Raw genomic sequence first — 57,671 nt, forward strand, 5'->3', positions numbered from 1 at the left:
TGGCACGGGCAGTATGCTCATTAGATGCCGAATAGATTTAAGCAAGCCCACCATACATCAAAATTTGTGTTGCAAAAACGGGGGTGACCATAGATTTTTATCGGTCTGATTGCTTGGTGGGGATGGCCTATCGGATTAAATAGTGTTTTCGGCCCCTCCGGGTTGGTCGCCCTGCCACTGATGACATCCAACAGCGGCATCTTCACGGGCATGGCAGTATATAGCGCCGGACTCATCGTCTCCTATATCGCTGGCTTCACGCTAACACTCTTCTTCGGGAGTAAGCATATCGATTTAAATTAATCAGCCAAACCAGATTAGCGGCACACAAGCAACAGTCAGAACCCCCATGACGATATTGAAAGTAAACCAGGCACGCCGGCTTCTCAGTAAGCGCCCAATCAATGAACCGAGAATAAGCCAGATTGCACCCGCAAGGGTATTGGCGATTAACATCACGAGACTGATAGCAAAAATGGAATGGTTATATAGCTCTCCGGCCAGACTATAACTACTGACCGCCCCCAATCCCATTAGCCATGTTTTTGGGTTCAAGAACTGCAATAACCAACCTTGATAAATGTTGGCGGGCGTTCCTGCCGATGTTGTGGTGTCCAGCCGCTTATAATGCGAAGTGGCAGTTTTCCAGGCTAACCACAATAAATACAGGCATCCAAGCACTTTCAGCCCCATATGGATGGCAGGATAAATCAGCAGTAACGCGGCAACACCAAACGCAGACAGCAGCAAGATTGTCTGCATTCCCAGAATAATCCCCAGACAAAGCGGGACAGAGCGACGAATGCCAAAATTTGCTCCCGATGATGTCAGCAACACATTGTTTGGGCCTGGCGTCACTGCGGAAATAAACATAAATATACTAAGCGAGAATATAAAACTGAAAGTCACGGGTAGATCCCTCCGACCCAACTCGTTGAGATTTCTTTTCAAGAAAAATAGCAGTATGTTATTTCACATACAAGATAACTAATCATGAAATCAATTCATTATGAGTAAGCATTTTTGTCCTTTAAGGGGAAGAAGCAATCCCCGTCTGTGGCGACGTCATCAACAAAGTGAGGCGCAATCACAATGATTATCCCGTGGCAACAATTGGAAGCCGATACACTCCTTAACTTGATTGAGGGTTTTGTCTTGCGGGAGGGTACGGATTACGGCGAACAGGAAAAAACGCTCGAACAAAAAGTGCAGGATGTCAAACGTCAGCTTGAACGAGGTGAGGTTCTGTTGGTATGGTCTGAACTACATGGAACCGTTAATATCTTGCCTAAAGAGATGTTTCGACCATAAGTTTCAGCTTGCTCTATTCATTCTAACTGACTGATTCGCCAATTCTATTGTTTAAGGAGTCTGTTCATGTCTGCCAAACATCCCGTCATCGCAATCACTGGTTCCAGTGGCGCAGGAACAACCACGACTAGTGTCGCTTTTCGCAAGATTTTCCAACAACTTGGCGTCACCGCCGCACTCATTGAAGGGGATAGTTTCCATCGTTATACTCGTCCTGAAATGGATGCCGAGATACGGAAAGCCAGAGAGCAGGGCAGACATATCAGCTATTTTGGGCCAGAAGCCAATGACTTCGGCATGCTGGAAAAAACCTTCTTTGAGTATGGGGAAGCGGGCAATGGCCGCTGCCGAAAATATCTTCATACCTATGATGAAGCCGTCCCCTATAACCAATTGCCAGGTACTTTCACACCGTGGGAACCCTTGCCATCAAACACGGACGTTCTATTTTATGAAGGGCTGCATGGTGGAATTGTCACGCCGCAACACAATGTTGCCAGCCATGTTGACCTGTTGATTGGCGTTGTGCCTATCGTCAACCTGGAATGGATACAAAAACTGATCCGCGATACCAGCGAGCGTGGGCATTCCAGGGAAGCTGTCATGGATTCTGTGGTTCGTTCAATGGATGACTATATCCGCTACATCACGCCTCAGTTTTCACGCACCCACATCAACTTCCAGCGTGTCCCTACTGTCGATACGTCCAACCCCTTCTCTGCCAAGGCCATTCCCTCGCTGGATGAAAGTTTTATTGTGATCCGCTTCCGTGGCCTCACCCAAATTGATTTTCCTTATTTACTCACCATGCTTCAGGGTTCATTTATTTCCAGCATCGATACTATCGTCGTTCCAGGTGGAAAAATGGGGCTAGCAATGGAGTTAATTATGGCACCACTTGTTAAGCAATTACTGGAAGGCAAAAAAATCTCGTAATTTACGTCGCTATTTTATTTTTAATAAGCAGGTAACAAAAAATAACGTTACCTGTTTTATTTAAATAACTCGGTCATTTTTATGGCATAAATTAAGGGATAAAAATTCGGTTTTCGAAGAGGCAGGTACAGATAAAAAACACCATAACGCATCAACCGCTCAACGGGTATTCCGCATTATTTTTTTCCTTTTATAAATGTAAAATCAATAAAAGTCTCTCTTCTAACCGATTTCTGGTAATCTGGCCGCCCGTTTAATATGCTGAAGCGATACAGGAGAAGACAGAAACGTTTTCCTGTGTTACAAACAAGGTTACAAGCGTGGATCGGCAAGGTATATGGATTAAGATCAATATGCCCACGTTTCGACATTCTTATAATCCATATAAAATTCCCGCTTGTCAGTTTTTCAACAGGTTAATATGTTAAGCTATTGACTTTATAAAGCCAGCCTGAAGAGAAACGACGGTTTCTCACACCATAAAGGCAGAAATAACAACAGAGGATAAAGCGAATGGTTCTCGGCAAGCCACAAACAGACCCTACTCTTGAATGGTTTTTGTCACACTGCCATATTCACAAATATCCATCCAAGAGCACGCTTATTCATCAAGGCGAGAAAGCAGAAACGCTTTACTACATTGTTAAAGGTTCGGTTGCTGTTCTAATAAAAGATGAAGAAGGCAAAGAAATGATTCTCTCTTATTTAAATCAGGGGGATTTCATTGGTGAACTTGGATTGTTTGAAGAGGGGCAAGAGCGTACGGCATGGGTACGAGCAAAAAGTGCCTGTGAAGTGGCTGAAATTTCCTATAAGAAATTTCGCCAGTTAATTCAGGTGAATCCTGATATTCTGATGCGTTTATCTGCCCAGATGGCAAGTCGCCTACAAACCACTTCCGAGAAAGTAGGTAACTTAGCCTTTTTGGACGTTACAGGCCGTATCGCCCAGACGTTGCTCAATTTGGCCAAACAGCCTGATGCAATGACTCACCCTGATGGTATGCAAATCAAAATCACACGTCAGGAAATTGGGCAAATTGTGGGTTGTTCCCGTGAAACGGTTGGCCGTATCCTAAAAATGCTGGAAGATCAAAACCTGATCTCTGCACATGGCAAAACCATCGTCGTTTATGGGACGCGTTAATTCCCTATAAACCTGAAACTCAGCCAGTGCCGCCTGTTACTTCGCACTGGCTTTTTTATTTCTTCACCCAACCGTTAACTATCGTATCTGCTTAGCCATTGGGATATCGCTATTTCCAGCCGCATCATGCCCTCGATGATTTCATCCTCAGGAATGATCAAGGAGGGAGTAAAGCGCAAAATGCTATCGCCCGCACTCAATAACATCACCCCCAATTTCGCCGCCTGCTGCAATATTTCTCTGGCCTTGCCCTGATATTCTGCTTTCAATACGGCGCCAATAAGTAAGCCTTTTCCGCGAAATTCATGGAAGATGCCATATTTTTGGTTTATCTTTTCCAGGGCATGAATAAATATGTCGTACCGTTTTTCCACGCCCATCAATACTGCCGGAGTATTAATAATATCCAGGGCAACACAACCCACAGTACAAGCCAACGGATTTCCTCCATAAGTCGTTCCATGTGCCCCCGTTTCCATTGCCGCCGAGATGGTATCTGTCGTTAACATCGCGCTGATCGGGAAACCGCCCCCCAGCGCTTTTGCTGTCGTCAAAATATCCGGCTGTACACCATAATGCTGGTAAGCATATAACTTGCCCGTGCGCCCCATCCCACTCTGGACTTCATCAAACACCAATAGCGCCTGATGCTTATCGCACAATGCACGCACCCCATGCAGAAACGCCATCGTCGCAGGAGTAATCCCGCCTTCCCCTTGGATCGGCTCCAAAACAACAGCGCAAGTGTGATCATCGATCACCGCCCTGACAGCAGCCAGATCATTAAAAGGCACATGGACAATATCAGCAGGTTTTGGCCCAAATCCTTCGGCGTATTTTGGCTGCCCTCCTACCGCAACAGTGAAAAAGGTGCGTCCATGAAATGCCTGATGAAAAGCAATAATTTTGGTCTTATTGGGATGATGACGGGTAATCGCATAACGACGTGCCAACTTAAATGCCGCTTCATTGGCTTCCGCTCCTGAATTGGCAAAAAAGACCTTCTGTGCAAAGGTCGCATCAATCAATTTTTGCGCTAAGGTTAAAGCGGGTTCATTGGTAAAAACATTGCTGATATGCCACAGCTTTTCACTTTGCTGTTTCAGGGCGTTCACCAAAGCCGGATGACAATGTCCCAGCGCCAGGACCGCGATACCACCGGCAAAATCAATGTATTCTTGACCCTGCTGATCCCATACCCGACTTCCTTGCCCCCTGACAGGAATAAAATCCGCCGGTGCATAAATAGGCAACATCACTTGATCATAGCTATTTCTATTTATTATTTTATTTTCTACCATTTCCCCCACCTTATTTTTTTATTTGCCACTTAGAAGTGAAATAATAATCATGAAATATGAATAAAAAATCACTTAAGAGCAAATAAAAAAACAACTGAATGAGGGAATGTGGAGGTATCTGGCTAATATTTGAGGAAATTATTTAATAACTCATGTCCCTGTTCACTCAGAATGCTTTCTGGATGAAATTGCACGCCTTCCAGTGGCAAAGTACGATGGCGTATTCCCATAATTTCATCGACATCACCATTGCGCTGACTCCATGCCGTGACTTCAAATGAAGCAGGCAGCGTTTCTGCGGCAATGACCAGAGAGTGGTAACGCGTCACCGTTAATGGACGATCCAACCCTTTGAATACCCCTTGCTGACTATGGTGGATCAGGCTGGTTTTTCCATGCATCACTTCACGCGCTTTAACAACACTGGCGCCAAAAGCCTGCCCTATCGCCTGATGTCCCAGACACACACCGAGGATGGGCAATTTTCCTGCAAAATGTGAAATCGCTTCCAGCGAGATCCCAGCTTCATTTGGCGTACAAGGGCCAGGAGAAATGACTAAATGAGTCGGCGCCAAATCTTCAATATCTTCAAGCTGTAGCTCATTATTACGCTTAACTAAAACCTCTGCCCCTAACTCGCAAAAATATTGATATAAATTGAATGTAAAAGAATCGTAGTTATCTATTATTAGTAACATAGGAGTATATCCTACTGATTATTATAGTTTTATAAGTTACCCTACCCCACTGGGGTATTATGCATTCTGTATGACAGAAAAATCAGGTAAAGCGGTATCAACAGCAATAGGGGACTCATCATATCACAGAAGCACGTTTAAAATAGTGATACAGCGACCCATTGCCACTATGCAACCTAATGCAATTTAACGTGACAGCGTAGGAAATGGCGGGGAGGGAGATGATATAAACGGTACTCAAAGGGTTATCTGAATACCGTAATGTCTCATTCGGGCTATTTAGCCTCAACCTTGGCAGACAAGATCACAATAGGCTTTGCCGGTACATTTTGATAAGGACCAACATTTTCTGTTTTGACCTGGGAAATTTTATCAACGACATCCATACCTTTAACGACTTTGCCAAAAACGGCATAGCCGAAGTCACGTTGCCCGTGATCAAGGAAGGCATTATCGGTCACGTTGATAAAAAATTGGCTGGTTGCGCTGTCTTTATCTGCGGTACGTGCCATAGCAATGGTGCCACGAAGATTGCGCAGGCCATTATCTGCTTCATTTTTGATTGGCTCTCTGGTGGTCTTTTGTTTCATCTCTTTGGTAAAGCCACCACCTTGAACCATAAAGCCTGGGATAACACGATGAAAAATGGTGTTGTTATAAAATCCCTCATTGACATACTCAACAAAATTCTTAGTCGTTATTGGTGCCTTATTGCTGTCTAACTCAAGTTCGATTTCTCCGGCTGAGGTTACCAGCTTCACGTGAGTTTCAGCGGCTAATGCTGGAACAGCTATCGCACTGATAGCACATGCCGTCATAAGCGACACAAAAATACGTTTAAACATTCATGATTCCTTTATTTTTGAGGTCAACAATAAAACTCATAACAACAAAACTCATTAAGTGTAATTCCCAATGAAGTTAAGTTCCAAAGATTTACCTACATTTACGCGTATTTTAGGTGGGTAGCGAGAAACTCTAGCCATACACGACTTTTATGTTCGCATAGTTAGACAAAGGTTATTCTGGGAATAACCCGCATATTGGTTCGTTTTTTTGACTAAGGCGTAAAGATTGAAGATGTCGGATATTTTTAATATCTTTGTTCGTGATGAGAATACAAATGGCAATGCCTTACTCTCTATATGGCATGTTTCCATATATACCAATCTAACTTCAAGTTGCCGCTTGCAAACCAACGAGAGTGTTTATATCTCCCCGCTACGCGGGGAGATATAAGACGCATCTTGAAAGACGACTGGTATAAATACAGTTTAAATTCCGAGAAGGCATTGATTTGGCGGATTGTGCACAAAAATAATCTCTCATGGATCCTTCAAAATGGTTTTTTCGCTGGAAATAGTGGTAAAAAGTCAAAGGATTGGGTGGATATTGGTAACCCAGAACTCATATCGAAAAGGGCTAATCACCCTGTTCCAATTGCCCCTGGGGGGACATTAACCGATGATATCCCGTTTTACTTCACACCGTTTTCACCTATGCTAAAGAACATACATAGCGGTTGGGGAGGAATAAAACAACGCTCTAACAACGAAATAATCATCCTTGTTTCTAGTTTACATAAATTGAATGAATTAGATGTTCCTTTTATTTTTACTGATAGCCACGCCTACTACATGTGGTCAAATTTCTATTCTAACATTGCAGATCTAGACAAAATTGACTGGACTATTATTCAATCGAAAGATTTCAAAAGAGATCCTGACGATCCCGCTAAATTTGAACGTTACCAAGCTGAAGCTCTTATACATAACTATTGCCCCGTAGAGGCTCTCATTGGTATCGTATGTTACTCTAAAGAAGATAAGCCACACTTAGACAGGTTAATTAAACAATCTGGTCATAAAGTTCAAGTGATCGCAAGACCAAACTGGTATTTCTCATGATGCATTATACAAAAGGCAATTTACTCGACTCCGATGTGGAAGCATTGGTTAACACAGTCAATACCGTAGGAGTGATGGGAAAAGGAATTGCTTTAATGTTTAAAGAACGCTTTCCTTTGAATATGGCTTTGTATAGAAAGGCTTGCCAATCTGGTGCGGTTAATACTGGAAAAATATTTGTGACTGAAACAGGAGAGCTGGTTGGTCCTCGCTGGATTGTTAACTTTCCAACCAAACAGCACTGGCGTTTCCCCTCTAAAATGGAATGGATTATCGAAGGGTTAAACGACCTCAAAAAATGGATTGTGGAAAATAACGTCAGGTCTATTGCAATTCCTCCCTTAGGAGCAGGTAACGGTGGCCTTAACTGGGATGATGTGAAACAAGAGATCGAAGTCGCATTATCACCTCTAACTGGTGTAAACATCTACATTTACGAGCCTATTGCCAACTACCACAATGTTAGTAAAAAAAGGGAGTTGAGGCATTAACTCCAGCCAGAGCCATGATCACGGAACTTATCCGTCGTTACTGGATACTGGGTATGGAGTGCAGTTTACTCGAAATTCAGAAACTCGCTTGGTTGCTTTCTAGAGAACTTGAAAAACAAGGCTTTCAGGATATTCTCAAACTCAAGTTTGAAGCAAAAAACTATGGACCATATGCCCACAATTTAATGCATTTACTCAATGCATTAGATGGTAGCTATCTCTGTTCTGATAAACGTATTCCTGATAGTGATCCGCTAGATGTCATCCGATTTAATGATGCGAAAAAAGAAAAACTCCAAGCTTACCTGAGAACCGAAGCTAAAGATTACCTATCGGTATTAGAAAAAACAGCAGAGCTAATCGAAGGATTTGAATCTCCCTATGGCATGGAGCTGCTAGCTACAGTTGATTGGCTCCTATATGAAGAGAAATGCGACAGCAATATTGAATCAATTAAAAAAGGACTGAGTCAATGGAAAGCTGGAGCTAAGTGGGCGGCACGAAAGCTATCGCTGTTTGAAGATCGCCATGTCAATATCGCTATAAATAGACTTATTTCAGCTTAAATAAAAATAGAATGCGTTAATCGGTTGAATAGCTACGACGATAGCTATGGGAAAGCAGCGGATCCACCAAGTTACTCCTGTCCACAAGCGATTACCCTCGGTATAATCACCGCGCTGTTTTCGTGTATTCCCCAGGGAGATAACCATTTTGACCATCAAGAACTACAACTATCATATGACCCACTTTGTCACGAGTGCACCTGACATTCGCCACCTGCCTCAAGATGTGGGCATTGAGGTCGCGTTTGCCGGTAGGTCAAACGCGGGTAAATCCAGCGCCCTGAATGCACTGACCTGCCAAAAGGGCCTCGCACGTACCAGTAAAACCCCTGGCCGTACCCAATTAATTAACCTGTTCGAAGTAGAAGAAGGGGTTCGTCTGGTAGACTTGCCGGGCTATGGCTATGCTGAAGTACCGGAAGAGATGAAGCGTAAATGGCAAAATGCCTTGGGAGAGTATCTCCAGAAGCGCGAATGCCTGCTAGGGCTGGTGGTTTTGATGGATATCCGCCACCCACTCAAAGATCTGGATAGGCAAATGATCGAATGGGCTGTCGTGATGCAAGTCCCCATCATGGTATTGCTAACAAAAGCCGATAAACTGGCATCCGGCGCCCGTAAAAGCCAACTGGCGAAAGTGCGTCAAGAACTGGCTTCTTTAGAGGGTGATATTCAGGTCGAATATTTCTCCGTCCTGAAAAAAATCGGTATCGATAAACTAGAGCAAAAACTCAACCTTTGGTTCAACCAACCTGCTATTGCAGCGGAATAATCGCCGCCCTGCTCTATACCCCCAACTTCATAAATCGGACATAAAAAAACGCCCCAGTCAAAAAAAATGACTGGGGCAGCTAATATTCAGCTAAATCCGATTACGTGAAGTAAAAGGTCTGAAAGATAGAACATCTTACCTCTGTACCCTACCCAATAACTTTAACCTATTCTTTTAATCAAAAAAAGACTTTTTTGTAATTTATTTTCACTAATTACCTCGATTAAGCTGTTAACATTTAAGCAAATCAGGTTAATCCGGCGCCTTTTATGTAGTTTAATTACATAATTGTGAGATCTAGATCTAATCTAAAACTTAACTTAAATTCTTGTCACACGCCTCCTTGCGGCGTGATTGGAATAATTTTAGTTCATTAAACCAGCAGTGATCCCATAAAAATCCTTCAATAAAAAAATTCATCGCCACCAAAACACCCGACGATAAAAAAAGAGCCACATTCCTGCGACCCTTTTTCAGCGTTTAAGTAAGACGAAAGGTCTATTAGTGTGCCTGATCCCAATTATCACCCATCCCAATATCCACTCTTAACGGCACATCAAGCTGCATACTTTGTTCCATCAACGCCCTGATTTTCTGCCCCGCCGTTTCCAGCTCTGACTCATGTACTTCAAATACCAGTTCATCATGCACCTGCATGATCATGCGCACATTGGGTTGCTCACTGACAATCCAATTATCCACCGCAATCATCGCCAATTTGATGATATCCGCGGCTGTACCCTGCATCGGGGCATTGATAGCTTCACGCTCTGAAGCCTTGCGGCGCATGGCGTTACGCGATTTGATATCCGGCAGGTACAACCGACGGCCTTCCAGAGTTTCGACAAATCCATGATCAGCCGCCTGCGCCCGTGTGCGTTCCATATAAGCCAGTACCCCTGGATAGCGTTCAAAATAGAGATCCATATAGCGCTGTGCTTCACCACGCGGGATGCCTAACTGGCGGGATAAACCAAACGCACTCATGCCATAAATCAGGCCAAAGTTAATCGCCTTGGCGCTGCGACGCTGCTCGTTGGTCACGTGTTCCAATGACACACCAAACACTTCCGCCGCCGTCGCACGGTGGATGTCTTTGCCTTGGGCAAATGCCTCCAACAAACCTTTGTCCTGTGACAAGTGCGCCATAATGCGCAATTCAATCTGTGAATAGTCCGCCGCCATAATGCGATAACCTTCCGGTGCAATAAATGCCTGACGGATACGGCGCCCCTCACCATTACGAACAGGAATGTTTTGCAAGTTTGGATCACGGGAAGAGAGACGCCCCGTCGCAGTGACTGCCTGATGATAAGAAGTATGAACGCGGTTTGTCAGTGGGTTCACCATCTGCGGTAATTTATCCGTATAGGTGGTTTTCAGTTTTGCCAGCCCACGATGTTCCAAAATCACTCTGGCTAACTCATGATTCTCGGCCAACTCTTCCAATACTTCTTCATTCGTTGATGGTGCGCCATTCGGCGTTTTTTTCAATACAGGCAAGTTCATTTTTTCAAATAAGATGACCTGTAGCTGTTTTGGTGATGCCAGATTGAATTCTTCCCCGGCCAGCTCATAAGCGGATTTTTCCAGCTCATCCAAACGTGCAGTAATTTCCCTGGAATGCCCTGCCAAGGTTTGAGCATTAATCAACACCCCTGTTCTTTCCATGCGCGATAGCACGGGCACCAGCGGCATTTCGATCTTCTGGAAAACTTTTTGCAGCGTTGGGACACTCTCTAACTGGGGATACAGCGCCTGATGTAGCCTAAGAGTCACATCTGCATCTTCCGCCGCATATTTTGAGGCTTCCTCCAATGGGATTTGATTGAAGGTTAGCTGTTTTTTACCCTTACCCGCGATTTCTTCAAATGTGGTGGTCTTATAGCCCAAATAACGATCAGCAAGGCTATCCATGTCATGCCGCCCTCCCACACTGTTCAAAATATACGATTCCAGCATGGTATCGAAAACAATGCCATTCAGGGCAATGTCATAACGTGCCATAACACCACGATCAAATTTCAGGTTTTGGCCAATTTTAGGCAGGTTGGCATCTTCCAGCAGCGGCTTGACTGCGGCGAGAACTTCATGGAGATCCAACTGTTGTGGGGCATCCAGATAATCGTGTCCCAACGGCAGATAAGCCGCTTCAACGTCTGATCCCACCGCAATGGCAAAAGACATCCCCACCAGATGGGTGGTTAAGGTATCGAGGCTGTCAGTTTCAGTATCAAAAGAGAATGCCGGCGCCTGTTTCAGTTTCTCAATCCACTCATCAAGGGATTGGCGATCAAGGATGGTTTGATAATTTTCCGGTGAAATCTTAACCGCGGTTGATTGAACAACGGTTGATGTCGCGACCACAGATCCTTGCTTGGTACTGGCGGCGGCCGATTTCTGCCCTTTTTCTTCCAACCAACTGCCATTTTGTACGTCACTCAACCAACGCTTGAATTCATAATGGCTGAACAGTGCCAGTAACTCATCGGTATCCAGTGGCATAACGGCAAGATCCAAACAACGCTTATCCAGCGCCACGTCGGTTTTGATTGTCGCCAATTGGTAGGAAAGATAGGCCACCTCTTTGTGCTGTTCCATCTTACCGCCCAGTGTTTTGGCTCCACGGAAACTGAGTGTGGCAATTTCATTCAGTCGGGCGTAGATTTCATCCAAACCGCCAATCCCCTGCAATAATCCCAGCGCGGTTTTTTCGCCTACTCCTGGCACCCCTGGAATATTATCGGACGCATCTCCCATCAGGGCGAGAAAATCGATTATCAGTTCAGGGGGAATACCGTACTTTTCCTCAACCTCTTTCGGCCCCAAAATGGTGTTGGTCATCGTGTTAATCAATGTAATATTTGGCGTCACCAATTGCGCCATATCTTTGTCACCCGTGCTGATCAACACGGAATGACCCTCTTTTTCAGCCTGTAAAGCTAATGTCCCGATAACATCGTCAGCCTCAACGCCTGGCACAACCAAAATGGGCAGTCCCATCGCCTTGACCATCTTGTGCAATGGCTCAATCTGCAAGCGCAAATCATCCGGCATTGGCGGCCGATGGGATTTATATTCAGCAAATAGTTCATCACGGAACGTTTTGCCTTTAGCATCAAATACGACCGCCACATGACTGGGTTTATACTGCATAATCAAACTCCGCAGCATGTTCAGCACGCCATACATGGCGCCAGTCGGCTCTCCCGAACTGTTTGTCAGTGGAGGAAACGCATGGTATGCACGATAAAGGTATGAAGAACCATCAACCAAAATCAGGGGATTGTCTGCTATCTGTGCCATAAAATTTTCTTCGTCGTTCTGTGGGATGAATTAAAGAATAGAATGCCATACTGTGTCGTTATAGACGAATTTTGCGGGAATTTTCTCGTACTAACTTACATTTTATGAAAAATATTCTGATGAGTACGCTGTGGATAACTTTGTGCACAAAAAAGTGGCATATAAAACAGATTTATGTTTATAGCCGTAAAGAGTGGATAACAGGAGGTAAAAATCAATGAATTACGCGTAATATTAAACAAATATTACAACCACTTTAAAATCACTGACTTGTGGATATTACCGGAGTTTATGTTATGAAAGATGCTTTTCGGCAAGTATTGTGCCAATGCTCTCATGACCGGCACAATACCTATATTATTTTATATTAATCTTAGTGTTTTTGTTCCACTACGCCACCCTCTTGCGACTTATTTTTTGTTCACCAGATAGTTCACCACCTCAGAGAATTTCTGGGCATAGTTCAGCGCTGAACTGGTGTCAATGCCGCCATTGTTCACCAAATATTTACCATTAACAAAAACCGCCGGAACACCGCGCAAGTTGAAATCCTTGGCTGCCTGACGCTCTTTCGCAGCGACAGATTGCACAATAAAGCTGTTCAGGGCTGCATCATACTCTTCACCGGATACCCCCGCTTTGATGAAGGCATTACGGATATCTTCCTTGCCATGGATAGTCTGGCTTTTCTGAATGCCCTCAAACAAAATAGGGGTAACTTTCTCTTCAACCTTCATGACAATGGCAACCGCCCAGGCATCAGTCAATGCCTTCCCTAAAGGCCCCAGAAAATCCACATGGTAACGCTCATGAGTCACACCCGCTGGCAAGTTTTTCTCAACCGTCGTCGGGACATGATAAATATTTTCAAACTGATAGCAGTGAGGACAATAAAAAGAGAAAAACTCCACTACCTGAGGCTGATTCGCAACCGGATCTCTTAACTCAGTATACTGTTTACCTTCAGAAAAACCGGAAGCGGATGCATTAAATGCCATGAACGCTCCCACCAGTGCTAGCCAAAATTTCTTCATAATGGTCTCCAAAAAAATTAATACATCGGGTTGAGCTGTAAAGGTGGCTCCTGTAACAGCCGGACTTGTTCAGAAAAAATATTCACTTGCCTATGCCAAAAATCACTATCGGCCATCCACGGAAACGCTTTTGGAAAAGCCGGATCTTGCCAGCGGCGGGCAACCCAGGCTAAATAATAGACCATTCTCATCGCTCGCAGCGGCTCTATTAATGCCAATGTCTTGGGATCAAATGTCATAAACTGATCATAGGATTCAAGCAAGATATCCAACTGGATCAACCGTTCTTGTCGTGAACCATTCAGCAACATCCACAAATCCTGAATAGCGGGTCCATTGCGGGCATCATCAAGATCGACAAACCACGCTTCATCACGCCACAAAATATTACCCGCATGGCAATCCCCATGCAGCCGTAATACTTGCCAGTGATCATGCCATTGGCTTGCGACTGCCTGATTCAATTCATTCAATGCAGCCAGAAAAACCGGTTTATGTCGGGCGGGAATAAGTTCACATTCAGCCAGGTATTGATACGGCTGATATAAATATTCATTCAGATTAAGGGTAGGACGGACAGAAAAGGGTTTTTTTGCCCCAATCTGATGCATTCTTCCAAGTAGTCGCCCAACATCTTCCAATTGGTCAACATTGTCTGATTCGTATTGACGCCCTCCTACACTGGGAAAAATGGCAAAAAAGAAACCACTCTCATTCAGCACCGTCTGCCCATCAAACTTCAACGGTGCGGCCACAGGCAAATCGGCTTGCTGCAATTCATGGGCAAGATCATGCTCTTCCTGAATTTGCTGCTTGCTCCAGCGCAGGGGACGATAAAATTTCACCACATAACGTTTGCGGTTTTCATCCATGAACTGATAGACCCGATTCTCATAGCTATTGAGTTCGGTCAAACCAGAATCAGGGTACAGGCCAGAGTGCACCAATGCATCCATAATTAAATCGGGTGTAATATTCTGGAAATTAAACGCCTTCGGTTCCGTCACAACACAGCTCTCTCTTCATCAATCTTTAATAATGCCCCTGGCACGCAACAACGCCGTCTTAAAATCGTCTTCATAATCTTTTTTCAGCCCTGGGATTTCTGCATGACTATCCGTACCACGCATTTTCAGGTGATAAATCAGGATATCATCCGTTAATTGAGACAACGGCCCGGTGAATCCCGCTTCATCAGCCAATTTCTGCAAAAGTGCCACCAGATTCAAATCTGGCTCATTCTTCCATACTGGATGTAAAAGTTCGATAACTTCATTGAGGCGGTGATACTTCATTTTTGGTTCCTTATAAATAACGATACAAATTAGCAGGGTTAATGGCTCTGAGAAAGCATTGGTCTGTCAATCCGCGTAAAGTTATACTTCCGCCTCAAAGCAGCATGATGAGATATTGATTCACAATGGTTATATATACCCTATCGATTTCAAATTACAGCGCAACAGCAAGTTCACAAATTCCTCAAAGCATCGATAACAATAGCATTGGGATAAGTGAATACCGCCAATAACGCTACGAATTGAAAGATAAAGGGTATAACAAACATGAAATATTTCATTGCCCAATATCAGGTGATTTGACATGACGCATCCAAAAATCAGTGGCGCAATTCTGGCAGGGGGATTATCCACCCGTATGGGAGGATACGATAAGGGACTGCTGCCATTTAACAATGCACCACTTTATCAACACATTGCCACAAGATTGCAACCGCAAGTCCATGAGCTGCTGATTAATGCCAATCGTAATCTGGGGATTTATCAGCAAAGTGGCTATCCTATCATACCGGATATGATTGCCGATTTTTCCGGGCCATTAGCCGGTATGTTGGCGGTTTTAAAAAGCGCCATTCATGAATGGGTGGTCTTTGTCCCTTGTGATGTTCCCAGTTTCCCTGGTGATCTTGTCGCTAGATTATGGCACTACAAGCAACATGCCTGGGCTGCCTATGCGCATGACTGCGAGCGCGCACATCCTACCCTGACATTAATGCACCGCAGCCTAATCCCTCGTCTGGAAAGCTATCTCGCTTTGGGGGACAGAAAATTGATGTTCTTTATGCAGATGATTAAGGCGAAGGCAGTTTACTTTCCCAATCCAAATAATTTCAATAACTTAAACACCCATAAGGAATATCATCACTGGGAACGCCTTCAGGAGTCGGCATGAACTGTACTCTGCCCATTTTAGGTATCACCGCTTATAGTGGAACCGGAAAAACGACGTTATTAAAGCAAGTCATTCCCCTATTGCGCCAGCAACATATCCGCGTTGGGCTGATTAAGCATACCCATCACACTATGGATATCGATAAGCCAGGCAAGGACAGCTATGAACTACGCAAAGCAGGGGCAGCACAAACGTTGGTCGCCAGCCAACAACGCTGGGCTTTGATGACGGAAACCCCAGCGTTGCCGGAACTGGATCTTGACTACCTTGCCAGCCGATTTGATGCAAATTCGCTGGATCTGATTTTGGTTGAAGGATTCAAACAAGAACCCATTCCCAAAATCGCGCTTTATCGTAACGGGCTAAACCATACCGTTGATCAACTCCTCGACCCCTATGTCATCGCAATTGCCAGCGATATTGCGCTGGCAACACCACTGCCACAACTTGATATCAACCGGCCAGAGAAAGTGGTAGCATTTATTGCCGAGTGGTTATATCAATAAAAAAATAGTACGGACGGTATTTGTCATGGACGTATGAGGCTGAGATGATTACCTAAAGTAATATAAAATAAAACAACGATAATGATAATGGGGAAGCAGGATCCAATCCGTGATGCCTCGCTGTCTGCGGTTAAAATTGCCAACGAAATCTCATATAGCTATGTCAATGAAGTTCGAAACCAACTGTATGTATTGCCTTATATTCTTAAGCATGAAGCGGAACTATGTGCTTTTCTCCGTCATAAAGACATCCCATCGACCAACAACGAGGCGGAACAGTGCCTGCGTGACAGTGTCATCATGCGGAAAATCTGTTTTAGGACAAATTTCTACTTGGGTGAATAGTACCGTTCCCGACTGCTGCCGGTGGTGGAAGCCTACAAAAAACGGGAATTATCTGCCTTGGATGTGATTAGTGAAATCGTGACAGCGGTGACCCGAAAATAGCCCTACCCGGATGTGTTTAATCTGCTTTCCTGGTAGTCATACATGGCTGGGAAAGGGTTACAATTAAATCCGCTCCGGCTTCTCTTCTAACCGTCATTCCGCAGCTATATCTGTAATGTACTGATTTTTAACTGTTTGTGTTAATTTCGCACAAATGTTAAATATTAATTAAAACAATAAATTACGAATGCGGTGCGGAATGTCGGTTCTAATACGATATTCGAGTACCCTCATTATTAAATGATGCCAGAATCCCCACATTTCCACCAGCCATATTGGTCAGGTTTAGCCTTATCTTTCCAGCCCACCTGATGTTAGCCGCTATCCTATCTTCACTCGTACTTTCTTTGTTAATGCGGCAGAATCTGTATGCTAATAATAAGCAGGATTTAAAAACATCCCCCTGTTATCAATACTAACAATAGGCTAAATATTATATTTATGTAATTCTCACCATTTAACACAATCAATTAGCACTTCAGACAATTGTCTGGTAGAAAAATATCACCCTGATTTATTATTTCAATTAAACTAAAAACTAGTTGAAACTAATATTTCTCTATATAATGAAAATTATAATACATAAATTACAGGAAGATAAATTTACAGATTTATAAAAAAACAATATTTTGGAAAACAATTAAAAATCGAATTAAAAATTAGATCAAAAAGAGATTATAATGAACAAACTTAATTCTATAAAAAATAATATGAAATTATCACACCCAGTTGAAATTCTAGAGGAGTTATTAATATTATTATATTTATATGGTCACACTTCAAATAGAGACCTTTCATTAAATAGTAGATTACCTATCCCTATCATTTCAGCATTCAAAAAAGAATTAATAAAATATAATTATGCTGAGAACAAAGGCATTTTTAAATTAACCCACATAGGCATGAAATATGTACAAGAGGAGCTAGGATATAAATCAGTTGATATAAATAAATATAATCTTCTGTTATCAGAAGAGAAACGAGAAGAGTTTGAGAAAGAACTTACCATTTTATTGGAACCTATATATAATATCAGGCCTCACGTCAATGTTTTGTTAGATCAAGCACATGCAACATTAGAGACATCAGTACAAAGGGTAATGCTATTACTTAATAACCCAAAAATATTTAAGCAAAATATTTTATTTTTGGGTGATGATGATTTGACTTCCTTAGCCCTGATGATGGCATTTAAAAAGCTCGGCCACGATTGTTCAAAAAATATTTTTGTCAAAGATATCGACCAAGACCTACTAACATTTATTCGAGATATCGCAGAGCAAAATAATTTTGTTATTAATACTGAATACTTAGATCTAAAACTCGCTAATGTATACACTAAAAATTTTGACATCGTCTTAACAGATCCACCTTATACATTGAGTGGATTAAAACTATTTTTATCACGTGCTATTAGTTTCACTAAAAATGATAATAGTGAAATTTTACTCTCCTTTGGTCAAAAAAAACCAATGGAGAACCAAGAAGTTCAAAGGTTATTCAATAACCAGAACCTTCTTATCAAGAATATTTATCCGCAATTCAATAAATATCATGGCGGAAGTATTATCAGTAATGTCAGCGATCTCTATGTTCTTTCTGTTACACCTCAAACTTACCCAACGATTTCAGGGGGAAATAATTATTCAGATAAAATCTATACTGGAGAAATTAACCCTCGTATAAAATTTTACCAATGTAAATCATGTAATAAAATTATAACCATTGGACACGGAAAAAACATATTAACGATAGAACAACTCATAGAGGCAACTTGTAATAAGTGCCACGGCACTAAATTCCAATATCGTGGTCAGGAAAAAGTAAGTCTACCGGATAATACACGACAACTCGGCACTCACATCATCATAGATATGAAAGATTGTGATGCAGAGGTACTGAAATCTGTATCAGCCATTGAAAAAATCATGCTTGATATTGCCCAACAATATAAGCTGAATGTTGTAACTCATAACTTCCATCAATTCCAACCATGGGGTGTCAGTGGTGCACTAATATTAGCAGAGTCACATTTTACTATTCACACATGGCCTGAATATCAGTACGCCGCTCTTGATTTATTCGTTTGCAATGAATTTAAACATCAAGATGCATTTATGATGCAACTACAAACGCAACTTAATGCTCAAGAATATGAGTATAGGATACTACAGCGGGGGTTTTAATTTTAAAATAAATAGAATATCTTCTTAACACCTTACTCAACGTTGAAGCATTAAGTTTATTCACTCAACGAAAGAACTGATTGTTAATTAGCCGGGCGTGAAAGACAATCAGTTACAGAATAAATAATAAAAATCGTTATGATATTTCGTATAAATCTCCCGGAACCGATGGCTTGATACCCAAAAAGCACAATAGGGCCCTGAAAGCCCTTTAGATTAAGCTGTTCTATTATAAAAAAACATTCAAACAGAAAGTAGGCGTTTTGCAAAACTCCCCTCTTTATTCTCTTTTTTGAACTTTCTATACTTTGATGCATAGCTTAGCATTGTTTCTTGATGCGGATATTCACGGATAAATATCCCTCCCCACAAATCATCCCATTTTTGATAATTGGGATCATTCAATAAATATATATGTGCTTTCTTGATGTTCCAATGAGGAATACCCGGATACAAGTGATGCACTAAGTGATAATTATCATAATGTCTTCCAAACAAGAAGCGTTCCCACCAAATACCTTTTGTATTTCGTGTTAGTAATAATGCCTCCTCTTCGGATGCGGGCAGAGGATAATGCTCAGCTATGCCGATAATCCACCCAATAGCTACTGTAACCGTAAATAATGGAACTATCCAAAGTAGAAGAAAATACAGGAAGTAACCAGAATAAATGATAATTGAAAGTATAATAATCCAATAAATAAAAAAGTAAGTTGATTCTTTATCATTTTTATTTTCTGATTTTTTCTTTATAGCTTTATCTTCGTCTTTTTTTAATTCTTTATTTTTCCTTGATTTAATCATGTCTTCTATGACATATTTTATATATTTGAATGTCCTGTATCCTGAAAGAGTTAATAATATGTTTTGTATAAAAAACTCCCTATCATTTTGATTAAAATCATATAATCCACTATCTATATGGAATTTATAATCAGGATCTTTTTCTGGGTCACCTAAATGAGCGTGATGATACCTGACATGGGGATCTTTATAAGTGCTAAGCAAATGAAATACCAAATGCCCAGATAAAAAAGTCCCGGCGATATAATTCAGGAACTTGTTTTTAGCTAAAACATGATGAGATGAATAATGTAATATATTAGTGAACGCCCGTTGTGTCGAACCTATCATCAATAAAGAGAGTGGGTAGAACCAGAAACTTATACCAACACTTAAATATATCGCAATTATTACAACAAGATAATCTTTTGAAAGTGCAATAGCCCAGTGATAATTATCCAATTTCCTTAGCGTTCTTAAACTGGAAATCACATTGCGAGATATATTGAAATGATTACTTAACTTTATTTCAGACAACGGCATAATTAAATCCTCTCCTGATATTTTTATTAACAATGAGATGAATTAAGTTTTGATAGTTAACTATGTGACTGGAAGGTTCGTTTAATCAGCTTTCTTATTCCAGTCACTTAAGATAACTTAAAAGGAATTACTTCAATATTTCATTTTTCTCATTAAGAATGATATCTTCTGACTGTAAAAGGGCTTTAAGCTTTTCAGCACATAAAAACTCTTCTCCCATCATCAAGATATCATCTTGATCACGTTGAATGTGCTCAGCCAACTGCATAACTAAAGCAGCAGCGCCTGTAGCGGTTAAATGTGCTTGTCCCTTCGGGTCTTTAATATGGGTATATATGTGTTTTCGATCCCCTTTTTCATCAGTTCCATGTATATCAATCCGGATTTGATGCTGATCTCCGGTACCGGGATGATAAAAAATCTTTTTACGTAACTTTTTAAACAGATCACCTGATATCAATTTCCAAATACCATTTTTTATAAAAAATGATAAGATCTTATTCGCCTTATGATTATCATAACCAATTCTCGTGGCAACGGTTTGAGCATTTGTTATTAAAGGCAAAATAAATTGTTCAGGCATATCTATGCGAAAAACACTATACCGACAATTATCACCAAATAAGATAATACGTTCATCCGAAAAAGGGCGTGTTTTCTGATATCGCCCATTTTGTTTTACAGTAAATGGCGTCGCAAGGCTATCTAAATAATCAAATGAATCCGGGCCTGACTGATCATTCGAAGCACTGAGTATACTGATATCAATACTCGTGACGTTCACCAATGATTTACTCATATTATTGGCAAGTGTTGCAACCACACTCGCCATCCATGATGACGCAAAAATCATTGAGCTTGGTTTTTTATTTTTCATGATTACAGCCTTGCTTAGTGCAACCTGCAATCGTTCAGTCCAACGCGTTATATCTATATAAGCGATGCCATTTTTATTTGCAAAATGCAATAAATCATCTTTTGGATCATTAACAGTGGCTAATATTATGTCAATTTTTATTTCATCTGATAAATCGATATTATCAATATCAAGAGCCACTGCCTTTGCATTTCCTAATGTTTGTGCTAATTGACTGGCATTATGAATATTTCTTCCTGCAATAATTAACTCCAACTCAGAAGCATGCTGATTTAAAATCTGCGCAACTTGCTGCCCAACAATGCCATATCCTCCGACTAATAAGACAGATAATTTTTTCATTTAATAAACCCTCAGAATAGAACTCAAGATTTTCTTTCTAGAATGATTAAGTACATTTGGCAATACAACTTCAATTATTGCGTAACCTTTTATTCATGCGTTTTTTAGCTAAACTCCTTCTATCATTTTGATTTATATTTTCCTTATCTTGATGCGTACCACTATATTCATTGATTATATTCTGCAACGCAGTTTGGAGCTTAACTACAGAACTATAAGTAAACATCATTGCAATGGGAATATCCATATTTAACTTCTTCTTTAATTTTTCATTAACTTGAACAATATCAAGTGAAGTCGCGCCTAAATCAAAAAAGCTTATATACTCATCCGGTTCAGAAAGACCCAGTTGGTGTCTCCATACTTCTATAATAATCTCTTTTATTGAATCCTCAGCACGCGAATGTTTTACATTGTATACATGATCTTTATTATTTAATCGTGAAAGCTCATCTTGTTCTATTCTGTCTTTTATGGGTAATACTGACACTGAAAATTTATTAGGATAATGGGAAATTATCTGAAGAAATACATCTTGCCCTTCTTGGTTAGTTAAACCGAGCGTTGTATTGGGATTTGTTATAGTATTAACCGCCATACCCGCTTCTAACCATCGATCCCAAGAGATGGAACAAATCCTGAAAGGAAACCTCTGGTCGTCTGCAATCGCCTCTAAATAAGCATTAGCCGCAACATACGCAGATTGCCCATAAGCTCCGTAATAAGATAGCAAAGAAGAACAAAACAGCATGGAACGAAGGCTTTTGTCACTAAAATAGGAAAGCAAGTTATTAGCACCCATGACTTTGGCAGCCATGATATCACGATGCAATGTGAGATTAGGTTGCGCAATCAATGCACCAGCATCAGATCCTGCTGCATGTATCACCATACTGAATGGTCCCAATTCCTTTTCAACTGATTGCAGCAGTGAATGAAACTCCTTTTCACAAGAGACATCAATAGAATGAATATAAACTTCACTCCCAACTTGTTCTATTTTTTCGATACTCTCAATTTTTTTCATTGTTTCCATTTGTGTTGGATCTTTCTTTATAAGATCCCATTCAGATCTTGCCGGAAACGGTGAGCGAGAGGCTAAAACAAAACGTGCACGATACTGAATTGCTAATGATTCTGCCAGCTTTAATCCTATACCACCAAGACCCCCACTAATAAATACTAAATCCCCTTCTTGTAATCCATGTGATTTCTCAACACTATTCAGAGGCGTTATTGATAATGGTTTGAATTCAGGAAGCCATAACTGACCATGCCGTATTGCAACTTGATTATATTTACCTGAATTCACAAGCCCCCGTATCAGCAAGTTAGATCTGTCATCCGGTACGTCATTTCCAGATAAATCTATTTGCATTACTTGATGCTGTTGGTACTCATGAGAAATTGATTGAACCAACCCCTTTAACAATGAAATCGTTGGTATCGCTTGTTCACATCCCAGCACGTTTTCAATTTCAGGGGTGAAAAGAATAAATCGTGCAGCTTGCAATTCTAGCAGAGTTAAAATGATGCGAAGACCTTCAACCCATTGCAAATAGTATTCAATGGGATCATTTTCGCATCTTTCTTTTTCAGGGATCAGAAGAAATCTACTTTCAGGTAATGGTGTTAATGATTTAAGACTATCTGAATCATCAATAAAAATCACTGTGCTATCAGGCCACAATGCTTTGCTTGAAGCAAGATAACCGGCATGACTTGATTGAGTACAAAGAATAAAAACCGGTTGATCTATATTTCCTTCTTCTATTTGAGGATAAAGTTCTCGCTGCCAACCAGGGAAATAGAGTTTATTATTATTTAACGTATTATTATCACTATTTACATTGATGCCAGAAACTAATTTATCCCTGAGTTGAGTATACTCCGTTCTGGCAAACTGATACACTGGCATATGAATCAAATGCCCTTGTAGCGGATTGATATTTTGCCAATCTATACCTTCGGTATTACACCATATTTTCCCAAGCTGACGATAAAAATACTCATGATCATCATCTGTTAAATTAGAGTGTTTAATCATATTAATGATTAATGGTTTATTTTCATTTTCGTTTTGATAATATTTATGTATGAAACTGGATAAAGTATTACCCGGGCCCACTTCAATAAAAACAAGGTCATGGAACTCTGACAATGTTTCTATGCTACCTAAAAAATCAACTGTATTTCGTTGATGTGACAACCAATATGCAGATTGCCTGATACCTTCTTCAGAATGCCAGCTACCTGTTAAATTAGAAAGAATGGGTATCACAGGATGGTTAAAATTGACTGAATTTAACGCCTTGGCATATTCTGTCTGAATCTCATTTATCGTTCTGGAGTGGAATGCATGAGAGGTTTTTAATCTTCTGCATTGGATATTATCATTTTGAAGAGCAGATGCCAGCCTCTCAATATTAGCCGCATTACCAGAAATGACGACAGATTCTTTACCATTAATTGCAGCTATATCAAATTTTTCATCAAGGTAACTGCGTATCTGTTCTATTCCTAATGCGACACTCAGCATCATCCCTGGTGACATCATTTCGATGAGTTTTGCCCGCTGACTGACTAAGTGTAGGGCGTCCTTGAGGGAAAATACGCCAGATATTGTTGCCGCAACATACTCACCTAAACTATGCCCAAGTAAGGCAAACGGTTTAAATCCTTTATGTTGCAGTAAAGATGTCATGGCATATTCAACAATAAAAATAGCTAATTGGGTTATTTCGTTGGATACGCTCTTCTGTTCAGATATATTCACAAAAAAATCATGCAACTCTTTTTGAGTATCTTCAGATAATAAATCGAAACAATCCTGGCAACTATTTCTGAATATTGTTTCCTGCTGATATAAGGCATAAGCCATACCCGGATATTGTGTTCCCTGCCCCGGATATAAAAAGACGATCCTCTTGGCTGAATGTTTTGCTTTTCCGTGAATAAAATCAGATAAGGTGCAGGATGTCTTACTCCCGGAACAAACCAATACAGATCGGGAATCAAAGTGTTCCCGCCCTTGTTGCAGGGTATAAGCAATATCAGACAATTTATGCTTTTTCTCTGAAAGAAGTTTTAGCAGCTCATTTTCCATCATCGATAAACTTGATGCATTCTTAGCAGACAACGGCAAAAGTGCCACTTGTTCAGGTGATTCAGGTTTCAATGGTTCATGGAGCATCTCTTCGAGGATGACATGCGCATTTGTCCCTCCAATACCAAAAGAACTGACGCCCGCCCTTCTGATTGATTCGCTATGCCACTCTTGGCTATTTTTATTAATGTAAAAAGGTGATGATTCCAGCTTTAATTTAGGATTGGGTGTGCTGAAATACTTATTGGCACAAAGCATTTTGTTTTTCAGCATTAATGCAGTCTTAATTAAACCCGCCATTCCAGCAGCACTATCAAGATGCCCAATAATAGATTTAGTTGAACTTATTGCAATACTGCCCACCGGACAATCATGGAATACATTTTTTAACGCAGTAATTTCAATTGGGTCACCTAATTTAGTTGCCGTTCCGTGTGCTTCAATATATGAAATTGATTTAGGATCAATTTTGGATACTGTGATTGCACTACGAATAACATCTGTTTGCCCTTCAATACTTGGTGCGGTATAGCCAATCTTTCTTGCACCATCATTATTGATCGCGCTTCCTTTAATCAAAGCAATAATAGGCCGTTTTTCTGCAAGAGCCTGCTTTAACGGTTGCAGCACAATGGCTCCAATGCCCTCGCCTCCCACAGTGCCATTGGCCTGTTCATCGAAAGGGCGGCAAACACCATCCGGTGATTCTATCATGCCATCCAGATAGAGATATCCCTGTTGATTTGGTGTCACCAAAGCGGCGGCAGCCACTAAAGCCAACTGGCATTCGCCCAGTAATAATGCACGAGCTGCCATATGCACTGCGGTTAATGAAGAAGAACAAGCGGTTTGTAGTGCAACAGCCGGACCAGTCAGCCCCAACTTATACGCTAACCGCGTGGCCGCAAAATCTTTTTCGATAAGACTAAATGCAGAAAATAAACCGACTCCATCCTGCTTGCTCTCTTCATAAGCTGCCATTTGCCACTGTAACTGAGCACTGGCTGCCAAATAACAGCCTACTTTTCCTTTATAAGCTGAAGGTACTAAACCTGCTGAACCTAATGCATCAAAACTACATTCGTGAAGGTGCCTGATTTGTGGCTCAAGTAATTCCGCTTCGCGCTTATTGTATTGGAAAAACTCAGCATCAAACCGTAAAGGATTTTCAATCACACCTTTCGCATTGACATAATTCTGGTGCTTATATTCATGTTCAGGAACACCATTCTTAGCTAACGTTTCATCAGAAAACCGGGTGATACAGTCATTACCCTCAAGACAATTTTTCCAAAAACTTTCGACCGTTGGGCTATCAGGAAACCGGCAGGAAATGCCAACAATAGCGATTTCCAGACCTGTTAATTTTTGAGATAATTTATCATTAATTGGGTTTTCTTCTTTACTCATAATATGTCATCACCAATGAAAATTAAAAATAAATACGAATCGAAAGTTCACGAAATCCATTCATATACTGATTGTTCATCATTTTATTTTTGACCATTTACACTCAATGATTAAACATTCCTATCGCATTATCAAATTGTTCAAGTTGATTATCATCAACCAAATTATTTGCCTTGCCATGAGATTCTATAAAAATTGCTTGTTGTTCTATTGTGGTATATTGGAATAAATCAACAACTTCAATTTTCTTATTAAAAAATTCATTCAACTTAATACTCAGTTGTAACAATGTGTATGAAGAACCACCCAAATCAAAAAAATTATCACCTGAACTGATATTTTCCTTATTCATTTTTAAAACGTCAGACCACAGAGATAATATATTGACCTCAACTTCACTACTACAAGGTTTCATTTCAATGCTTCTTGCGATGCTTCTGGGATCAGGCAACCTCGCCACATCGATTTTACCGCTGTTATTTTGCGGGAATTCTTCAACCTTAATGAAATAACTCGGAACCATGTAACCTGGCAAACGTTCAACCAATGCTTTCTTCAAAACCTCTCCGTTAAATTCAATATTGGTATATATATAAGCCACTAAAAATTTATTGTCTGAGTCTTGGGAGTTAACCATAACAAAAACATCACAAATCGCTTTCGAACCGGGCTCAAGCCCATTGATTTGTTCATTAATCGTTTTTTGAGTAATGACTTCTATTTCCCCCAATTCAATTCTATAACCATTAATTTTGACCTGATTATCAGATCGGCCAAGATAAATTAAGCCATTCTTTCCTGAATATTGGGCAAGATCACCGGTTCTATAATATTTTTTACCTTCGATAGTAATAAACTTTTCGGCGGTTAACTCTGGATGATTTATGTAGCCTTTTGCAAGCCCCTTTCCAGCAATGGCAATTTCACCAATTGCGCCTTCAGGTAACCGTCTTAAAAAGTCGTCAATCAATATAATCTCTTCACCCGGCATCGGAAAACCAATGGGAATTGTCGGTGTTTGAATTTCACTCTGCTCGTTAAATTCAAAAGAAGTGGATTGCACACAACATTCTGTCGGGCCGTAAGCATTAGAAGCATTAGGAACCGACTCCCAACATTTGGCAAAATTATACCAATTATGTTTTTCCAACAATTCACCACCAATCATAAGATGATTGACCGTACAACGAATTGAATGTTCTGCGAATTGTGTTCGGATCATACGTAAATGTGTCGGTGTACAATCTGCAATCTGGATAGCATTCTTGCCCCAGAATTCAACCACCCTTTTTCCATCCCGCCTGACGGACTCAGGCACCATATGAAGAGTATGGCCGAGTAACAATGCCGGATATAGTTGTTGTACTGAGGCGTCAAAACTCAGTGCAGACATCATGGCTACATTCAGAGTGCCCTGATAATGTTGATAAACTCTGTCATGTAATCCTAAAACCAGATTTATGACAGCAGCATGCGAAACTTCAACACCTTTTGGCGCACCTGTTGAACCAGACGTAAAAATAACATAAGCAGAATCTTCTGACGTTATATGATACTGTTCACCGATATCAATATTGGTATCGCTATCAAGCGATACATAAACAATATTCTGACAATCTTCAAGCTCACAGATCGTTTCATCAGAAACAATGACATGCTTAATCAAGGCGGTATCTTTAACATGTTTCTTTCGCGAAGCAGGCCAATTTATATCAAGCGGACAGTATTTAGCCCCTATTTTTAAAACAGCCAGCATAGCAACAATGGCGGCACATGAACGATTCATATGAATACCGACAGTATCATATTGTTTAATTCCCTGGCTTAACAATGTAGTGGCAAACATTGAGCTTAATTTATCTAATTCGATATAACTGAGGGTGCAATGTTCATCTGTGATCGCTGTGCGCAAAGGATGCTGTTTTACTCGTTCTTCAAATAAAGAATGAAGAGTAGAATGACTGTCAATTTCAGGTGTAAAGTGATGGGCATATACACCCGACTCTTCCGATAGTTTGAGCGCACCGAGCGACTTCTGAGAACGAATCTGCTGGCTCAACAACACGACCATTTTAATAATTTCGGTATAATAATTAACATGATAAGGTGAATAAATTTCACAACTTATTATTTCATCATCATGTTCAAAAAATACTTGAGAAACAGATAAATTATAAATTTCTTTATTCACCGTCTGACAGTTTTTCAATAGAATACACGATGTGAAAAATTTAGGTTGTTCACAAATTTCGTGAAATGAACCTATTCTATACTGTAATAAATTCTGGATATCTTTTGATACTGTCTTTATGAGATCGGCCAAAGATTGTTCAGGTGAATATTTTGTCGGAATACATATTATCTGAGGTTCTTCACCATCATCGAGATAACTTGTGGTTAAAATTAAAGAGCTTTGGCTTCTCTGCATTATTGACTGAGCAAAACCCATCAGTGATATCAGTAAAGTACTTAATCGTTTATCTGAACCATTCGCCATGGATAAGATATTTTGTGATTCTTCACGTGAAAACACTATTTTTTGTCGGTTCACGCCATCATGATTGAATATCAGAGATTTTTCAAACTCAGAGGGTTCATGATCATTAATTATTCTCTTCCAAAAATATTCTTTATCAATGTTTGTATTTAATTCATTTTTTACATTCATTATATCTATATCCTATCATTTGAGTGTTGACTCAATTGATCTCATAAATTAGCTGACCTAATTAACGTTCTCATTGACATTTTTCAAAGAATGTATTTAAAACCCATAAAGTTAGTTAAAATCAATCATCGTTATAAACCTCATGAGCGTTTTCAATTCCCATGAAAACTTTAGAGATATTCAAATACCCTTCAGAGAAGACTCGTGTGTTTCTCATATCCTGCAACATACAATAATAGTCACTTAAATTTTCTGTTTCTATAATAACAAAATCCTGAAACTCTGCGGTAAAACCCTCAGTATCTATCGTTCTCAGGCTAATTGATGAACTGTATTTTTTTAATATCTCTGGCAAATGTTCATTTTGCAATTTTTTCCGTTCATTCCGATTAAGCGCATTCCATTTCTGATGTAAAATTAATGTCCAAATAATGACGTATTTCATTTTATTTCCTATATGATTTTATTTATTTCAAATGTTATTTTATTGATGACTTCACTTTTAACTTCTTGTAAATAAAAGTGCCCACCCTGGAATCCATAGATTGTACATCGACCTGAAATATAGTCCGGCCAATCTTTCATCATTTCATATGTCACCTCTGAATCTTCTTTACCATAAAACAAACCTACTGCGGCTTTATTATCAATTTTTGATTCACTCATGATAAAATCATCAATGACTTTAAAATCTTTCCTGATTATTTCAAGCATGATTTTCATTGCATGTTTATCTTCAATTAATTCACTGACATCCCCTAATATTTTTAAATAATCTAAAAACTGATTTTCCGTCATTAAGTCGCGATGAACTAATTCTGCTCTTTTTATATGAGGTGGTTTGAATGCAGATAGGCCAATCCACAGTGGGTATATACAGCGCGCTTGCAATTTTAAAGTCAATTCATAAGTAATTAATGCCCCCATACTATGCCCAAAAAACGCAAATGGTTTATCGGTCTTAATCACAGGCAATAACGCCTCTAAAATGTCTTCCATCGATTCCAGGCACGCTTTGCCAAAACTCAATCCCCGACCAGGAAGTTCTATCGCAATGAACTCTATCCAATCAGGTAATTCTCGTTGCCATGTTCTGTAAAACATGTGAGATCCCCCCGCATGATGCAGGAGATATAATCTCAATTTCGCATTTATCGGTGTATTTAAATGAATTTTATCTAACATATTAACTCTATAAATAAGATGTTGTCGGATTATTTATGTAATTCAACATCCCCAGCCACATAATAATTTACGGACTGGGAATGTATTTACAGCCATTAAAAACTTGAAAATGCTTTGGTATTAAACAGATATAGCTAAAAATTAAAATCCAGAAAATCACTCTCCGTCACTTCATCATGATGATTTTCATTGTTTGCATTCAATATAAATTTAATGTCTTTATCAGGATAAGCGATAATGTTATTTAACAATGTAATATATCGATACTTGAAATACTCCATTGTTTCCTCTTTAAATAAATTCTTTTTGTATTCAATGTTAAATTCATAGCCTGAATAATTTTCCTTAACAAAAAAGGTAATATCAAATCGGGTATTTTCCTGATGTAGATCATAACGAGAGAATTTAACTTCAGGTAATACAAAATCTGCCATTCCAATATTCATATAGGAAAATACGGTATCAAAAATCGGTGTTCTATTTAACCTTGGCTTAATATTAAGCTCCTTCACCATATTTTCAAACTGAAAGTCAGCATTCTCAAATGAGGCTATCGTTCTTTCAGCTACCCTTTTGACAAAGTGCTTAAAGGGTAATTCACCGTTACACTCAAAGACAATCGGCAACAAGTTTACAAACATACCAATGATATCTTGTAGTTCATTTTGCGGTCGCCCCAATATTGGTGTACCTACGGCAAATTCATCTTGTCCGGATATATCTTTCATCAAAAGCGCATAAGACGAAATGAAAAGCATAAATTTTGTGATATTTTCGCACTCTGCCAGCTCATCAAGTTGATCACTCAATGCTTTATCAATCACAAAATCTATCCGGCCACCTATATTACCGACCTCGTTTGTTCGGGCATAATCTATAGGTAATTTAAGCTCCGGTACATCTTTTAACGTTGATAACCAAAACGCCTTCTGTTTCAATATACGACTATCATTGACCATTCTTTGTTGCCAAACCGTATAGTCTTTATATTGTATTTCTAACGGTTTCAGTTCCTTATCCTGGTAAAGCTCTAAAAAGTCCCTTACGAAAATATCTTGAGAAAGCCCATCCGAAATAATATGGTGTAAATCCAAGAAGAATATGTAGTGTCCTTCCCGAACTTCAATTAGGGTCACTCTTATCAATGGTGGCTCGTCTAATTTAAATGGCTTAATAAGACTATTAACCTTAATTTTCACCTCATCATCACTCATATTGGATGAGTCAAGCTTTAAATATTCCACATTTATTTCAATGTCATCATGATATTTTTGTCTTGGTTCGCCATCATAAAGAATAAATGATGCTCTCAGTGAATCCTGTCGTTTAAATAATAATTGAAGTGTTTTGTTAAACTTGTCCCTGTCTAGTTTACCAACAATGTTAAATGCGGCTGTTTCGTTATAAGCAACCGAATTTTTATCCATAATCTGTTGCAGATAAAGCCGTCGCTGTCCGGATGATAGCGGGTAGGTTTCCTGAGCTTCTGCTGGCAATATCATTTGATACTCTGATTCTGCCTGTGAAGCAGATAAAATAACAATGTCTTCGATCGTCGGGTTCTTAAAGAAGTGTGTTAATGAGACATCTATTTTGCAATTTTTGTGTACCCTCGATAATAATGTTATCGCTTTGAGTGAATTACCGCCCAGTTCAAAGAAATCATCTTTTAAGCCAATCGGTTCAATTCCCAGAAAATCCTGCCAAATTGAGGCTAATTTTTTCTCAATATCACTTTTTGGTAAGACATATTCAGAATCTAAATCAGGTCTTTTTGCGTAATGCCCATGTTGAATGGCTGTCTCATTATCGTGGATAGCAGGAGCCGACCATTGGGCAATACGTGCATTGATATCCGCAGTTGAGATCACAATGGCTTGTTTTTCCCGATAATTGAGTACCTTTTCTAATAAAGCAATCCCTTCACTTCTTGTTACAAGCAAGTGTGACAGGCTACTGCCCACTCCCGCATTAATTTTTTCTTTCTCTGCTAATTCCCAGCCATCCCAGTTGATTAATTCCCATGTTTTTCTATTTCTCCGATTATGGCGTAATACAAACGAATCTAAATAGGCACTGGCGGCCGCATATGCGAAAAACCCTACACCTCCGAGAATAGGTGCCAAAGAAGAAACGATCAGGCAAAAGTCATAATCAACAGGTTCCAAAACTTGTTCTAATACCGTTATCCCTTTTTGCTTAGGAACGAGATGGCTATCAATATACCCTATCTCCGTTTCACTTATTGATCTAAACGAAGCGTCATCACTTAACCCCGCCAAGTAGAATACACCATCAATACGGCCATATTTGGCAACCAAATCACGGATAAGTTTTTTCATGGCGTCATGATCACTCGCATCAACCTGAACAAACTCCAGGTTTTTTGCAGCATCGGTGACAGATTGCCACTTCTGGTCATGTTCGTGTTTGGCGCGTGAAGAAATAACCAAATTAGCGTTATACTCTGTAGCAAGGTATTGGGAGAATGTGTGACCAATAAAACCACGCCCACCAATGAGTAAATACACCCCCTCTTTTTTCAAGCGGGAGGTTTCATCCTTCACAAAGGGAATAGATGGTAAGAATGCTTCAGTCCATCTCCGGTTATTTCTGTAGATAACCGTTTTATTTCCGCCCTCTTCGATTTCGCGTATTAGCATCTCAGCAGAGCAATCATCAACATGACCAACATCGATAGCCCGGCAAGATATTTCATGGAATTCTTGTCGAATAATCGTGCTGATAGCCAGCATCGCAGCCGCATTCGGATCAATATCAGGTTCATTACAAACTTCACGTGCATTCTGGATAAGTAAGGTAATATTCTTTAAATGATTTATATTGCAAAATGCGCGATGTGATTTGAGTAAATAAAGTACCGAAGCCAATTGTTCATTAACCGCCAGGTTTACACCGGTACAATCAATGATAATGTCTTCAATTGAAATCTGGTTATTGTTAAGAAATTTGAATAAATTTGCATGATCTTCACTGTTGAGACCACGAATGGAACTTGGAGCTCCAATTTCCAATTTACATTGCTGACCAAGACTAACTTGAATAACTTTGTGATAATGATTGGCTAATGCTTGTTCGTAAAGGGTACTTTGCTCAGAATTATCCCCTAACTTGAATAAAAGCACTGTCTTAACGTTTTTCTCTTGCTTCAGGTTTCTTAAAAGATCCTGTTGCCAGACAGATTGATAAAACCAATCTGATATATTTTCATTCTTGGTAATAGGTGTCTGACTCGTTTCTATACTTTCATTGCCAGAAAACAGATGTAAGAAATTCGCATTTTCAGGCCAGTAGGTACTTCTGTCAAAAGCATAACCGGGCAATGAAATACGTTTGCAATCTGGTGATGTGCGTATTTTGCTCCATTGAATTTTAACGCCTTGTTGCCATATTTTCCCTAATCCAGCCCAGAATAAGTAAGGATGACTGTTAGCTTTATTATCTTCCGGGAGTAATTGTATGATTGATTGCGAGGATTCTGGTGTCGTATATCGGCGAATTAAATTAACGAGATCTCTTCCCACTCCCACTTCAATCAACACATAATGATTACTGGTATTAAGAATATTTTCCATTCCCTGAACAAAACACACCGTTCTTTCCGCTTGTTCAGCCCAATAGTGAATTGATTTTACGTCTCCGGCAGAAAGTATTTTACCCGTCACAGAGGACATGATTGCTGTTTTCGGCGCATTTAACGTAAAGCCAGAAAGTATTTGCAGTAATTCCTCCTTTATTTTCGTCATTGCGGGGGAATGTGCTGCATGTTTGGATTTGATGGGAGTCGTCAGGATGCGTTTTTTCTTTAATACCTGAGAAAATTCTTCAATGGATTGTTCATCAGATGAAACGACACAAGAATCTTTATTATCTATTGCGATAACAATGTGATCAGGGCAAAGCGGCAATACCTCTGATGCAGGCAGTGGGATACTCAGCATGGCGCCAGTAGGCAGACTTTGCATGAGTTGTCCGCGTCTTACAACAAACTTTAATGCGTCTTCTAATGTAAAAACGTCAGCAATAGTTGCAGCAACCAGCTCCCCAAAGCTATAACCGATGAGCATTGAGGGTTTGATGTCTATATCAATTAAACATTTGGCAAGCGCATATTCGATAATAAAAATGGCTGGCTGTGCATATTGTGTTTCGCTAAGAAAATCACCATCGCCATAATTAAACCATTTGTCTTGCAGGGACTCACCAAGATACTCAGAAGCCAAAAGCAGACATGAGTCAACAATTGAACGGAATAATACGTGATTTTCATAAAGTGACAGTGCCATATTTGAATACTGTGCTCCCTGCCCGGGAAACATAAACACAATATTCTGCTCTGAATCTTTTGCTTTTACGGGGTTCGTCGTCTCTCTTTCCAGAGCTGAACATAATTCCTGATATGTTGAACCAACAAACGCTTTACGATAACGGTGATGTTTTCTTCCTTCCTGCAAAACATATGCAATATCATTTAAGCGGTACGGATTAGAACCTTTAAGCGCATTCAGCAAATTCTGTTGATTATTTTGTAGCGCGGTGGGCGTTTCTGCTGAAATTAAAAATACATTCGGCTGTCCATTATCTTGTACTTTTTCTTGTACTTCTTCTTGCTGATCAGCTTCGGCAATCACGATATGCGCATTCGTTCCCCCAATACCAAAAGAACTGACGCCTGCCATTCTTTTTTTCCCCACAGGTACTGTCCAATCCATAGGGCTGGCTACCACTTTAAACGGTGTTTCATCTAAATGCAGCTTATCATTCGGCTTATTGTAATGCAGAGTGGGCGCTAATTGTTTATTCTTCAATGACATAATGGTTTTGATGACGCCCGCAACACCGGCGGCTTCATCTAAATGACCAATATTACTTTTTACCGCACCCAACCAACAAACATGATGGGAATTTTGGAATACACGTGCCAGTGCGGTCACTTCAATAGGATCACCAATTTCAGTGGCTGTTCCATGACATTCTATGTAACTGATATCCCCAGGCTCCACGCCAGCCAACATATGCGCACTGGCAATAACCTCTGCTTGCCCTTCTATACTTGGCGCCGTGAACCCCACTTTACGTTGACCATCATTATTAACTGATGACCCTTTTATAACCGCATGGATTTGATCATTATCTTCTAAAGCACGATCAAGGAGTTTCAGAAGCAGAATTCCCACTCCATTGCCACCCACAGTACCATTCGAATGCGCATCAAATGGACGACAGTGCCCATCAGCCGAGCGAATCATTCCCCGCTGGTATGTATAGCCTGATTCCTGAGGTAATGAAATGGAAACCCCACCAGCCAAAGCCAGATCACAATCTCCACTTAATATTGATTGGCAGGCGGTATGAATGGCAACTAAAGAAGTTGAGCAGGCAGTATGCACTGACATCACCGGCCCATTTAAACCTAATCGATAAGCTATTCGGGTAATGATAGATTCCGGCAGGCTCCAATTCACCGCATCAAAGATTTCAGCCGGGGTCAGCTTCTGTTTTAACTGATTAGAAATCCACGGTAAATTGATCGAAGCACCGGCAAATAAACCAATTCTGTCTTTATTATTGCCGGGAATATATGCGGCATCTTCCAGGGCATGCCAGCAGCATTCGTGTAATAACCGGCATTGTGGGTCCATTTTATCAACTTCGTCTTTGAGATAACCAAATACATTATTATCAAAGGACTTGTAATCATTAAGTATCGCTTTAGCAGGTACAAAGTTAGGATCATTGATCTCTTCTTTGCTGTACCCATTCTTTATCAACTCTTCATAAGTAAATTTTTTTATACTTTCTTTCCCTGAAATAAGATTTTGCCAAAACATTTGTGGTGTAGTTGCATCAGGAAAATTACAAGCCATGCCAACGATAGCTATATCAAATGAATTCGTCATATATTAACAACCCAATTTTATATAGATAATTTAAACAACTTGATCTCCGACTCTATGTTTTATCGGAGATAAAGGTATTATTGAAATAATCTGTCAAAATACGTATGTCACGGTATAATTCACCAGCTCATTAACATAAGCCTATTCATTTTGGCTTTTAACATAGGATATATGGCGAAAAAATATGATGATTAAATGAATCAGACCCATGATTAAAGTCAAAGTTAATAATGTTGACATTAGTATAAAACTCATTGGCATCCAGATAATCAATGAATCCCAAGACATATTTAATAAAACTGAGGGGGAAACGAAACTTAACAGCGTCAAACTCAAACAGGCTAAGATTGAGATTATAACGATGACTTTCTTTGCCCCAGACAGGCGCTTACTCTTTTTAGTTATACTATTACGATAAATTCTGAATATTATTATTAGCAAGAACAGGAAAAGGAAAACACTTGATGCTAAAAATAATCTATCAAACGTATCAAACAATTCAATATCATTGGTAGAGGTCAGGTTTATCGTCCCATCTCCCGATGACAGTTGTTTTAAGATTTGTTCACCAATAGTAAACGTGACATTACTGTTAACATTCGCCATAACAGCAACAGCGACATTAGATTTAGTATTCATTCCAATAAAACTGGAGAAATTCGGATTCATTCCAGTATGATATATCTTATTGTTATTTATAGACCATCCTAGTGCATAATGAACATCTTCACCCTCATTCGTCGATAATTGCATATTGGGCTCAAATATACGCTTTTTATATTTGCTTAATGGTGAATCGTTATCCTTAAGAAGAAAACGTAGCCATTTTTCCATATCAATTGCGTTTATCTGAATATATCCGGCAGGAACATTAGAAATGAAGAACGGTGCATCGTATGGTCTGGGAGCAAGATAGCTTATCTGATATCCTGTTGCCTTATGATTAACCATAACATCAACTGAGGTATCATTCATTTTCAGCGGGGTTAACACATATTTATTTAATAGCTCAGAATAAGGTTTCTGTGTCACCACTTCCATCATTCTGGCTGCAATATCATAATTAATCGTTGCATAGGAATAAAGCGTTCCGGGGTTATTCTGAAGGTCTATCCGACCAATACGATTGATCATGTTCTCCAGAGAATCACTGCTGTTACCACCATAAATAAAGTCAACACTTGAAAATGGAACCCCCGATGAATGATGCAACAGTTGAATAAAGCTGACCTCTATGGGATGATTATCATAATAAAATGAGAGAGAAGGCAGGATAGAAGAAACCGTTGTTTCTTGTTTTATTTTTTCTTCCTCAATGAGTTGTGCCGCGATTAATCCAGTAAAAGCTTTACTCGTCGATCCCAATTCAAAAACTGTTTCCTGCGTAATGTCTCCATCGTGATTTTCGTTCTGTTTTCCTAAAGTTATTAGATGGGTTTTGTTGTGCTTATCAATAATGACCAATGACAAACCTGGTATTTTACCCATTTCCATATAGTCAATAAGTTGCTTTTTAAATTCAGCATCGTTGGTTAATTCACTTTTGGCAAAAGAAGCGGTCATAAATATGATACTGAAGAAAATAACAAGCAATCTGATTTTCATCCAATAATGCCCCTCATAATTATTTTTTAAAATTTAATGCGATACACCTACGAGAACCTTCCAGCAGGCTCTAAGTCATGGTTTTTGAATTTAACGATACCCAATACACTCCGGGTTACATCATGTCACTACCTCCAGTCATATAGTCAGCTATATGACTGGAGTGATGCGCTTCACTAAAAAAACAACCTAAAAGGTGAAGGATTTATTAAACTACTTTACTAACCGAGAAGATCAATGACAGAATCCAATTCCGATTTTATGAGATTCAAGCAATTTAGCCTATTCCTGTCATGATCATTATCCTGACAGGAGGCAATCAACTCTTTCATTCTTCCATTGATAAAAGAGAATGAGCTTTCGAGTTGTTCGGCATGTTCTGGTCTTACGAGAATTAAAAAACTCCTTAGTGAATTAATCTGATTATTCCAACGCTTGAATATTTCCTCCAAATCATTAGCGGTACTGTTTGTTAATAGTTCTGGGGTTTCAATAAGTTTTTCTATTGCAGCCAGACCTATATAACAAGAAAACTCATTTTCATTGTATTTAACCTCTTCTTTTCTTCTAAAATCATTAATCAGACTATTTAGAATGAGTTCCTTTTGTTCACGGCTGTCAGGGAAATCACCATCGCAATTGATGGTAATGACTAAATAAGGCCGGGATTTATTAAAGACTTCATGTGACTTCATAAAATCTAAACCTTTAAACCCAATAACCGTCTTCTCAAACTCCTGTTTGCTGATCTCCCCAAAGTATTGGAAGCTTCCATCATATATTTGATACCCTGAATCGGTCTTTCCAACCAGCACAAAAACATGCGGGATTGTCTCATCTTCCAGCACGATATCCTGGAATAGCGGCCTTGCTATATACTCCGCCTCTGATAAACCGTATGAAGGTGAAAAAGGCAGATAATAGTCACTTCCTGTTACAATGACGACATTCCCAAGCGATAACTCTTTTTCACAGTAGCTCTGATAGGATTCGTAATCTTCGAAGAATTTCTTAGCATAAGAAAAGGCATAACTTTCTTCTAATGAAGGCCAACCAAGCATATTGCCAAAATTCACCTCCTGATTAGATAATTTAACCTTATTTTCAGCCTGTTGTAATACAATGCCAATTAAATGGCTGCCATCTGAAACCTGCATAATGGCATTATCACAGTCAAGATGATGATTATGTCTCAGTGTTTCTCTGACTGCCGAATACAAGCAACTGGCATACGTTGGATATAACTCAGGTGAAAAATTCTCATTGAATTTCCAGCTGTTATATTCAATCTTGAGATCATTATCTAATACCTGGCTTATCTCAGCCAGAGTCTGGCCCGACAACAACATATTCATGTTAATCGGTAGATTGATTGCCTTCGCTTTTGCCACCACTTGCACTGCTGAGAGAGAACTCCCGCCCAGAGAAATAAAGTCATCACTGTTTTCAACGCTATCAATACCAAGAATGCGTTTCCAAATAGAACCTAACTCGGTGATAACTCTATCCCGTTCCTGTACCAGCAAGTTGATATTTGTGTTGGTCGCTCTGATTGTGTTGGTCACTTTAGCGTGTTCTTCTTTCCTTTCCCCTGTTTCAACAAGTTGAGGGGAATTGCCAGAAAATAATGCCTGCAATCTTTTTATATCTGTCGGGTATGCTTTTCCGCGTATCGGTGTTGGGGGAAGATGAATCAATTCAGGTTGCTGAACATTTATCTCCTGTTGCCAATTCACATCAATACCATGTAAGGAGATCAGGGCTAATTTTTCTATCAGCTCATTATGGTGACTCATATCTCTGGTTTTATGGCTTTGCCACGAGATACAAGCATGATTTACGCCATAATCTGAGTGATTCTGAACGAAAGTAGAAAGCCCACTTCCTGGCCCGACTTCTATAAACAGACACTTTTCATCTTCTAAGATTGCCGCGATAGATTGTTTAAAGCGTACAGGTTGGCGAATATGATTAACCCAATAGTCACTTGTTATGACTTTGTTGTTATCAACCCACGTACCCGTTACATTCGATATAAAATCAATTTGGGGCTTATTAAGTGTGATTTCGCTGAAAGCTTGGCCATATTTGTCCAGAACAGGGTCCATATAACAGGTATGGAACGCTCTTTTAATTTCCAGACGTTTCGTTTTAATTAATAACCCGCGACAAATTTCCTCGAATTGCATTATTCCATCATCAGATCCCGCGACAACACAAAGTTCACTACTGTTGTCTAAGGCAATTTCAATATCCTCAGTTATTATTTCTTTCACTTTCTCGGTTGATGACATTACAGCAAGCATAGCCGCCGCTTCTGTCGATTGCATACATTGACCGCGAATGCAGATAATTCTAACCGCATCTTCGTATGAGAATACTCCGGCCAGTGTCGCTGCCACGTATTCCCCCAAACTATGGCCTATCATTACATCGGGGGTAATACCATAAGATTTCAGAACTTGTGCCAGCGCATATTCGATAATAAACAGCAACGGTTGGACAAATTCCGTTTCATAAACATGTTCATCCTGAGAACTATTAATAAGCAGCGCTTTCAAGTCAGTTGTGCAATAATCATTCGCGATTAAAAATCCTTTATCACACCACTGCTTAAATAGCACATTGTTGTTGTAAAAATCTTGCCCCATAGCCCTATATTGAGCACCTTGACCAGGGAACAAAAATACCACTTTTCTCTTAATACCAAGTGATATATTAATATTGTCTTTTTCTGTTGAGGACAGTGCCTGAATCAATTCATCGCGATTGTTTACTGTAGCAACAAATTGTGATGCCATTGGTTCCCTTAACATCAGACTATAAGTAATATCACTCACATTCAGTTGTTGGTTATCGCTCTGAATTACCTGCTTTAATTGTTTTTTATAGGATTGCAATGATTTCTCATCCGGTGCTGACAAGATTAATGGCAATCGATTATTGACGTTTTGTCTGGACGGTTTGCTCTGATCAGCCTGAAATTCTTCAAGTACAATATGCACATTCGTTCCACCCAAGCCAAAAGAACTGACACCTGCCCTGATTGGGTTCTTACTATCACGTAATTCCGTATATTGGTTATTAACGATAAATGGGCTGTTCGTAATATCCATTTCTTTATTGGGACGGGCGAAATTTATCGTAGGTGGCAGCACTCTATGTTTGATGGATAATGCGGCTTTAATCAGTCCGGTGATTCCGGAAGCAAAATTCAGGTGACCTATATTTGATTTCACACTGCCAATTCTGCAATAGTTCTTTTTATCCGTTGAAAAAGCCTGTTTCAGCGCATTGAATTCAATGGGATCACCCAAATTCGTTCCCGTACCATGTGTTTCTATAAAGTTGATACTTTCTGATGATACATTCGCATCTCGTAATGCAGCCTGAATAACGTCAATCTGACCTTTTGTGCTTGGCGCAGTGTAACCGACTTTCATGCCCCCATCATTGTTAATTGCACTGCCGATAATAGTCGCATAAATATTATCCTTGTCTGCTATTGCTTGTTTTAATGGTTTCAGAACTACCATACCAACGCCATCACTAAATACCGTTCCGTTTGCTTGAATATCAAATGGGCGACATTTTCCATCCTTAGAGTAAATCATACCCTCTTCAAATAAATAGCCCGCTTTGATTGGCAAGGTAATTGAAACGCCTCCTGCCAGAGCGACATCACATTCTCCCGCACGCAGTGATTTAACGGCTTCACTAACGGCAACAAGCGATGAAGAACAGGCCGTTGAGATAACCATACTTGGCCCGGACAAATTTAATTTATATGACACGCTCGTCGACATATAATCTTTGTCAGCAACCACCATAGTACTATATTGACCAGCACTGCCTTCCGCCGTTGCCATTGCCTGCACTAACCATTGTAAATTCCCTGATGCAGACGCATATAAGCCGATTTTTAGCTTATTGTTTTTTACCGATATTCCCGCATCCTGCAATGCCTGCCAACTGCAAGTATGCATAGCCCGTACTTGCGGGTCCATTTGACGCGCTTCGTAAGGGGTATAGCCAAAGAATTCAGCATCAAACTCACCCGAATGAGGCATAATACCTTTGGCACGAATGTAATTCGGATTGTCTAATAATGCTGAATCAATGCCTTCGTCAATTAGCTCTTCCTTACTCATTGTGCTGATTGATTCTTTTCCGTAGCATAAGTTATCCCAAAATTCATGAATATCCTCAGCACCCGGGAATTTTCCGGCTACGCCGATAATCGCAATGTGTTTATCAAATATCGCTTCCGATTTAATCATGCTTTCAGTTGTATAAGCACTGTCATAAATATCTTCAACGTTTTCATCCTGAACGTTATCGGTGCTGATTGTTCCAAACTGATTGGTTATATGGTCAGCTAATAGATCAGAAGTGGGATAACTAAACATATCAACAACGGAAATATCGATATTGAGTGCATCAGTTAATCTTTTATTGACTTGAACCAGATCCAATGAGTTAGCACCTAATTCAAAAAAATTATCTTCACGGTTAATATGTGCTACTTTTAAAAAGTCTTTCCACACCGAAAGGACAGTTTCTACGATTTGAGCTTTGGAAATCGTTTTTCGTTGAGATTTATTGACTTTATTAATGTCGAACGTTTTTAAATAAGAGCTAACCCATTGTGAAAAACGTTTATCTAAATCACCAGTTGAAACAATAATTTGACCTCTTAATGGTGATTGTAAAACACGCTCTAAAATTCTAATTCCTTCATCAGGTTCGATTAAAAGCTGACTCAATGAGGAGCCCAGCGCATCACCCGCATCATTACGTTCGAAAACCCATCCGTCCCAGTTAACACTAATCCAGGGCTTACCTTTCTTGTTTTGTTGCTTCGCAAAAGAATCAGCAAACGCACTGACAGAACTATATGCAGAAAAACTCAATCCTCCCAGCACCGCAGCAATTGAAGAACAAAGCAGGCAGAAATCCAGCGGCTGATTTTCTGTTAATTCTGCCAGAATCTTATAAGCCTCAACTTTGGTTTCTAATTGTGGTAAACAGGCGTCCAGCGTTATCCTATTAATGCCCTGAAATGAGTTTCCTTCCGTGACACCAGCCGCACAGATAATGCCATTCAATTCACCATATTGTTCAGCGATCGTCGCTAATAAACGTTGCATTGCAAACTTATCAGCGACATTGGCAGCATAATAAGCCAAGTTTCCTGTACCAAGATCGGAAAGTTTATCGAGCCGCTGCAATATTTCGAAGGATGGCGAATGCGATTTAATAGCTTGTTTCCATTCATGCTGATCAGGTAATTCCCTTCGTCCGGCAAGTATCACTGTCGCCCGATATTCTTTCAGGAGATACTCTGCAAATAAAAGCCCTAAATCTCCCAATCCTCCGGTAATAAGGTATATCCCCTGCGGTTTAAGGAGCGAGTGTTCTTTCAGTGGATTTACTGCAAGCCGCTCATAGGCTTGTTTTGAACAACCCTCTTTTGTCCGACGAACAATAAAGCGATCATCTGTTGCTAATAATTCTTCAGTTAATATCTCACAGGTTTTTTCAATCGATTCAGTCGTGTCAATTTGTACTAATCTGGGATGACATTTGCTGACTTCTTGCGTAATGACTTTTACTAAGCCATTGAGCATATTGGATTCAGGTTGTTCTGTATTAACCAGCAACAAACGGAAATCACACATATTTCCGACTGTTGTCCATGCCTGAAGCAGAGTAATGGCAGAAAACCATGTATTTTTTACTTCATGGCTTCCCGATAAAGGCCAGGCAAATATTATCGAATCAGGTTGTAATTGATTCTCTTTTAATTCATTAAACAGCCTTTCGAAATGGCTGACTTCTCCTGCTGACAATGTAATAACATTGTTCGCAGTGGTGTAATTATCACCTGATAACACAAACCTTACTGCTTTTTCGTCAATATTCATATGACGACAAAGAGGTTCGCACCACTCAATATCTGGCACAAAACAGAGCGCCATTTTCACATCAGATTGGCTCGATTTATTTGGTAAGAGAGCATCCTGCCATATTTCACCATAGAGCCATTCTGAAATGTTATTTTTTGGGATTCGAATTTCAGATACTTTTTCTGAATAATTCAAACTGGCGCCGAAGTTTCCAAGCTCCATATTCTCTGAAATAAATTGATAACCGGGTAAACTCACTCGTTTTGGATTCAGATCTTGGTAAATGGCCGGCCAATTGACGGGTTGGCCTTTCATCCAGAGTTGTCCAAGTAATTTTAATAAATAAACTCTGTCGTTTTCCTCTTCTAATGGATGACGCATCACATTAATAACAGAGATATCTGTATTTGCCGCAACAATCTGTTTAACAAACGTAGACAGTGTTCTGCCCGGCCCGACTTCAATAAAAGTATTCAGCTCAGACTGTTCCAGGCAAGTCAGAATACCTTGATGAAATTCGACGGTTTCACACAAGTGCGAGACCCAATAATCGACAGAATTTGCTTGTTTTGCCGTGATCCATTGGCCTGTTACATTTGATATGTAAGCTTTATTGGGCTTTTTCCACTTTATCTCCCTCAAAGCCTGTTTAAATTTCTCTACAGCAGGCTTCATCATTGAAGTATGAAAGGCGTGAGAGGTTTCCAGTAATCGGGTACGGTAATTTTGTGCAATCAAATTCTTCTGAACTTTCTCAACTTCACCCTGAGGCCCTGCGATAACACAGGCATTTGATGAGTTTACCGTTGCTAACGTGACTTCATCTGTCAAATAAGGCTCAATATTTTCTCTGCCCGTTGAAACACTCAGCATCGCTCCGGGCTCACATTCCTGCATGATAAGGCCTCTGATAGCAACGAGTTTCAGGGCCTCATCCAATGTCATGACTCCTGCCATTGCGGCTGCAACGTATTCACCAATGCTATGGCCAATCATTGCGTTCATTTCTATTCCCAGTGCTTCCAAAGTCCTGGCAAGAGAATAAGATATGGCAAAAATAACCGGCTGGGTAAATTGAGTGTTACGGAGTTTTTCTGCACTCTCCTGACCCTTCTCATCATAGAGTAGTGCGAGTAAATTTATTCCAAATTGCTCTAATAGATATTCATGGCACTCATCAAGCTGCATTCTGAAAATACTCAGCTCATTGTATAAATCCCTTGCCATATTGATATATTGAGCACCCTGACCGGGGAACATAAATACAATACCCGGTATGTGGTCAGAGGAAATTTCCGCGATCTTGTTTGTCTCTTTAATATCAGATAATGTGGTGTTGAGTTCCTCTATATTTCCTACAACAAACGAGGTGCGATATTCATATTCTCCTCTTCCAATCTGGAGTGTATAAGCAATATCAGAAAGCGCCTTTGTATGAACATCTGCACTCAAAAACCGGTTCAGGGCTTCTGCCGTTTTAATTATCCCTTCTCTGCTTTTGCTTGAAAGCGTGATGAGTTCTGCACGATCCTTCTCGTCACTGGTTTGATCTGAGATTGATTGAACGGTCATATGCACATTGGTTCCGCCAATGCCAAATGAGCTCACACCTGCGGTTCTGATATTATTGTTATCTTCCCAATCAGTGGCAGTATTGATCAAACGGAACCGCGTACCTTCCAATGATAAATGATGTGCTGTTTCAGTATGGCAAGTGGGTGGGATCTTCTTATTCTTCAATGCCAGCAGTGCTTTAATAACCCCCGCAACACCTGCGGCACTATCGGTGTGACCAATGTTCGATTTAACACTGCCAATATGACAAGTTCTGGGATTGTCGCTTGTGACGTTTAAAGCATCCTTGATGCCTTCTAATTCAACTGCATCGCCAACCAGTGTTGCCGTTCCATGCGCTTCCAAGTATTCAACGTCATTGGCAGAGAGACTCGCCATTTCTAAAGATTGTTTGATACAGGCAGACTGCCCGTTTGCATTCGGGGCGGTAAATCCAGCTTTTTCATGACCATCATTGTTAACACCATAACCAACGATGACGCCATAAATATGATCATTATTTTCAATGGCATCTTCCAGCCTTTTTAGAGCAACCATGCCAATGCCATCGCTGAAAACAGTACCACTGGCATCTTCAGAAAATGGGCGGCAATGACCATCTGCGCTATTCACCATTCCATTGACATACATGTAACCGCTTTTTATCGGCACTGTGACGGAAACCCCTCCGGCCAGTGCCAAATCACACTGATTGACCCGCAGGCTCTGACACGCAAGTGTGATCGCTAACGCAGAGCTGGAACACGCACTCTGAACGGTCACGGCCGGCCCGGTAAGATTCAATTTGTAAGCGATTCTGGTTGTGAGAAATTCCCGGTCATTTAACAACCCAATACCAAATTGTTCGGTGGTGTCTTGCACTTCATCTTTTACCAAATCCAGCCATGCGTAATTAGAGCCGGAAGAGGCGAACAGACCCGTGACAGGGCGATATTTTGGATTACCATATCCAGCATCATCCAGCACTTGCCACGTTATTTCATGCAGCAAACGGAATTGTGGGTCCATATATTGTGATTCACGTGCTGTATAGCCAAAAGCGTCTTTATCAAAATCCAGTGAATGCTCAATAATGCCTTTTGCCCTGATATAATTTTTATTCTTGAAAATGTGTTCAGGAAATCCTGCATCGATCAGTTCATCATCCGTAAAGAAAGAAATACCTTCTTTGCCAGATAGTATATTTTTCCAATATTCCTGTATGTTATGACTTCCGGGGAATCGGCCGCTCATGCCAACGACAGCAATGGCATGTGCCGGGTAATCATTAAATACTCTCTTTTTGCTACCTGATGCTTTTCCTCTTGCTGCCCTTTTCGACTTATTGATGATCTTAGCTGGTGCTTCACTGATTAAGCTGTGTATTTTTTCAGAAAGTTTCTGGCAGGTTGTATAGCGATAAAAATCATTAACTGATAATTTTATTGCGTAATGGTTATTGATCTTTTCGTGTAGCTGAACAATATCTAAAGAGCTGGCACCGATATCAAAGAAATTATCCTCTTTCGAAATTTTCTTATTTGAAAAATAGACTTTTAAAATATCCAATATCTCTTTAGACAAAGATTTAATATCGATTTTTTCTGCAAAAATGACATTTTCTTCCTGCTCATCGAGCAGATGACGGGCAGTATCTGGTTTTATTAAAGGTTTAAACTCAATTCGATTCGGAAGTTCTTTATAATTTAAGTGTTCTATCGAAATGGGTTCCATTTTCTCCCAAAATTCCTGGAGAATAAGATGCGCATTGGTTCCACCAACACCAAAGGCACTGACTCCGGCAGTGATAAGTTCATCAGTTTTACTGAGCCAGTTTTTTGTTTGCGTGTTAACATGAAAAGGTGTTTTTTCTAATTCTAATTTTTTATTCGCTTTATCAAAATTAATGGATGGCACTAACGTTTTAAAATAGACACATAATGTGAGTTTTATCAGTGATATTATCCCTGCGGCGGTATCACAATGCCCCACATTTGATTTGACGGAACCTATAGCACAAGATTGTGACCCGTTAAAAACCGCTTTCAAGGCGGCAATTTCAATCGGATCTCCCAGTAAAGTTCCTGTCCCGTGTGCTTCTATATAACTAATGCTGTCAGGATCAACTTCTGCGACATCTAATGCAGCCTGAATAACATTTTGCTGCCCCTGAGTACTAGGGGCAGTAAAACTTATTTTGTCACTGCCGTCATTATTAGTTGCGCTGCCTTTGATAACGGCATAAATTCTATCGTTATTTTCTATCGCATCACTCAATCTTTTTAGTACAACAACACCAACGCCATTACTGAACACCGTACCACCCGCGTGTTCATCAAAGACCCGTGTTTTGCCGTCTGCACTATTTATCATCCCTTCCTGATATATATAGCCAGCTTGATGTGGATGCGTTACGCTGACGCCCCCCGCTAAAGCAACCTCACATTCTCCGGCTTGCAGAGCCTGACACGCTGTATGCACGGCAACTAATGAAGTTGAACATGCTGTTTGTATCGTGACTGACGGCCCGCGCAAATTCAGTAAATAGGAAATACGGGAACAAAATGCAGAGTCATTTAATGTTGCGATATGGAACTGTTCTGCCGCAGAACTGAATTCCGTATTTAATGTTTTAAGCCATGACCACTGATTAGCTGCTCCTGCGTAAACACCAATTTCTCCCGGATAATTTTTGGCATCAATGCCAGCATGGTTAAGTGCCTGCCAACAAGTTTCAATCATCAAACGCGTTTGCGGGTCCATTTTTTCTGCATCTGAGTAATTAATTGCAAAATAATCGGCTGCAAAATGATATGGATTGTTGATTACACCTTTGGCTGGAACATAATTTTCATGTAAATATTCTTCAGCCGATACGCCATTATTTTCTAATATTTCTTGCGTGAATCTGCTAATACCTTCTTTTCCATCACGGAGCATTTCCCAAAAATCATGTACGTTATCTGCACCAGGGAACTGACCTGCCATTCCAACTATGGCAATTTCAAGACCAGTAAGATTATTTACCATAATTAACCTTTATTATAATCATTTGCTAATGAAAAGAGATAGCTTATTCAATTTAAATAATCAATCATTTCTATAAAGAAGAAAATGATATATTGGCTCAAGGCATCAAATTCATTACGAATTTAAGCATTCAGATTTCCCCGGATTAGTTTATATATCTAATTTTTAATTTTCGGGATTTGCTGATAGATTCGTACTCTTATAGATATCACTCAATAATCGAATTTTTTCTATAAAAACTACGCAAGGCATGTTGCGAGATTATCATTTGATGAATTTGATTAGTTCCTTCAATAATTTCCAGAACCTTGGCTTCACGATATAACCTTTCTACCGGATAGCGGCTGGATAGTCCATTTCCTCCGAGAACCTGAACAGCGTTATTGGTAACCAACATAGCGACTGCCGAGCTATTATATTTCGCTATATTCGTTTCCATAATGGCCTTGTGATCACCCTGATTTCTTAAATAGCCAATCTTTTCACAAGTGGCTTTTGCGGCATAAAATGCCGTAGCTGAATCAGCAATGATGCCTTGAATTAGTTGATGCTGGGCGATTTTTTGGCCGAATTGTTGCCTCTTACGCGCATAAGTCACCATCTCTTCCAACGCGGCATGGGCAATAGCAACCCCCGCCCAGGCGATACTGTAACGACCAAAATAGAGGGCTGTATTAGCGACAAAGCTAAACCCTTCACCCTCACGCCCGACTAAACTCTCTTTTGGTATTTCTACATTATCAAAATAAAGTTCTGATAAATAAGCACCACGGCTTGCCATCAAATCCAGCATTGGTTTTCTCGTTAACCCTTTCACCCCAAATTCGACGATGAATGCACTCACTTTTTCTTCGCAACGGGCAAATACGAGGAATAAATCAGCAATCCCTGAATAAGTAATCCATTTTTTGCTGCCATTAATTCTGAACCCATCTTCTGTCACTTCATACTTTGTTTTGATGGCATTAGCATCAGAGCCAGCTTCCAGTTCAGATAAGGCAAAACATGCGATTTTTTCACCTTTCGCCATTGGCGGTAAATATTTTTCTTTTTGCGATTGGCTTCCTAGTTTTGCAAGCGTTTCACCCACTAAGCTTGTGTGAACCGTTAATAATGCGCGTGTTGAATTACATCCTTTACCGATTTCTTCAGTCAAATAACCATAAGAAAGCGGGTCCATACCTTGCCCGCCATATTCTTTGGGCAACATCGCGCCTAAAAAGCCCTGCGCTCCCATTTCAGTGATAATTTCACCGGGCACTTTACCCTGCTTATCAATTAAAGTTGCGGCTGGTCTTAATACATTATCTGAAAATTGCTTTGCAGCTTCCACCAAAGAATGGAGTTCATGTCCCATCATATAAACCTTACTCTCTTATTTTATTAATTAAGTTCAGCATTGAGTTGATTGAAACAAAATTTTCACGTTCTATATATTCATCCGGTACGGTTATAGAACATTTTTCCTCAATAAAACAAAGTAAACGCATGGCAAAAAGTGAATTGACCAAACCACTTGTAAATATATTAGTATCATCCGACAACTCAACATCATCATCAAATACAGAGATATTATTTTCAATAAATTCACGAATTTCTTTGGCGATTGCATCCAGATCTTTCATTATCATATCCTATTAATTTATAATGACATCAACATAGTAAGGGAAGTCAGGTACTTGCTCTAATTCATTTTCGAAGAGCATCGTCTCATCAGCGAGTTTTTCTATTTCTTTAAACCCTGAGAATTGGTAAGTCACAAACATTTGCCGATTACGAGGCGTACGTCTGAATTCAGCATACAATTTATGCCCTTTTGCTTTTGCCTGCTGCATAATATAGGTCAATGCTATGCTGCCCACTCCACGGGAAAGCGTTCTACAGGACATTAATAATAATTTAATATAGTCAATCTCTTCTTTATAGTGTACTAATGCCAGACCTATCTTCCCGTAAGAGCCATATTTATCCACTAATTCAAAAACAAATACACCATAATCATCTGAGTGAATTAATTCATTTAATTCTTCTCTACTGTAAGTTATGCCTGTTGAGTTAAGCTGATTAGTCCGTTGTGTCAGTTCCTCAGCCCGGAGGAGATCTTCGTGTTTGGCTTTATCGATATAAAACTTCATATTGAGTTGGCTAAGGAATTCTTCTGATGTACCAATAAATTCATCTTCCTCTTCTTTACGCAGAATATCTTCTTGGTAGCGCTGCCTTCTTAATTTTGCATCATCCGATATTTCCATATTGGCAATTCGCGGCAAATGAAGTATTGATTGATATTCCAAGGCATCAATACAAGTGACTTCCGGCAATTTAGCATTAACTTCATCCCTTTCTAAAATCTGATCATCAACAAAAATAAATGTATCCGCTGAGATATTTAAATTTCTCTGAATATTTTCAATCGAGGAAGATTTAGCACCCCAATGAATTTGAGGATAAATAAAATAGTGTTTTAACTTAAACTTACTCAGCATATCCAAAGCATCAGACGCTTCATTCCTGCTTGCTATTGACTGCAAAATACCCATTTGATCCAACTGGTCGATGATTTTTTCTATTCCTGGCTTTAAATTAAGATCATCCCCCTCAGAAAGAACCCCATCCCATATAGTATTGTCTAAATCCCAGATGATACATTTTACCGGTGTATCACTGCTTACTGGCTTATTTGCTAAGTCATCCATCATTAATATTCCGCGTTTTTATAATTAAAAAAGCCCTTACCACTTTTTCTACCAAGATTTCCCGCTTCAACCATTTTCCTTAGCAGAGGACAGCAACGGTATTTCGGGTCCTGATAACTTTCATAGAGAACCTGCAAAGAGTTAACAACCGTATCCAGCCCAATCAGGTCTGCGGTTTCTAATGGCCCCATAGCATGTCCGTAACCTTCTTTGAAGATGCGATCAATATCTTGTGGGCTGGCGAGATTATCCTGTACGAGAAATGCTGCTTCGTTCATGAATAAGTGAGAAAGCCGGTTAGAAACAAATCCGGGAAAATCTTCTACAACAACAGGATTTTTCTCAATGCTCTGTAAGAATTTTTTTGCCTCAGTCAATGTTTGTTCGGAAGTATGGAAACCTTTAATCACTTCTACACATTTCTTTATGGGCACGGGATTCATAAAGTGGAGGCCAAGTACTTTTTGAGGAAAAGGTAACGCTGCTGCAATTTTTGTGATGGATATACAACTTGTGTTTGCAGCAATATAAGTTTCAGGCTTAATGTATGGTGCTATTTTTTTATAAACATCTTGTTTAGTTGCCCACTCTTCATTGACATTTTCAATTACCCAGTCACACTCTTTAATCTCTTCATAAGATGACGTAAATTGAATCCGTTCTTTCAATTCTGATATATCCAGAGATTTAAATTCAGGCTTAAGCATCCGATATAAACGAAATTCACTTGAAATTCGCGAAGCGAGATTTCTCAGAACCTCTGAGGATATATCGATAAGTAATATATTATGCCCATATGCAGCACATGTTATTGCCGTGTCTAATCCCATAACACCAGCACCAATAATTGATATTTTCAACGATTACCCCCACTTTTAATGATTGAAAATCAGCTTGTCTAAAAAGATAAAAAAAATATAGAATATCCGATTCCATAAGTGTTATTTAGATACGCTACCGCCCTTAAGTCACGGCCTTAAAACCAATGTAAAATTTATATTTTTCCGCAAAAAACTTTGACAGCGCAATCAACTCTATTTTTTAAAATAAAATAGAGTTGATTCATGAAATGATTTATTTATCAAAAAGTAACCTTCATGTTAATCTCGAGAAATTAACATGAAAAACACATGGAAAATATACTTTACCAATTAACAGGAAATAAAAGAAATATTAAGACCATAAAGACCTATCATTATTTCCCATGTGATAATCAATATTTATTATGAGCACATAAAATACATCGTCATTCATTAAACAGGCTCTCCTGTACTTCCTTTGGCTTTGCGTCGCCTGTCCGCTAATCTGCTCTTGCCGGATTGGAATGACGACAGCATATGCTCTTGGGATGATTGTTTGTCTGAGTTCACCTGTTCAGGTGACAACCGGTTCTGTTTAATCCAGTTTGAGAATGAGGAAATCGTCGGATGCTCAAATAAGACAGTGACACGAACCTCCTGATTGAACGCTTGTTGCAACTGGGATTGGAGTGCAATTATCTTTATCGAGTTACCACCAGCATCAAAGAAATTGATGTTTATATCAATCATTTGGCTTTCCAGCACCACTTTCCAAACCGCCTGCACTTTAGCTACCACCGGATCTGCCAATGGCACATGATTTTCCACCGGTTTTGTTTGCAGTTGTTGCGCAGCATACTCCTGTAAGCTTCGGCGATTAATTTTGCCGGTAATGGTACGTTCAAACCCATCGACAACCGCAATAAGTGAAGGTAACCACGATTCCGGGAAGTTACGCCGGATATGTTCTCGTACCCGAGGCTCCAACATCGCAGGGGGTTCATGGCTATCAACAAAAAGATGCCACTGGCGCTTTCCCTTCGATTCTATTGCGGGCGATTCTGTTACGGGCAATAGACAACAGGCTTTAACCACATCTAATGTCTCAACAACACGCTCCAATTCACTCGGTTCAATGCGAATACCGTTCACCTTCACCTGATCATCAATCCGCCCCAGATAGCGAAAACCTGACTCACTGGAAAAAGTAACCATGTCGCCAGTACGATAAAAAGGATGCTTACTGTATTGATCCAAATACTTAGATTTAACAAAATATTTCGCCGTCTCAACGGGGTTAGTCGTGTAACCACGGGCAACCGCCTTGCCCCCCACCCAAAGCTCACCACGAACACCGGCAGGCAATGGTTTACCAAATATATCAGCACAGTAGGCAATAACATTTTGAATTGGCCAACCGATGACAACATCCGCAATAAGAGATTGTTTTGTGCTGAGACAATCCACCGTCGTCTCACTGGGACCATAATGGTTGCTAACGGCATACCCTTGCTGCAACAAATCATCCCGAAGACGTTTAGGTAATTCTTCACCTCCAAATATCCACAATCTCATGGCAGGCAAGAATGGTGCATCCTGAATAAGCTGTGCAATGGCTCCGGGAATAAAGTTGATTAAGGTGATGGATTCAGACTGCAACAGCTCAATGAATGCCTGTCTCTCCAGTAACACATTCGGCGATGGATAGATCAGCGTGGCACCAACAACAAAACTCCCCAATAAATCTTCTACGCTGGGGTCGAAATTCAGATCGGTCAGCCCAAGCACTCTATCAGCGGCTGTCAGCACCGTCTCTTTAATAAACCAGTCCAGCAGGTTTGCGACCGATTCATTACGAATCGCAATCCCCTTAGGCGTACCCGTCGTTCCCGACGTGAATATAAAGTAAAATTCGTCTTCAGGCCGTCGGTTAGTCCATAGCGTTGGCTCCGCCGTAGATGGCTGTAAAATCTTTTCCTCAATATCCAGCAGTAAATAACGCCCGCTCTCTGCGCCTAGTTCTTTATTAAAGGAAGCACCACATAAAACAATGCTGCAATCTGCCAAAGTTAACAGGATCTTTTTACGTTGCAGTGGATCTTTCGGATTGACATAGAAGTAACTGCCCCCTCTGAATAATATTGCGAGTATTGCCTGAGTCGATAACAATCCTTTTTCAAGATGGACAGCAACTCTGTCTCCCGGAATAAAACCCGATAATCGTAACTGTTCTTGTACGCTACTAATTCCTTTCAATAACTCACAATTGCTGATGTTATTTTGTCCATCGACCAGGCTGATTCCTTGGGGAGACTCGCTAAGACGCTGATAAATACCTGTCAGCAATAAATTGATATCCGGCGTCTGTTCGTTGATCTCCCCGATGCGCAAAGAGACTTCTTCAGCGCTCTCTGTACTAAATTTTAAGATGAGATCTTCAATCAAGGTATCTGTGGTGTGATTAATCAGATCTTCCACCAACGATTCAAACCCATTAAACACCATTTTTACTGCATCAGATGCCCCCGTGAAAACCTCTCCGGCACTGAGTTCGACTAACCATTGTTCCACACCAGAAACGGTTAATGTCAAACCGAAATGCGTCGTTTCTTCACTGTATAAATCCGTCACGAATGCGCCACAACGGGTATCCTTCAATGTGGCATCAATGGGATAGTTATCAAAAACCACAATAGAGTCATAGAGTTCTTCACGTATTCCCGCTTCCTCACGGATCAATAAAGGCGGCGTTTTTTCATATTGTTGCGCCTGCTGTAGCGCTTGAAAAACAGAACGCAAAGCAGCTTCTATATTCCACTTACCTTCAAGCGTAAGGATAAGCGGTACGGTATTGATAAACAGACCTAAGGGCTGACGGTCAATGTCCTGCGTCAAAGCTCCGCCTCTGCCAGAAAATGTACAGCCCAACGTAATGGTTTTTTGAAAGGTGAATTTAGCCAGCGTCAATGCCCAGCATAGATAAATAAAACTGGCCGACGTTACCCCCGCGCGGCGGCAAAGTGATTCTATAGCCGATTTACGTTCTTCGCTCCATAGGCTACTTACGACGATTTTTTCATTTATTGCTTTCTCAGCCACATTGTGACCAGTAGTTCGGAACAGGGGTTCATCCAAGAGTTTGGTTGTTGCAGAAGACTCTCCATCAGGCAAATGTTGAAACACCTCTCGCCAATATTTGCGACCGGACATCAACGCTGCCTGGCTTAATCCTTGCCAGAGTTGTTGTGAATAGATACGTGCATCCAGAGGAACAATTTTTTGCTGACGCAATCCCTGCAACCAAAGGGAAATCAACAGCGAACTACTCCAGCCATCCATCAGAATATGGTGAAAAGAGAAGGCCAGACTTACCGTTCCCGCTTTAACATCGTGGAAGCCAACAATGCGAAACACTTCTTTGTTCAATGTAAAAGGAATGGCTTTAGAATGTGCCAGCCAATCAAGGCAACGCTGTTTAATTAGCGGGACTGGAGCCGTCGAATCAACACGGATGTATTCAAACGGAATTCGGGGCAAGGAATAAATAACCTGATGAGGAGTGCGAATACCTTCCCAGACAAAAACCGACCTGAGAGCGGGCTGTGATTGCTGTATCTGCTGCCATACTTCAAGGAGGGTTTCTTTATCGACATCCACCTTCACGCTGAATGCCACACCAATGTGATAAGCGCTGTTTCCATCTTTTAATGCGTGAAACAGTAACCCATTCGCTTGAGGCGTCACTTGTAGCAGTTCTTCAATATAATTAGCGTTGAATACTGTATTCGCTGAATCGATAGCGGTTCTCATGCTGAGGCTCCCTTAATAATGAGATCAAGCTCCGCTTGTGAGAGTTGACAAAGAGGAAAATCGGCAGGTATTAATGGCTGTTCCAAACACTGATCAGCCTGCAAATCACGGGATACCTCATGTTTGCTATCACACCAGGCTAAGCGTTTTTCGTTTAATAGCTGCTTTTCGCTCAATAATAGTTTTTCGTTTAATTGTGCCAAGTAATGCTGCGCATCATCACCATTAGCGTTGGGAATACCCAACCTCAATTCAACTAAAACAGAACCAGACTCACGGCAATCACGAATGAGTATGTCAAAGTCGGTCACACTCTTTTCGTCAGGATGCCGGAAACCTCCCGACAAGGACTGAACCAGATCGAAATGCGCCCATGTTCCGCGTCCCTCTAATCCCGATCCAATATCATTGATGCACATGTGTGGTCGATTTCCCGGATGACTCAGCCCCAACTGCGCTTTCCAGCTCTGTTTATCTTCATAGAGACCCGACTTTAATATTCGCAAAAAAGCAGTTTGGGAAAGTCGGTATGGGTGCTCTGATGAAATGTTAAGAGCCAACTGATTAAAGCCGGTAAACCAACCCACCGCATTCGCCATTTCCGTGTTCCGGGTTGCGGGAATGCCTGCTTCAGAGAATAAACGCCCATGGTTTTCAAACAGGATTACTGGCTGCGGAGGCAATATTCCGTTATCTTGCATAACGTCCATCAAAGCGGCCGCGATCAATTGTGAACGCTCAGCCTTAAAGCGTTGCTCCATCAATCGCAAATCATGACCGCAAATTGACAGCGCCAAAGTAACCGGAGTCACCGAGGAGTGATGGAAGGTATCGTCATAAGGTACATCATCCACCTCAGGAACGTGTTCTCCTAACCATTTACCCCAAAGGAATGCGCCTTGCTCATGGATCGTTTCCTCTGCGTTCGCAGTCTGGAATGAAGAATCATTAATAGCCTGCTCCAATTCATCCAATAAGAAAATCCATGAATGCACATCGCAAATAAGGTGATGACAAACCCAAAACAGATAATTTTTGTGTGAAACCGGATCAAATACGACCGAATGCACGCTGGGTTGTTTCTCCAGACAAACTCGGCCTTGCAATTTATTCAATCGGTCTTCAAGGTGTTCACCCGGCGCCAGAATCTCGTCTTCTGTCACGGTATCACCGTCATACACCTCCGGTTCTGGAGATGCAAAGTAAAACTCACTCAAATCTTGATTTGCTCTCAAAGCAAAAATTTTATGCCTTGCTTTAACCATTGAGACAGCCGCGTTTATTTCTTCAGCCGAGAGCGAAGATTTCAACTCAAGCACCATGCCTTGTTGCAAACGATTGCCGTGTTTAAAACATTGTTGCCGGAACCAACGGGTACTTGGTAAGAACTTAATCCAGCTTGCTTCAATCTCTTCTGAGATAACCGAATTGGTGACTTCATTTTCCAATGCCGCTACACAGGCTTTTTCAAGCACAGAGCCTAAGGAATTCAAGGTTAACAGTTCACTTGCAGCAATCCGAACCCCTTCTCTGGCTAACAATGCAACCAGCCTGATCGCTTTGATCGAGTCTCCTCCCTGTTCCAGAAATGAAGTGGTAAGATCGACGGTCTGGGGCCAGATAGGTTTCAGAAAATCTGCATTTAACCAGATTGGCAGTTGATAGGTTCCCGACGCATTCTGGCTTGGTGTATTGGCTGAACCGAGCAGGGAAGAACCACTCGCCATCAACGTTGCCTTAGCTGCGGCAGTCAGCGCCGCCATATCAACTTTACCATTCGCATTAATCGGCCAGGGTTGTACGGTACAGTATAGCGTTGGTAACCAAGCATCAGGAATTTTTGTTTTCAGGCTACGTTGAAATTCCGGGCAGTCATGCGGTATGACTTGACTGCTGCACAAAGCGACTGTTTCATACCCATCCGCTTCATCAACCACCAGTTTCAGTGCCTTCAACTCCCAACTATAGTTGTCGTTTTCCCTAACACTCGCCAGTACACTTTCCACTGTTTTCTCTATTTCCGCGGGGTGGATCCGGTAGCCACGTACCTTAAATTCATCGTCAATACGCCCAAGGCAATGAAATATTCCTTGCTCGTCCTGTAAGCCCAAGTCACCAGTACGATACCAACGGCTTAAGCCATCAGCACCGTACACAAATTTTTCCTGCGTCTGGATACTGTCGTTGAGATATCCCGTGGCCAGCACCGGGCCACTGATACTAATTTCGCCCCTGAATCCACGGGGCATATTTTGCCCCCAGGAATCTTTTATCGACATCTCTGCTTTACCCAACGCTGTACCGATAGGCATAACTGCGGTGTTTATCTTGTTATTACCGTCAGGAGAGCTTTCTCCCCCACTCACTGAGCAGATACAGCATCCGACTGTTGTTTCTGTCGGCCCATATTCATTGATTACTTTGCTTCCTACAGGAAAATAATCGAGTGCTTTCTTCACCAGAGAAAAAAACAAATTTTCTCCACCCACAACAAAAGTCAGCGGATGACTTCTTTCCGGGCTGTACTCAATCAGCAATGAAAGATGGGATGGCGTGCATTTAACGCCCGTCAATGACTCATCAGCCAGTAACGTTTGCAGCAATTCAGGGTTATCACGGATATCTTGTTCATGAGGTT

The 57,671-nt window shown here is 40.4% G+C and carries 35 protein-coding genes and 1 pseudogene (1 of these 36 running past the window's edge); 12 read left to right on the forward strand and 24 right to left on the reverse strand.

Annotated features, from left to right (window positions below; all coding sequences use genetic code 11):
* Positions 1-96 precede the first annotated feature (96 nt).
* Positions 97-303 (forward strand): annotated as a pseudogene (gene murP / locus Xkoz_RS22530) (PTS N-acetylmuramic acid transporter subunit IIBC); the annotation flags it as partial.
* Here the strand turns inward: murP and Xkoz_RS03915 are convergent.
* A complete protein-coding gene (locus Xkoz_RS03915) occupies positions 304-873 on the reverse strand; it encodes a LysE family translocator (protein WP_208615203.1) in 570 nt (189 codons plus the stop codon). It abuts the pseudogene before it with no gap.
* 219 nt (positions 874-1,092) lie between these two features.
* On the opposite strand from Xkoz_RS03915, the gene Xkoz_RS03920 reads away from it, so the two are divergent.
* The 3 genes from Xkoz_RS03920 to crp all read left to right on the forward strand — a co-directional run bounded on the left by Xkoz_RS03920 (position 1,093) and on the right by crp (position 3,393).
* A complete protein-coding gene (locus Xkoz_RS03920; protein ID WP_099140855.1) occupies positions 1,093-1,311 on the forward strand; it encodes a YheU family protein in 219 nt (72 codons plus the stop codon).
* Between the two features lie 66 nt (positions 1,312-1,377).
* Positions 1,378-2,247: a phosphoribulokinase gene (locus Xkoz_RS03925; protein WP_099140856.1), complete on the forward strand. Its 870-nt coding sequence runs from the start codon at positions 1,378-1,380 to the stop codon at positions 2,245-2,247.
* Between the two features lie 513 nt (positions 2,248-2,760).
* The gene (gene crp, locus Xkoz_RS03930) at positions 2,761-3,393 is read left to right on the forward strand and encodes a cAMP-activated global transcriptional regulator CRP (RefSeq protein WP_004240730.1); all 633 of its coding nucleotides are present in this window, start codon (positions 2,761-2,763) and stop codon (positions 3,391-3,393) included.
* Between the two features lie 74 nt (positions 3,394-3,467).
* On the opposite strand, the gene Xkoz_RS03935 is transcribed toward crp, so the two are convergent.
* The 3 genes from Xkoz_RS03935 to ppiA form a co-directional block, all read right to left on the reverse strand.
* The gene (locus Xkoz_RS03935; RefSeq protein ID WP_099140857.1) at positions 3,468-4,694 is read right to left on the reverse strand and encodes an aspartate aminotransferase family protein; all 1,227 of its coding nucleotides are present in this window, start codon (positions 4,692-4,694) and stop codon (positions 3,468-3,470) included.
* Between the two features lie 122 nt (positions 4,695-4,816).
* Entirely contained in the window at positions 4,817-5,392 is a 576-nt protein-coding gene (locus tag Xkoz_RS03940) for an aminodeoxychorismate synthase component II (protein ID WP_099140858.1), read from the reverse strand.
* A gap of 275 nt (positions 5,393-5,667) precedes the next feature.
* On the reverse strand, positions 5,668-6,237 hold the full coding sequence (gene ppiA / locus Xkoz_RS03945; RefSeq protein ID WP_099140859.1) for a peptidylprolyl isomerase A: 570 nt from the start codon (positions 6,235-6,237) through the stop codon (positions 5,668-5,670).
* Positions 6,238-6,639: 402 nt separating this feature from the next.
* On the opposite strand from ppiA, the gene darT reads away from it, so the two are divergent.
* From darT to yihA, 4 genes are all read left to right on the forward strand, one after another.
* Positions 6,640-7,299, forward strand: coding sequence for a type II toxin-antitoxin system toxin DNA ADP-ribosyl transferase DarT (gene darT, locus Xkoz_RS03950; protein ID WP_244183380.1), 660 nt, complete (start codon positions 6,640-6,642; stop codon positions 7,297-7,299).
* Entirely contained in the window at positions 7,296-7,790 is a 495-nt protein-coding gene (darG, locus tag Xkoz_RS22535) for a type II toxin-antitoxin system antitoxin DNA ADP-ribosyl glycohydrolase DarG (protein WP_244183381.1), read from the forward strand. The genes darT and darG overlap by 4 nt, the downstream gene beginning before the upstream one ends.
* Positions 7,791-7,804: 14 nt before the next feature.
* On the forward strand, positions 7,805-8,356 hold the full coding sequence (locus Xkoz_RS22540; protein ID WP_244183382.1) for a hypothetical protein: 552 nt from the start codon (positions 7,805-7,807) through the stop codon (positions 8,354-8,356).
* Between the two features lie 148 nt (positions 8,357-8,504).
* Positions 8,505-9,128 (forward strand): ribosome biogenesis GTP-binding protein YihA/YsxC, encoded by a 624-nt coding sequence (yihA, locus tag Xkoz_RS03960; protein WP_099140861.1) that lies wholly within the window; start codon positions 8,505-8,507, stop codon positions 9,126-9,128.
* Between the two features lie 86 nt (positions 9,129-9,214).
* Here yihA and spfP read toward each other — a convergent pair whose 3' ends face one another.
* The 5 genes from spfP to Xkoz_RS03980 form a co-directional block, all read right to left on the reverse strand.
* A complete protein-coding gene (gene spfP, locus Xkoz_RS26520; protein ID WP_438361642.1) occupies positions 9,215-9,262 on the reverse strand; it encodes a small protein SpfP in 48 nt (15 codons plus the stop codon).
* A gap of 367 nt (positions 9,263-9,629) precedes the next feature.
* Positions 9,630-12,434 carry a DNA polymerase I gene (polA, locus tag Xkoz_RS03965; protein WP_099140862.1) on the reverse strand — a complete coding sequence of 935 codons (2,805 nt, stop codon included), beginning with the start codon at positions 12,432-12,434 and terminating at the stop codon, positions 9,630-9,632.
* Positions 12,435-12,844: 410 nt separating this feature from the next.
* Positions 12,845-13,468 (reverse strand): thiol:disulfide interchange protein DsbA, encoded by a 624-nt coding sequence (dsbA, locus tag Xkoz_RS03970; RefSeq protein WP_099140863.1) that lies wholly within the window; start codon positions 13,466-13,468, stop codon positions 12,845-12,847.
* Positions 13,469-13,485: 17 nt separating this feature from the next.
* Positions 13,486-14,475, reverse strand: coding sequence for a serine/threonine protein kinase (locus tag Xkoz_RS03975; RefSeq protein ID WP_099140864.1), 990 nt, complete (start codon positions 14,473-14,475; stop codon positions 13,486-13,488).
* A gap of 18 nt (positions 14,476-14,493) precedes the next feature.
* Positions 14,494-14,763 carry a YihD family protein gene (locus Xkoz_RS03980; RefSeq protein ID WP_099140865.1) on the reverse strand — a complete coding sequence of 90 codons (270 nt, stop codon included), beginning with the start codon at positions 14,761-14,763 and terminating at the stop codon, positions 14,494-14,496.
* 304 nt (positions 14,764-15,067) lie between these two features.
* Between Xkoz_RS03980 and mobA the strand changes: the two genes are divergently transcribed.
* The 4 genes from mobA (at position 15,068) to speD (ending at position 18,794) form a co-directional block, all read left to right on the forward strand.
* Positions 15,068-15,655, forward strand: a complete 588-nt coding sequence (gene mobA / locus Xkoz_RS03985; RefSeq protein ID WP_099140866.1) for a molybdenum cofactor guanylyltransferase MobA — start codon at positions 15,068-15,070, stop codon at positions 15,653-15,655.
* On the forward strand, positions 15,652-16,161 hold the full coding sequence (gene mobB, locus Xkoz_RS03990) for a molybdopterin-guanine dinucleotide biosynthesis protein MobB (protein WP_099140867.1): 510 nt from the start codon (positions 15,652-15,654) through the stop codon (positions 16,159-16,161). Before mobA ends, mobB begins: the two co-directional genes overlap by 4 nt.
* A gap of 87 nt (positions 16,162-16,248) precedes the next feature.
* Positions 16,249-16,506: an IS66 family transposase gene (locus tag Xkoz_RS03995; RefSeq protein WP_167386552.1), complete on the forward strand. Its 258-nt coding sequence runs from the start codon at positions 16,249-16,251 to the stop codon at positions 16,504-16,506.
* Between the two features lie 782 nt (positions 16,507-17,288).
* Entirely contained in the window at positions 17,289-18,794 is a 1,506-nt protein-coding gene (gene speD / locus Xkoz_RS04000) for an adenosylmethionine decarboxylase (RefSeq protein ID WP_099140869.1), read from the forward strand.
* 243 nt (positions 18,795-19,037) lie between these two features.
* On the opposite strand, the gene Xkoz_RS04005 is transcribed toward speD, so the two are convergent.
* The 15 genes from Xkoz_RS04005 to Xkoz_RS22550 form a co-directional block, all read right to left on the reverse strand.
* Entirely contained in the window at positions 19,038-20,120 is a 1,083-nt protein-coding gene (locus Xkoz_RS04005; RefSeq protein ID WP_099140870.1) for a fatty acid desaturase family protein, read from the reverse strand.
* Positions 20,121-20,247: 127 nt separating this feature from the next.
* Positions 20,248-21,339 (reverse strand): saccharopine dehydrogenase family protein, encoded by a 1,092-nt coding sequence (locus Xkoz_RS04010; protein ID WP_099140871.1) that lies wholly within the window; start codon positions 21,337-21,339, stop codon positions 20,248-20,250.
* Between the two features lie 70 nt (positions 21,340-21,409).
* Complete coding sequence (locus tag Xkoz_RS04015; RefSeq protein WP_099140872.1) at positions 21,410-25,855, reverse strand: type I polyketide synthase; 4,446 nt, start codon at positions 25,853-25,855, stop codon at positions 21,410-21,412.
* Positions 25,856-25,958: 103 nt separating this feature from the next.
* Positions 25,959-28,523: a non-ribosomal peptide synthetase gene (locus Xkoz_RS04020; protein ID WP_099140873.1), complete on the reverse strand. Its 2,565-nt coding sequence runs from the start codon at positions 28,521-28,523 to the stop codon at positions 25,959-25,961.
* 121 nt (positions 28,524-28,644) lie between these two features.
* Positions 28,645-28,968, reverse strand: coding sequence for a darcynin family protein (locus Xkoz_RS04025; protein WP_047680361.1), 324 nt, complete (start codon positions 28,966-28,968; stop codon positions 28,645-28,647).
* A gap of 8 nt (positions 28,969-28,976) precedes the next feature.
* The gene (locus tag Xkoz_RS04030) at positions 28,977-29,708 is read right to left on the reverse strand and encodes a thioesterase II family protein (protein WP_099140874.1); all 732 of its coding nucleotides are present in this window, start codon (positions 29,706-29,708) and stop codon (positions 28,977-28,979) included.
* Between the two features lie 134 nt (positions 29,709-29,842).
* A complete protein-coding gene (locus Xkoz_RS04035) occupies positions 29,843-35,629 on the reverse strand; it encodes a type I polyketide synthase (protein WP_099140875.1) in 5,787 nt (1,928 codons plus the stop codon).
* A gap of 141 nt (positions 35,630-35,770) precedes the next feature.
* Positions 35,771-37,234, reverse strand: a complete 1,464-nt coding sequence (locus tag Xkoz_RS04040) for a serine hydrolase domain-containing protein (protein ID WP_099140876.1) — start codon at positions 37,232-37,234, stop codon at positions 35,771-35,773.
* 221 nt (positions 37,235-37,455) lie between these two features.
* The gene (locus Xkoz_RS04045) at positions 37,456-47,727 is read right to left on the reverse strand and encodes a type I polyketide synthase (protein ID WP_099140877.1); all 10,272 of its coding nucleotides are present in this window, start codon (positions 47,725-47,727) and stop codon (positions 37,456-37,458) included.
* A 208-nt stretch (positions 47,728-47,935) separates the two neighbouring features.
* Complete coding sequence (locus tag Xkoz_RS04050) at positions 47,936-49,087, reverse strand: acyl-CoA dehydrogenase family protein (RefSeq protein WP_099140878.1); 1,152 nt, start codon at positions 49,085-49,087, stop codon at positions 47,936-47,938.
* A 7-nt stretch (positions 49,088-49,094) separates the two neighbouring features.
* The gene (locus Xkoz_RS04055) at positions 49,095-49,352 is read right to left on the reverse strand and encodes an acyl carrier protein (RefSeq protein WP_099140879.1); all 258 of its coding nucleotides are present in this window, start codon (positions 49,350-49,352) and stop codon (positions 49,095-49,097) included.
* Positions 49,353-49,364: 12 nt separating this feature from the next.
* A complete protein-coding gene (locus Xkoz_RS04060) occupies positions 49,365-50,426 on the reverse strand; it encodes an HAD-IIIC family phosphatase (protein ID WP_099140880.1) in 1,062 nt (353 codons plus the stop codon).
* Positions 50,426-51,283 carry a 3-hydroxyacyl-CoA dehydrogenase family protein gene (locus tag Xkoz_RS04065; protein ID WP_099140881.1) on the reverse strand — a complete coding sequence of 286 codons (858 nt, stop codon included), beginning with the start codon at positions 51,281-51,283 and terminating at the stop codon, positions 50,426-50,428. The genes Xkoz_RS04060 and Xkoz_RS04065 overlap by 1 nt, the downstream gene beginning before the upstream one ends.
* A gap of 393 nt (positions 51,284-51,676) precedes the next feature.
* Positions 51,677-55,033, reverse strand: a complete 3,357-nt coding sequence (locus tag Xkoz_RS22545) for an AMP-binding protein (RefSeq protein WP_244183384.1) — start codon at positions 55,031-55,033, stop codon at positions 51,677-51,679.
* Positions 55,030-57,671, reverse strand: the 3' portion of a protein-coding gene (locus tag Xkoz_RS22550) for an AMP-binding protein (RefSeq protein WP_244183385.1). It continues 2,026 nt past the right edge of the window; 2,642 of the gene's 4,668 nt are visible here — the last part of the coding sequence; its start codon lies beyond the right edge, outside the window; it ends in the stop codon at positions 55,030-55,032. The genes Xkoz_RS22545 and Xkoz_RS22550 overlap by 4 nt, the downstream gene beginning before the upstream one ends.

The sequence above is a fragment of the Xenorhabdus kozodoii genome, from assembly GCF_002632875.1.
GTDB classification, from domain to species: domain Bacteria; phylum Pseudomonadota; class Gammaproteobacteria; order Enterobacterales; family Enterobacteriaceae; genus Xenorhabdus; species Xenorhabdus kozodoii.

Coding starts and splice junctions, on each gene's coding strand:
- darG (WP_244183381.1), top strand. CDS start 7,296: ATGATGCATTATACAAAAGGCAATTTACTCGACTCCGATGTGGAAGCA.
- Xkoz_RS04020 (WP_099140873.1), bottom strand. CDS start 28,523: ATGAATGTAAAAAATGAATTAAATACAAACATTGATAAAGAATATTTT.
- mobA (WP_099140866.1), top strand. CDS start 15,068: ATGACGCATCCAAAAATCAGTGGCGCAATTCTGGCAGGGGGATTATCC.
- dsbA (WP_099140863.1), bottom strand. CDS start 13,468: ATGAAGAAATTTTGGCTAGCACTGGTGGGAGCGTTCATGGCATTTAAT.
- Xkoz_RS04040 (WP_099140876.1), bottom strand. CDS start 37,234: ATGAAAATCAGATTGCTTGTTATTTTCTTCAGTATCATATTTATGACC.
- Xkoz_RS04030 (WP_099140874.1), bottom strand. CDS start 29,708: ATGTTAGATAAAATTCATTTAAATACACCGATAAATGCGAAATTGAGA.
- Xkoz_RS04035 (WP_099140875.1), bottom strand. CDS start 35,629: ATGACGAATTCATTTGATATAGCTATCGTTGGCATGGCTTGTAATTTT.
- Xkoz_RS03935 (WP_099140857.1), bottom strand. CDS start 4,694: ATGGTAGAAAATAAAATAATAAATAGAAATAGCTATGATCAAGTGATG.
- crp (WP_004240730.1), top strand. CDS start 2,761: ATGGTTCTCGGCAAGCCACAAACAGACCCTACTCTTGAATGGTTTTTG.
- Xkoz_RS03940 (WP_099140858.1), bottom strand. CDS start 5,392: ATGTTACTAATAATAGATAACTACGATTCTTTTACATTCAATTTATAT.
- Xkoz_RS22545 (WP_244183384.1), bottom strand. CDS start 55,033: ATGAGAACCGCTATCGATTCAGCGAATACAGTATTCAACGCTAATTAT.
- Xkoz_RS04045 (WP_099140877.1), bottom strand. CDS start 47,727: ATGGTAAATAATCTTACTGGTCTTGAAATTGCCATAGTTGGAATGGCA.
- Xkoz_RS04025 (WP_047680361.1), bottom strand. CDS start 28,968: ATGAAATACGTCATTATTTGGACATTAATTTTACATCAGAAATGGAAT.
- Xkoz_RS22540 (WP_244183382.1), top strand. CDS start 7,805: ATGATCACGGAACTTATCCGTCGTTACTGGATACTGGGTATGGAGTGC.
- polA (WP_099140862.1), bottom strand. CDS start 12,434: ATGGCACAGATAGCAGACAATCCCCTGATTTTGGTTGATGGTTCTTCA.
- Xkoz_RS04060 (WP_099140880.1), bottom strand. CDS start 50,426: ATGATGGATGACTTAGCAAATAAGCCAGTAAGCAGTGATACACCGGTA.
- Xkoz_RS03920 (WP_099140855.1), top strand. CDS start 1,093: ATGATTATCCCGTGGCAACAATTGGAAGCCGATACACTCCTTAACTTG.
- Xkoz_RS03915 (WP_208615203.1), bottom strand. CDS start 873: ATGTTTATTTCCGCAGTGACGCCAGGCCCAAACAATGTGTTGCTGACA.
- Xkoz_RS04015 (WP_099140872.1), bottom strand. CDS start 25,855: ATGAGTAAAGAAGAAAACCCAATTAATGATAAATTATCTCAAAAATTA.
- ppiA (WP_099140859.1), bottom strand. CDS start 6,237: ATGTTTAAACGTATTTTTGTGTCGCTTATGACGGCATGTGCTATCAGT.
- Xkoz_RS03980 (WP_099140865.1), bottom strand. CDS start 14,763: ATGAAGTATCACCGCCTCAATGAAGTTATCGAACTTTTACATCCAGTA.
- Xkoz_RS04005 (WP_099140870.1), bottom strand. CDS start 20,120: ATGCCGTTGTCTGAAATAAAGTTAAGTAATCATTTCAATATATCTCGC.
- speD (WP_099140869.1), top strand. CDS start 17,289: ATGAACAAACTTAATTCTATAAAAAATAATATGAAATTATCACACCCA.
- Xkoz_RS04050 (WP_099140878.1), bottom strand. CDS start 49,087: ATGATGGGACATGAACTCCATTCTTTGGTGGAAGCTGCAAAGCAATTT.
- Xkoz_RS03925 (WP_099140856.1), top strand. CDS start 1,378: ATGTCTGCCAAACATCCCGTCATCGCAATCACTGGTTCCAGTGGCGCA.
- Xkoz_RS04055 (WP_099140879.1), bottom strand. CDS start 49,352: ATGAAAGATCTGGATGCAATCGCCAAAGAAATTCGTGAATTTATTGAA.
- Xkoz_RS04010 (WP_099140871.1), bottom strand. CDS start 21,339: ATGAAAAAATTATCTGTCTTATTAGTCGGAGGATATGGCATTGTTGGG.
- Xkoz_RS03995 (WP_167386552.1), top strand. CDS start 16,249: ATGGGGAAGCAGGATCCAATCCGTGATGCCTCGCTGTCTGCGGTTAAA.
- mobB (WP_099140867.1), top strand. CDS start 15,652: ATGAACTGTACTCTGCCCATTTTAGGTATCACCGCTTATAGTGGAACC.